Source organism: Ornithinimicrobium jinqii (assembly GCF_045032595.1).
Taxonomy (GTDB): Bacteria; Actinomycetota; Actinomycetes; order Actinomycetales; family Dermatophilaceae; genus Ornithinicoccus.
Map to the genome: position 1 here is coordinate 1 of NZ_JBJFZS010000008.1, position 51,478 is coordinate 51,478.

At 71.8% G+C, this 51,478-nt stretch carries 47 protein-coding genes and 4 tRNA genes; 42 read left to right on the plus strand and 9 right to left on the minus strand.

Features of this window, described 5'->3' with window-relative positions; genetic code table 11:
- Positions 1 to 165: 165 nt before the first annotated feature.
- From ACI3ET_RS03200 to ACI3ET_RS03255, 12 genes are all read left to right on the plus strand, one after another.
- Positions 166 to 2,880, plus strand: a complete 2,715-nt coding sequence (locus tag ACI3ET_RS03200) for a LuxR C-terminal-related transcriptional regulator (protein WP_405031513.1) — start codon at positions 166 to 168, stop codon at positions 2,878 to 2,880.
- Between the two features lie 99 nt (positions 2,881 to 2,979).
- The gene (gatC, locus tag ACI3ET_RS03205; RefSeq protein WP_405031514.1) at positions 2,980 to 3,276 is read left to right on the plus strand and encodes an Asp-tRNA(Asn)/Glu-tRNA(Gln) amidotransferase subunit GatC; all 297 of its coding nucleotides are present in this window, start codon (positions 2,980 to 2,982) and stop codon (positions 3,274 to 3,276) included.
- Positions 3,277 to 3,284: 8 nt separating this feature from the next.
- A complete protein-coding gene (gene gatA, locus ACI3ET_RS03210) occupies positions 3,285 to 4,883 on the plus strand; it encodes an Asp-tRNA(Asn)/Glu-tRNA(Gln) amidotransferase subunit GatA (RefSeq protein WP_405031515.1) in 1,599 nt (532 codons plus the stop codon).
- A complete protein-coding gene (gene gatB / locus ACI3ET_RS03215; protein WP_405031516.1) occupies positions 4,880 to 6,409 on the plus strand; it encodes an Asp-tRNA(Asn)/Glu-tRNA(Gln) amidotransferase subunit GatB in 1,530 nt (509 codons plus the stop codon). The genes gatA and gatB overlap by 4 nt, the downstream gene beginning before the upstream one ends.
- Before the next feature lie 5 nt (positions 6,410 to 6,414).
- On the plus strand, positions 6,415 to 7,368 hold the full coding sequence (locus ACI3ET_RS03220; RefSeq protein ID WP_405031517.1) for an NAD(P)-dependent oxidoreductase: 954 nt from the start codon (positions 6,415 to 6,417) through the stop codon (positions 7,366 to 7,368).
- A gap of 5 nt (positions 7,369 to 7,373) precedes the next feature.
- Positions 7,374 to 7,892 (plus strand): SixA phosphatase family protein, encoded by a 519-nt coding sequence (locus ACI3ET_RS03225; RefSeq protein ID WP_405031518.1) that lies wholly within the window; start codon positions 7,374 to 7,376, stop codon positions 7,890 to 7,892.
- A gap of 53 nt (positions 7,893 to 7,945) precedes the next feature.
- Positions 7,946 to 8,743: a deoxyribonuclease IV gene (locus ACI3ET_RS03230; RefSeq protein WP_405031519.1), complete on the plus strand. Its 798-nt coding sequence runs from the start codon at positions 7,946 to 7,948 to the stop codon at positions 8,741 to 8,743.
- Positions 8,744 to 8,788: 45 nt separating this feature from the next.
- Positions 8,789 to 9,715 carry an ABC transporter ATP-binding protein gene (locus ACI3ET_RS03235; RefSeq protein WP_405031520.1) on the plus strand — a complete coding sequence of 309 codons (927 nt, stop codon included), beginning with the start codon at positions 8,789 to 8,791 and terminating at the stop codon, positions 9,713 to 9,715.
- Positions 9,708 to 10,580: an ABC transporter permease gene (locus tag ACI3ET_RS03240; RefSeq protein ID WP_405031521.1), complete on the plus strand. Its 873-nt coding sequence runs from the start codon at positions 9,708 to 9,710 to the stop codon at positions 10,578 to 10,580. Before ACI3ET_RS03235 ends, ACI3ET_RS03240 begins: the two co-directional genes overlap by 8 nt.
- A 47-nt stretch (positions 10,581 to 10,627) precedes the next feature.
- Positions 10,628 to 11,413, plus strand: coding sequence for an ABC transporter permease (locus ACI3ET_RS03245; RefSeq protein WP_405031559.1), 786 nt, complete (start codon positions 10,628 to 10,630; stop codon positions 11,411 to 11,413).
- A 54-nt stretch (positions 11,414 to 11,467) separates the two neighbouring features.
- On the plus strand, positions 11,468 to 12,349 hold the full coding sequence (locus tag ACI3ET_RS03250) for a ketol-acid reductoisomerase (protein ID WP_405031522.1): 882 nt from the start codon (positions 11,468 to 11,470) through the stop codon (positions 12,347 to 12,349).
- 90 nt (positions 12,350 to 12,439) lie between these two features.
- Positions 12,440 to 13,540, plus strand: a complete 1,101-nt coding sequence (locus ACI3ET_RS03255) for a branched-chain amino acid aminotransferase (protein WP_405031523.1) — start codon at positions 12,440 to 12,442, stop codon at positions 13,538 to 13,540.
- Here the strand turns inward: ACI3ET_RS03255 and ACI3ET_RS03260 are convergent.
- Complete coding sequence (locus ACI3ET_RS03260) at positions 13,525 to 14,445, minus strand: 3-methyladenine DNA glycosylase (RefSeq protein ID WP_405031524.1); 921 nt, start codon at positions 14,443 to 14,445, stop codon at positions 13,525 to 13,527. The genes ACI3ET_RS03255 and ACI3ET_RS03260 overlap by 16 nt on opposite strands.
- A gap of 59 nt (positions 14,446 to 14,504) precedes the next feature.
- Here ACI3ET_RS03260 and ACI3ET_RS03265 point away from each other — a divergent pair, with 59 nt between their 5' ends.
- From ACI3ET_RS03265 to ACI3ET_RS03295, 7 genes are all read left to right on the plus strand, one after another.
- Positions 14,505 to 15,293: a fumarylacetoacetate hydrolase family protein gene (locus ACI3ET_RS03265; RefSeq protein ID WP_405031525.1), complete on the plus strand. Its 789-nt coding sequence runs from the start codon at positions 14,505 to 14,507 to the stop codon at positions 15,291 to 15,293.
- 13 nt (positions 15,294 to 15,306) lie between these two features.
- Positions 15,307 to 16,125: a glutamate racemase gene (gene murI, locus ACI3ET_RS03270; protein ID WP_405031526.1), complete on the plus strand. Its 819-nt coding sequence runs from the start codon at positions 15,307 to 15,309 to the stop codon at positions 16,123 to 16,125.
- A gap of 115 nt (positions 16,126 to 16,240) precedes the next feature.
- Entirely contained in the window at positions 16,241 to 16,999 is a 759-nt protein-coding gene (locus tag ACI3ET_RS03275; protein ID WP_405031527.1) for an MBL fold metallo-hydrolase, read from the plus strand.
- Positions 17,000 to 17,051: 52 nt separating this feature from the next.
- Positions 17,052 to 17,645 carry an RNA polymerase sigma factor gene (locus tag ACI3ET_RS03280; RefSeq protein ID WP_405031528.1) on the plus strand — a complete coding sequence of 198 codons (594 nt, stop codon included), beginning with the start codon at positions 17,052 to 17,054 and terminating at the stop codon, positions 17,643 to 17,645.
- Positions 17,646 to 17,667: 22 nt separating this feature from the next.
- Positions 17,668 to 18,276, plus strand: coding sequence for a hypothetical protein (locus ACI3ET_RS03285; RefSeq protein WP_405031529.1), 609 nt, complete (start codon positions 17,668 to 17,670; stop codon positions 18,274 to 18,276).
- A 36-nt stretch (positions 18,277 to 18,312) separates the two neighbouring features.
- The gene (locus ACI3ET_RS03290; RefSeq protein WP_405031530.1) at positions 18,313 to 18,840 is read left to right on the plus strand and encodes a cupredoxin domain-containing protein; all 528 of its coding nucleotides are present in this window, start codon (positions 18,313 to 18,315) and stop codon (positions 18,838 to 18,840) included.
- Positions 18,837 to 19,286: a hypothetical protein gene (locus tag ACI3ET_RS03295; protein ID WP_405031531.1), complete on the plus strand. Its 450-nt coding sequence runs from the start codon at positions 18,837 to 18,839 to the stop codon at positions 19,284 to 19,286. Before ACI3ET_RS03290 ends, ACI3ET_RS03295 begins: the two co-directional genes overlap by 4 nt.
- Here ACI3ET_RS03295 and ACI3ET_RS03300 read toward each other — a convergent pair.
- Positions 19,243 to 19,596 (minus strand): iron chaperone, encoded by a 354-nt coding sequence (locus tag ACI3ET_RS03300; protein WP_405031532.1) that lies wholly within the window; start codon positions 19,594 to 19,596, stop codon positions 19,243 to 19,245. The genes ACI3ET_RS03295 and ACI3ET_RS03300 overlap by 44 nt on opposite strands.
- Positions 19,597 to 19,652: 56 nt before the next feature.
- Here ACI3ET_RS03300 and rph point away from each other — a divergent pair, with 56 nt between their 5' ends.
- The 6 genes from rph to ACI3ET_RS03330 all read left to right on the plus strand — a co-directional run bounded on the left by rph (position 19,653) and on the right by ACI3ET_RS03330 (position 24,286).
- A complete protein-coding gene (gene rph, locus ACI3ET_RS03305) occupies positions 19,653 to 20,453 on the plus strand; it encodes a ribonuclease PH (protein WP_405031533.1) in 801 nt (266 codons plus the stop codon).
- Positions 20,450 to 21,097, plus strand: a complete 648-nt coding sequence (gene rdgB / locus ACI3ET_RS03310) for an RdgB/HAM1 family non-canonical purine NTP pyrophosphatase (protein ID WP_405031534.1) — start codon at positions 20,450 to 20,452, stop codon at positions 21,095 to 21,097. The genes rph and rdgB overlap by 4 nt, the downstream gene beginning before the upstream one ends.
- Before the next feature lie 114 nt (positions 21,098 to 21,211).
- Positions 21,212 to 22,306 (plus strand): threonine synthase, encoded by a 1,095-nt coding sequence (thrC, locus tag ACI3ET_RS03315; RefSeq protein ID WP_405031535.1) that lies wholly within the window; start codon positions 21,212 to 21,214, stop codon positions 22,304 to 22,306.
- Positions 22,306 to 23,277: a homoserine kinase gene (locus ACI3ET_RS03320; RefSeq protein WP_405031536.1), complete on the plus strand. Its 972-nt coding sequence runs from the start codon at positions 22,306 to 22,308 to the stop codon at positions 23,275 to 23,277. Before thrC ends, ACI3ET_RS03320 begins: the two co-directional genes overlap by 1 nt.
- Complete coding sequence (locus ACI3ET_RS03325; protein WP_405031537.1) at positions 23,274 to 24,125, plus strand: PhzF family phenazine biosynthesis protein; 852 nt, start codon at positions 23,274 to 23,276, stop codon at positions 24,123 to 24,125. Before ACI3ET_RS03320 ends, ACI3ET_RS03325 begins: the two co-directional genes overlap by 4 nt.
- Positions 24,126 to 24,206: 81 nt before the next feature.
- Positions 24,207 to 24,286 (plus strand) — tRNA-Leu (locus ACI3ET_RS03330).
- 28 nt (positions 24,287 to 24,314) lie between these two features.
- Here the strand turns inward: ACI3ET_RS03330 and bcp are convergent.
- The gene (gene bcp / locus ACI3ET_RS03335; RefSeq protein ID WP_405031538.1) at positions 24,315 to 24,788 is read right to left on the minus strand and encodes a thioredoxin-dependent thiol peroxidase; all 474 of its coding nucleotides are present in this window, start codon (positions 24,786 to 24,788) and stop codon (positions 24,315 to 24,317) included.
- An 88-nt stretch (positions 24,789 to 24,876) separates the two neighbouring features.
- Here bcp and ACI3ET_RS03340 point away from each other — a divergent pair, with 88 nt between their 5' ends.
- From ACI3ET_RS03340 to ACI3ET_RS03350, 3 genes are read left to right on the plus strand one after another with little or no spacing between them, the layout of a single operon-like run.
- Positions 24,877 to 25,155 (plus strand): DUF3618 domain-containing protein, encoded by a 279-nt coding sequence (locus tag ACI3ET_RS03340; RefSeq protein WP_405031539.1) that lies wholly within the window; start codon positions 24,877 to 24,879, stop codon positions 25,153 to 25,155.
- A 46-nt stretch (positions 25,156 to 25,201) separates the two neighbouring features.
- Positions 25,202 to 26,185: a magnesium/cobalt transporter CorA gene (gene corA / locus ACI3ET_RS03345; RefSeq protein WP_405031540.1), complete on the plus strand. Its 984-nt coding sequence runs from the start codon at positions 25,202 to 25,204 to the stop codon at positions 26,183 to 26,185.
- A gap of 13 nt (positions 26,186 to 26,198) precedes the next feature.
- Entirely contained in the window at positions 26,199 to 27,065 is an 867-nt protein-coding gene (locus ACI3ET_RS03350) for an alpha/beta fold hydrolase (protein ID WP_405031541.1), read from the plus strand.
- A gap of 37 nt (positions 27,066 to 27,102) precedes the next feature.
- Here ACI3ET_RS03350 and ACI3ET_RS03355 read toward each other — a convergent pair whose 3' ends face one another.
- Positions 27,103 to 28,293, minus strand: coding sequence for a glycine C-acetyltransferase (locus ACI3ET_RS03355; RefSeq protein WP_405031542.1), 1,191 nt, complete (start codon positions 28,291 to 28,293; stop codon positions 27,103 to 27,105).
- 10 nt (positions 28,294 to 28,303) lie between these two features.
- Entirely contained in the window at positions 28,304 to 29,356 is a 1,053-nt protein-coding gene (gene tdh, locus ACI3ET_RS03360; RefSeq protein ID WP_405031543.1) for an L-threonine 3-dehydrogenase, read from the minus strand.
- 109 nt (positions 29,357 to 29,465) lie between these two features.
- Between tdh and ACI3ET_RS03365 the strand changes: the two genes are divergently transcribed.
- From ACI3ET_RS03365 to ACI3ET_RS03390, 6 genes are all read left to right on the plus strand, one after another.
- Positions 29,466 to 29,541 (plus strand) — tRNA-Lys (locus ACI3ET_RS03365).
- Positions 29,542 to 29,604: 63 nt separating this feature from the next.
- Positions 29,605 to 30,732, plus strand: a complete 1,128-nt coding sequence (locus ACI3ET_RS03370) for a YihY/virulence factor BrkB family protein (protein ID WP_405031544.1) — start codon at positions 29,605 to 29,607, stop codon at positions 30,730 to 30,732.
- Between the two features lie 124 nt (positions 30,733 to 30,856).
- Positions 30,857 to 30,932: transfer RNA gene (locus ACI3ET_RS03375), tRNA-His, on the plus strand.
- A gap of 512 nt (positions 30,933 to 31,444) precedes the next feature.
- Complete coding sequence (locus ACI3ET_RS03380; RefSeq protein ID WP_405031545.1) at positions 31,445 to 32,887, plus strand: hemolysin family protein; 1,443 nt, start codon at positions 31,445 to 31,447, stop codon at positions 32,885 to 32,887.
- The gene (locus ACI3ET_RS03385) at positions 32,884 to 33,918 is read left to right on the plus strand and encodes a hemolysin family protein (protein WP_405031546.1); all 1,035 of its coding nucleotides are present in this window, start codon (positions 32,884 to 32,886) and stop codon (positions 33,916 to 33,918) included. The genes ACI3ET_RS03380 and ACI3ET_RS03385 overlap by 4 nt, the downstream gene beginning before the upstream one ends.
- A gap of 665 nt (positions 33,919 to 34,583) precedes the next feature.
- The gene (locus tag ACI3ET_RS03390; protein WP_405031547.1) at positions 34,584 to 35,846 is read left to right on the plus strand and encodes an AI-2E family transporter; all 1,263 of its coding nucleotides are present in this window, start codon (positions 34,584 to 34,586) and stop codon (positions 35,844 to 35,846) included.
- Between the two features lie 367 nt (positions 35,847 to 36,213).
- Here the strand turns inward: ACI3ET_RS03390 and ACI3ET_RS03395 are convergent, their stop codons facing one another.
- Entirely contained in the window at positions 36,214 to 36,555 is a 342-nt protein-coding gene (locus ACI3ET_RS03395; RefSeq protein WP_405031548.1) for a histone-like nucleoid-structuring protein Lsr2, read from the minus strand.
- A 167-nt stretch (positions 36,556 to 36,722) separates the two neighbouring features.
- Positions 36,723 to 37,358 carry an oligoribonuclease gene (orn, locus tag ACI3ET_RS03400; RefSeq protein WP_405031549.1) on the minus strand — a complete coding sequence of 212 codons (636 nt, stop codon included), beginning with the start codon at positions 37,356 to 37,358 and terminating at the stop codon, positions 36,723 to 36,725.
- A 46-nt stretch (positions 37,359 to 37,404) separates the two neighbouring features.
- Between orn and ACI3ET_RS03405 the strand changes: the two genes are divergently transcribed.
- From ACI3ET_RS03405 to ACI3ET_RS03440, 8 genes are all read left to right on the plus strand, one after another.
- Positions 37,405 to 38,586 carry a PrsW family intramembrane metalloprotease gene (locus ACI3ET_RS03405; protein ID WP_405031550.1) on the plus strand — a complete coding sequence of 394 codons (1,182 nt, stop codon included), beginning with the start codon at positions 37,405 to 37,407 and terminating at the stop codon, positions 38,584 to 38,586.
- A gap of 68 nt (positions 38,587 to 38,654) precedes the next feature.
- Positions 38,655 to 38,730 (plus strand) — tRNA-Arg (locus ACI3ET_RS03410).
- A gap of 44 nt (positions 38,731 to 38,774) precedes the next feature.
- Complete coding sequence (tyrA, locus tag ACI3ET_RS03415) at positions 38,775 to 39,941, plus strand: bifunctional chorismate mutase/prephenate dehydrogenase (protein WP_405031551.1); 1,167 nt, start codon at positions 38,775 to 38,777, stop codon at positions 39,939 to 39,941.
- A gap of 96 nt (positions 39,942 to 40,037) precedes the next feature.
- Positions 40,038 to 41,738: a dynamin family protein gene (locus ACI3ET_RS03420; protein ID WP_405031552.1), complete on the plus strand. Its 1,701-nt coding sequence runs from the start codon at positions 40,038 to 40,040 to the stop codon at positions 41,736 to 41,738.
- Positions 41,735 to 43,381: a YfjP family GTPase gene (locus ACI3ET_RS03425; protein ID WP_405031553.1), complete on the plus strand. Its 1,647-nt coding sequence runs from the start codon at positions 41,735 to 41,737 to the stop codon at positions 43,379 to 43,381. Before ACI3ET_RS03420 ends, ACI3ET_RS03425 begins: the two co-directional genes overlap by 4 nt.
- Before the next feature lie 168 nt (positions 43,382 to 43,549).
- Positions 43,550 to 44,080: a single-stranded DNA-binding protein gene (locus ACI3ET_RS03430; RefSeq protein ID WP_405031554.1), complete on the plus strand. Its 531-nt coding sequence runs from the start codon at positions 43,550 to 43,552 to the stop codon at positions 44,078 to 44,080.
- Between the two features lie 127 nt (positions 44,081 to 44,207).
- Positions 44,208 to 45,890, plus strand: coding sequence for an energy-dependent translational throttle protein EttA (gene ettA, locus ACI3ET_RS03435; RefSeq protein ID WP_405031555.1), 1,683 nt, complete (start codon positions 44,208 to 44,210; stop codon positions 45,888 to 45,890).
- A gap of 173 nt (positions 45,891 to 46,063) precedes the next feature.
- On the plus strand, positions 46,064 to 46,915 hold the full coding sequence (locus tag ACI3ET_RS03440; protein WP_405031556.1) for a pseudouridine synthase: 852 nt from the start codon (positions 46,064 to 46,066) through the stop codon (positions 46,913 to 46,915).
- On the opposite strand, the gene ACI3ET_RS03445 is transcribed toward ACI3ET_RS03440, so the two are convergent.
- On the minus strand, positions 46,912 to 47,121 hold the full coding sequence (locus ACI3ET_RS03445) for a hypothetical protein (protein ID WP_405031557.1): 210 nt from the start codon (positions 47,119 to 47,121) through the stop codon (positions 46,912 to 46,914). The genes ACI3ET_RS03440 and ACI3ET_RS03445 overlap by 4 nt on opposite strands.
- A gap of 145 nt (positions 47,122 to 47,266) precedes the next feature.
- Positions 47,267 to 51,226 (minus strand): cell wall-binding repeat-containing protein, encoded by a 3,960-nt coding sequence (locus ACI3ET_RS03450; protein WP_405031558.1) that lies wholly within the window; start codon positions 51,224 to 51,226, stop codon positions 47,267 to 47,269.
- Between the last annotated feature and the right edge of the window lie 252 nt (positions 51,227 to 51,478).

Sequence of the window (51,478 nt, forward strand, 5' to 3'; positions counted from 1 at the left end):
CCTCTTCTTCTTTCCTCCTCCCCCTCCCCCCCCCCCCCCCGCCCCCCCCCCCCCCCCCCCCCCCCCCACACCGTTGTGACGCGACTCTCGACCCCGCTCGTTCCCCACGACCCTCGAGCCGAAGCAGGTCGACCTAGAGTGGGACGGACACGGGTCGGAGGAGGAATGCCGCAGCAGTCCCAGCACATCGCGCCCTGGAGTGCCGTCCCGGGTCTGCGGGTGCTGCGCGACGGACTGTTCCAGGGCAAGCGGCGGATGCCGCTGGTGGCGGAGGGCGTCCTGCACCGTCCGCGCGTCGACCAGCTGCTCGACGAGGCGCTGCACCGCGGGTCACTCATCCTGTCGGCCCCGGCCGGTGCCGGGAAGACCCAGGCCATGGTGGACTGGACGGTCCGTCACGGCAGCCGATCCCGGTCGGTGGCCTGGCTGACCCTGGACCACGGCGACCGCGACCCGCGCCGCCTGCTCCGCTACCTTGCGGCTGCGGTAGCCGGCACCCCACCGGGCGGACGAGCGTTCCGTGAGGTCTCGCTCCCACCGGGTGTCACGACGGTCACCGAGGCGCTCCCCGTGCAGATCTGGGAGGTCATGTCACGCCTCGACGGCGACGTGGTGCTCGTGCTGGACAGCGTCGACGCAGTCATCGGCTCCCCCTCGGAGGTCCTCCTCGCCAACGTTCTCGGCGACCCCTTCCAGCATCTCCGTCTCGCAGTGCTCAGTCGTGAGCAGCCGCACCTCGGCCAGGCGCGGCTGCTGCTCCTCGGACATGGCAGTGAGCTGGGGGAGGAGGACCTCGCCCTCACCGAGGACGAGCTGCGCCAGTTGCTCGAGCACCGGGGCCTGGACCTCTCCGGCCGGGAGATCACGGACCTGCTCGCCGTCACGGCGGGGTGGGTCGCCGGTGTCTCGCTCGTCGCGGCGGCCCTGCACCACAGAGCCCTGCCCGACGGACTCCACGACGGCGTGTCGCTCGCGACGGACTACCTCATGGACGAGGTCTTCGCAGCACAGTCGACCGAGGTCCAGAGCTTTCTCCTCCGCGCGACGACCGCCGACCCGATCTGCGCGGACCTCGCCGACGCCCTGACCGGCCGCGCGGACTCCGCCAGCACGCTCGCGGGTCTCCGACGAAGCCGTCTGTTCCTCAGCCGGTGGGAGGGCACCCGCGACGACGGGCGCACCTGGTACCACTGGCACCCGATGTTCGCGAACGCCCTGCGGCGACGCCTGGCGGAGACGGACCCCGCGCTGGCGACGGAGCTGCACCTCGAGGCCGCGCGCTGGCACCAGCGATCGGGCTCACCGGTCGAGGCAGTCCGCCACGCCGTCACCGGCGGGGACGTCGCCTGGGGGGCCGAGCTGCTCGGGGACTGTTGGCTGGAGCTGGCCGTGGCCGGTGAGTCGGCGGTCGTCCGCTCGCTCCTGGACCTCTTCGACGAAGACCTGCGCGCCACCCAGCCGGAGCTGGCCGTCGTCTGCGGCTTCCTGCGCCTGCGCGCCCGCGACCTCGACCGCGCGGGTCGGTGTGCCACCGGGGCGGGAGTGCTCGCCCACCAGCTGGCAGGAGCGCGTCGTGCCACGACCGAGGCGATGAGCACGGTCGTCCGTCTCCACGTAGCGACCATGACCGGCCGGGACGACACCGAGGGGCTCCGCGAGGGCGCCCTCGAGCTGATCGAGGCGATCACCAGCCAGGACGGCTATCTGTCCCACCGTGAGCGCGTGCTGCTGGCCCTCCTCTACCACCACGTCGGCGCCTACGAGGCAGTTCGCCTTCTTGCCGACCCCCGGCCCCACCTGGAGGCGGCGCTCTCCTACGCCGCCACCCTGAACCTGCCGCAGCTGGTCCTGCGGTGCCAGGCACAGCTCGCGGTGGTCGAGCTCACGGCCGGCCGGCTGCACGCTGCGAAGGCACGCGCGCTCGAGGTCGTGACCACGGAGCGCGAGGGCGGCTGGTCCAGCCCCCACGCCGCAGCGACCGCCTACGCGGCCCTGGGCGGCGCCGAGCTCCTGCAGGGCGACCTCGCCAGCGCCCTGCAGCACCTCTCCCTGGCCCAGGACGCGGTCGAGACGGCCGACCTCGTCAACCGGTTCCGCCTCCGGGTGCTGACGCATCTCACGCTGCTGACCCTTGACCGGGTCGTGCCGGCACGGGCCGAGCTCGAGGGCCTCGAGGCCCTGGTCGCCGACTGGGAACCACCCCCCTGGGGCCGCGTCATGCTGGTCGTGCTGCGCGTCGATCAGCTCATGGCGGAGGGCCGGCACTCCGCTGCCCTCGCCCTTCTCGACCGGGGGGAGGACGCGCCGTTGTCCCCGGACGAGGTGATGCGTCGCACGTGGCTGGCCGAGATCCTCCGACGCGAGGGCCGCCACGAGCAGGCCGAGCACCTGCTGGGCGAGGTCCTCCGCGCCGGGGCGGGGACCCCGGCCGCCCTCTTCGCCCTGGTCAGCCTCGCCCTGGTCTGCGAGGCGCTCGGGCGTCACGAGGAGGCCCTCGACCGTATGGTGAGCGCGGTCGCCGCGTCCGTCCGGGAGGGGATCGTCTATCCCTACCTCCGGCTGGGCCCCGACGTCCGGCTCCTTCTGGAGGAGCTCCTCGACCGGGGGACCCCCCAGGAGACGCTCGTCGTCGACGTCCTGGACCGTCTTCACCCGGCTCAACGGGCAGCGCCCCTGACGTGGTACTTCGAGCCGCTCACCGCACGAGAGCGCGAGGTCCTGCAGGCGGTGCAGGGGACGGTCCCCAACGAGGAGGTCGCCCGCCGCCTGTTCATCTCCACGAACACCCTGCGGACCCACATGAAGCACATCCACCGCAAGCTGGAGACGACGTCCCGCCGGGAGGCCGTCGCCCGCGGACGCGAGCTGGGGATCGTCTGACGCCCTGGCAGGTCGGGACGGCGCAGCACGGCATGATCGGAGCCCGAGCCGCCCGGCGGTGAAACCTCCGAGCAATACCGGCGACCTAGACTGGCCCCCATGTCCTCACTGTCTCGCGACGACGTCGCGCACGTCGCCATGCTGGCGCGCATCCAGCTGTCGGAGGAGGAGCTCGACCGCCTCGCCGGCCAGCTCGACCAGATCGTCGAGTGGGTCGGCCAGATCAACGAGGTCGCCGCCGCCGACGTGCCCCCGATGTCGCACCCGCTGCCCCTGACCAACGTCACCCGCCCGGACGTGGTCCGGCCCGGGCTCACCGCCGAGCAGGCGCTGTCCAACGCGCCCGACGCCGAGGCGGGGCGCTTCGGCGTGCCGCGGATCCTGGACGAGGAGTGAGCCCCGAGATGACCGACACCACCCTGCCCGCCGCCGACGCGGCAAACCCCCACCTGACCCGCCTCACCGCGGCCCAGATGGCCGAGCGTCTCGCCTCCGGCACGCTCACCTCGGTCGAGCTGACGCAGGCGCACCTGGACCGCATCGAGCGGCTCAACCCGGTGCTCAACGCCTTCCTGCTCGTGGACGCGGAGGGTGCGCTGGCCACCGCGCGCGACGTCGATGCGCGCCGTGCCGCGGGGGAGGACCTGCACCGCCTCGCCGGCGTGCCGATCGCGGTCAAGGACATCGCCTGCACGCAGGGGCTGACCACCACGGCCGGCTCGCGGATGCTCGAGCACTTCGTGCCGCCCTACGACGCGACGATCGTGACCCGCCTCCGCGACGCCGGCATGCCGATCCTCGGCAAGACGAACATGGACGAGTTCGCGATGGGCAGCTCGACCGAGCACTCGGCGTTCGGCCCGACCCGCAACCCGTGGGACCTGGACCGGATCCCCGGCGGCTCCGGCGGTGGCTCCTCGGCAGCGGTCGCCGCCTTCCTCGCGCCGCTGGCCATCGGCTCGGACACGGGCGGCTCCATCCGCCAGCCGGGCGCCGTCACCGGCACCGTGGGGGTGAAGCCGACGTACGGCGGGGTGAGCCGCTACGGCATCATCGCGCTCGCCTCCAGCCTGGACCAGATCGGCCCGTGCGCCCGCACCGTCACCGACGCGGCGATGCTGCACGAGGTGCTCGGCGGCCACGACCCGATGGACTCCACGAGCATCGACGCCCCGGTCCCACCCGTCGTCGCCTCGGCCGAGTCGGGTGCCACCGGGGACCTCGCCGGGCTGCGCGTCGGCGTGGTGAAGGAGATCGGCGGTGACGGTTTCCAGGCCGGTGTCCAGGCCCGGTTCGACGAGGCGCTGGAGCAGCTGCGCGACCTCGGCGCCGAGATCGTCGAGGTCTCCTGCCCGCACTTCACCTACGCGATGGCCGCCTACTACCTCATCCTCCCCTCGGAGGCGAGCAGCAACCTGGCCCGCTACGACGCGATGCGCTACGGACAGCGCGTCACCCCCGACGACAGCCCCAGCGCCGAGCAGGTGATGGCGACCAGCCGCGACGCCAGCTTCGGCGACGAGGTCAAGCGACGCATCATCCTGGGCACGTACGCCCTCTCCAGCGGCTACTACGACGCCTACTACGGGCAGGCACAGAAGGTGCGCACGCTCATCGCCCGCGACTTCGAGGCCGCGTTCGAGCAGGCCGACGTGCTGGTCAGCCCGACGGCGCCCACCACGGCCTTCCTCATCGGCGACAAGACCGAGGACCCGATGGAGATGTACCTCAACGACATCGCCACGATTCCCGCCAACCTCGCAGGCGTTCCCGGCATGTCGATCCCTTCCGGGCTCGCGGAGGAGGACGGTCTGCCGGCGGGAATCCAGCTGCTCGCCCCCGCCATGCAGGACCAGCGCCTGTATGCCGTGGGCGCCGCCCTGGAGGCACGCCTCGCCCAGGTGCAGGGCGGGTCGGTCCTCGACAGGCTGCCGGAGATCCCCGAGGTCCTCCCGGCGGGTGCACGGCATACACCCACCCCGACCGAGGAGGTGACGGCATGACCGCGGTTCCCGAGACCGTCGTGCCGTTCGACGAGGCGCTGACCCGCTACGAGCCCGTGGTGGGCCTGGAGGTCCACGTCGAGCTGAACACCGCGACGAAGATGTTCTGCGGGTGCGCGACCGAGTTCGGCGCCGAGCCCAACACCCAGGTGTGCCCCGTGTGCCTGGGGCTGCCCGGTGCGCTCCCGGTCGTCAACGTGGCCGCCGTCGAGGCGGCCGTACGGATCGGGCTGGCGCTGAACTGCCAGATCGCCGAGTGGTGCCGGTTCGCCCGGAAGAACTACTTCTACCCGGACATGCCGAAGAACTTCCAGACGTCGCAGTACGACGAGCCGATCGCCTTCGAGGGCTGGCTCGACGTGGAGGTCCCGGCCGCCGACGGCGAGGGGACCGAGATCGTCCGCGTCGAGATCGAGCGGGCCCACATGGAGGAGGACACCGGGAAGTCGACGCACGTCGGCGGGTCGACGGGCCGCATCCACGGGGCCGACTACTCGGTCGTGGACTACAACCGTGCCGGCATCCCGCTCATCGAGATCGTCACCAAGCCGATCACCGGCACGGGCGAACGGGCCCCGGAGGTGGCGCGCGCCTACGTCGCGACCCTGCGGGACCTCCTCAAGGCGCTCGGCGTCTCGGACGTGAAGATGGAGCAGGGCTCGGTGCGCTGCGACGCCAACGTCTCCCTCATGCCGATCGGGGCGCAGGTCCTCGGCACCCGCACGGAGACGAAGAACGTCAACTCGCTGCGCTCGGTCGAGCGGGCGGTGCGCTACGAGATGACCCGGCACGCCGCCGTGCTCGACTCCGGCGCGGCGATCCACCAGGAGACGCGGCACTGGCACGAGGACACCGGCGTCACGACCTCTGGCCGCCCGAAGTCCGACGCCGACGACTACCGCTACTTCCCCGAGCCGGACCTGGTGCCGGTCGCACCGACCCGCGAGGACGTCGAAAGGTTGCGCGCGACCCTTCCGGAGCAGCCCGCCGACCGCCGTCGTCGGCTGCAGGGCGACTGGGGCTACTCCGACCTGGAGATGCGCGACGTGCTCAACGCCGGTGCCACCGAGGTGATCGAGGAGACCGTCGCTGCGGGGGCGTCGCCCGCCGCCGCCCGCAAGTGGTGGACCGGCGACCTGGCCCGGCGCGCCAACGCCCAGGGTGTCGCGGTCACGGACCTCGGCGTCACCCCGGCGGACATCGCCGAGCTGCACGGGCTCGTCACCGCCGGCCGCCTCAACGACTCGATGGCGCGCCAGGTGCTCGACGGCGTCGTGGCCGGCGAGGGCGGACCGACTCAGGTCGCCGACGCGCGCGGGCTCGAGCTGGTGGCGGACGACGGCGCCCTGCAGGCGGCCGTCGACACGGTCATCGCCGCGAACCCGGACGTCGCGGAGAAGATCCGGGGCGGCAAGGCGCAGGCCGCCGGGGCCCTCATCGGCCAGGTGATGAAGGAGATGCGCGGTCAGGCCGACGCCGCCAGGGCGCGCGAGCTGATCCTCGCCACGCTCGGCGTGGACGGCTGACGGCCGTGGCCCGACCCGTCGCCGCCGTCCCGCACGACCTCCTCGAGCACCTGGGCCCGGTCGACGGGGTGGAGGTGCTGGCCTACGACCCCCTGGACGAGGACACCGTGCCGGGCGGGGGCCGCGAGGTCGACGTGATGGCGATGGGGTTCACGGCGGGGCCCTGGCTCCGACGTCTGGACGAGGTGCCGGCGCTGCGTGCCGTCGTGCTGTCGAGCGCAGGCTACGACCACGCCCTCCCTCACGTGCCAGACGGTGTCGCCGTCGCGAACGCCGTGGGGGTGCACGACACGGCCACGGCAGAGCTGGCGCTCACCCTGATGCTGGCGGCGCAGCGGGCGCTGCCGACCTACGTGCTGGCGCAGGCGGACGGGTGCTGGGACGGCTCGGCGGCCGGGCAGCAGCGGTCGCTGGCCGACGCGCGGGTGCTCGTCCTCGGCTACGGCGGGATCGGGCAGGCTCTCGCCCGCCGGCTGCTCGCCAGCGAGTGCGAGGTGGTGGCGGTCGCCAGCACCGACCGGCCGGGCGACGGTCTCGTGGACGGGGTGCACGGCATCGACCTGCTGCCCCGCCTGCTGCCGGACGCCGACGTGCTCGTGGTGGCGGTGCCGCTGAACGCGGGGACGCGTGGCCTGGTCGACGCGGCAGCTCTCGCAGCCCTGCCGGACGACGCGCTCGTGGTCAACGTCGCCCGTGGACCCGTGGTCGACACCGAGGCGCTCGTCGCGGAGTGCGCGTCCGGCCGTCTCCGCGCCGCTCTCGACGTGACCGACCCGGAGCCGCTGCCCGACGGTCACCCGCTCTGGTCGACCCGCGGCGTCCTGGTCACCCCGCACGTGGGTGGGGGGACCCCCGCCTCCTACCCGCGGATGGGGCGCTACCTGCACCGCCAGCTCACGGCCTACCGCGACCGCGGGACGCTGGAGCACGTCGTCGCCACCGGGACGGCGCTAGCGTGATGGGCATGACCCGCACGCTCGTCGTCGTCCGGCACGCCAAGGCCCAGCACTCGCACCCCGACGGCGACCACGAGAGGGAGCTGGCCCCTCGGGGCATGGAGGACGCGCAGGGTCTGGGCCGCTGGCTCGCGGAGCAGGACCTGCTGCCGGACCTCGTGCTGGCCTCGACGGCGGCCCGGACCAGGCAGACGACCGAGCACCTCCTCGCCGGGGCAGGTGCGTCGGGCGTGGACGTGTGGTCCGCGCGGGGCATCTACGACGGAGGTCCCTCCGCCGTGATCGCGGCCGTCCATGAGGCGCCGGAGGACGCCACGACCGTGTGGGTCGTCGGCCACCAACCGGCGGTCGGCATGCTCACGCTGGCGCTCGCGGACCCGGGCGACTCCGACGAGGGCGTCCTCGACGAGGTCGGGGGGCACTTTCCGACGGCGGCCGCAGCGGTGCTCCATACCCACGCGGTCTCCTGGGTCGACCTCGGTCCCGGCTGCGCCCGGCTCGTCGCCTTCCACGCCGCCCGCGGCTGAGCACACCCAGGTATGGCGTGGACGTGCGGGCAGGGGTGCCTACGCTGGCAGGCATGACGATCAGGATCGGTGCCCACGTCGACCAGGCTGACCCCGTGGCGGAGGCGGTGGCCCGCGGCACCACCCTCGTGCAGCACTTCCTCGGCGACCCGCAGAGCTACAAGGGCCCCGAGGTGCGCTACCCCGGCGGTGCGGCGGCCCTGCGGGCGGCGGCCGAGGAGGCCGGCGTCGACCTCTACGTCCACGCGCCCTACATCGTCAACGTGGCCTCGACCAACAACCGCATCCGCATCCCGAGCCGCAAGCTGCTGCAGCAGCACATGGACGCCGCGGCGGAGATCGGTGCCAAGGGCCTGATCGTGCACGGGGGTCACGTCACCGCCGGCGACGACCCGGGCAAGGGCTTCGACAACTGGCGCAAGGCCGTCGAGGCGACCGACATCAAGGTGCCCCTGCTCATCGAGAACACGGCGGGCGGCGACCACGCGATGGCCCGGCGGCTGATCCGCATCGAGGGGCTGTGGGCGGCGGTGCAGGCCGCTGACGGCGCGGAGCAGGTCGGGTTCTGCCTGGACACCTGCCACGCCTGGGCGGGCGGCATCCCGCTGACGGAGGTGGTGGAGCGGGTCCATGCCATCACCGGTCGCATCGACCTGGTCCACGCCAACGACAGCCGCGACGGCTTCGACTCGGGGGCCGACCGGCACACCAGCTTCGGCGCGGGCCAGCTCGACCCCGACGAGCTCGCCGCCGTCGTGCGGGACGCGGGGGCGCCGGTCATCTGCGAGACGCCCGGGGGTCCGGAGGAGCACCGGGCCGACGCCGCGTGGTTGGCCGAGCGCCTCGCCTGAAACCCGTTGGAGGTTCGTGGGTGCGCCGCCGTAGAGTCCTGCGACGTGAGCGAGCCGGTGATCAGCGCGCGGGGACTGCGCAAGACGTACGGGGACTTCGCTGCCGTCGACGGCATCGACTTCGAGGTGCAGCCGGGAGAGAGCTTCGGACTGCTCGGCCCCAACGGGGCGGGCAAGTCGACCACCATGCGGATGATCGGCGGCACCCTCGACCGCTCCGGGGGTGAGCTGCGGGTCCTGGGCATGGACCCGGCCGACCACGGCCCCGAGGTCCGTGCCCACCTGGGCGTCGTCCCGCAGCAGGACAACCTCGACGACGAGCTGCGGGTCCGGGAGAACATCGTCATGTACGGCCGCTACTTCGGCCTGCCCCGCTCCTACCTCCTTCCACGGGCCGACGAGCTGCTCGCCTTCGCCCAGCTCGAGGCCAAGGCCGACGAGAAGGTCGGGAACCTCTCGGGCGGGATGAAGCGGCGTCTCACCATCGCGCGCGGCCTGGTCAACGAGCCTCGGATCCTCCTGCTCGACGAGCCGACGACGGGCCTGGACCCGCAGGCCAGGCACATCCTCTGGGACCGGCTGTTCCGGCTCAAGGAGGCGGGGACCACGCTCGTCGTGACGACGCACTTCATGGACGAGGCCGAGCAGCTCTGCGACCGGCTGATCGTCGTCGACCACGGGCAGATCATGGCGCAGGGGTCACCGCGGCAGCTGATCCGCGAGCACGCCACGCGCGAGGTCGTCGAGGTCCGCTTCGGGTCCGAGCGCAACGCCCAGGTGGTCGCCGACCTCGAGGGGGTGGGTGAGCGCAACGAGGTGCTCCCCGACCGCATCCTCATCTACACCGACGACGGCGAGGGCGCGCTGGAGGAGATCTCGCGCCGCGAGCTGCGCCCCGTCACCTCGCTGGTGCGGCGCGCGTCGCTGGAGGACGTCTTCCTCCGGCTGACCGGGAGGTCCCTCGTTGACTGAGCGGGCCAGCTCCCAGGTCGACACCACCTCCCTGGCGTACTCGGGCCGGGCGCCCGAGCACACCGCCATGGCCCGCCGGGCCCGCGCCTGGGGCGCGTGGTTCTACGCCGAGACGGTGCTGCGCGGCATGCGCGCCTACTTCTGGCCGATCCTGCTGTATGCCGTGGGCCAGCCCGTGCTCTACATGGTCGCCATGGGCGTCGGCCTGGGTGCGCTCGTGGACCAGGGGGTGGGGGCCGTCGACGGGGTCGACTACCTCACCTTCGTCGCGCCGGCGCTGCTCGTCTCGACCGTGGTCATGTCGGTCAGCGCCGAGATGACCTACCCGGTGATGGCCGGGTTCAAGTGGCACCGCCTCTACCACGCGCCGCTGGCCAGCGCCGTCGAGCCGAGCCAGATCGCGATGGGCCACCTGCTCGCGGTCGTCATCCGCTTCGTGCTCCAGTCGCTGCTCTTCTGGGTCATCATGGTGGCCTTCGGTGCGGCGCCCAGCCCGTGGGCGCAGTCGCTGCTCGTCGTCCCCGTCGGCGTCCTCACCGCCACCGCCTTCGGTGCACCCCTGCAGGCCTATGCCGCGACCCTCACCGACGAGGGCCTCCAGTTCGCGTTCATCCAGCGCTTCGTCGTCATGCCCATGTTCCTCTTCGCCGGCACCTTCTTCCCCCTGTCGGCCATGCCGACCTACCTGCACTGGATCGGCTGGGTCTCGCCGGTCTGGCACGGCACCGAGCTGGCGCGGTTGGCGACCTACGGCGCACCGCTGTCACCGCTCGCGTTCGCCGTCCACCTCGGGTTCCTGCTCGCGTGCACCGTGGCCGGGCTGGTCGTCGCGGTCCGCGTCTACTCGCGGAGGCTGCGCTCGTGACCGCGTCCACGACGCCCACCTCGTCGGGGCCCGGCCCCTCGCGCAGCGTGTCCCTGCGCGCACTGTCCTCCGGCAACGTCGGCGCGGTCCTGGAGCGCGGCTTCACCGTCATCCGCAACCAGAACTGGATGATCCTGGTCTCGGGCTTCTTCGAGCCGGTCTTCTACCTGCTCGCCATGGGGATCGGCATGGGTGGGCTCGTGGGGGAGGTCGAGGGTCCCGGCGGAGAACCCATCGGGTATGCGGCGTACATCGCCCCGGCGCTGCTGGCCACCTCGGCGATGAACGGCGCGATCTACGACTCCACCTGGAACGTGTTCTTCAAGCTGCGCTTCGCCAAGCTCTACCAGGCGATGCTGCAGACCAGCCTCGGCCCGCTCGACGTCGCGATGGGCGAGATCCTGATGGCCCTCTTCCGGGGGTTCGTCTACGCCCTGGGCTTCCTCGGCGTCCTCGCGGTGATGGGGCTCGTCACCAGCTGGTGGTCCCTGCTCATGGTGCCGGTGGCGGTGCTCATCGCGTTCGGGTTCGCCGCGCTGGGCATGGGGATCACGAGCTACATGACCAGCTTCCAGCAGATGGACCTGGTCAACTTCGCGATGCTGCCGATGTTCCTCTTCTCGGCCACCCTCTACCCGATCACGGTCTACCCCGAGGTCATCCAGTGGTTCGTCATGGCGATGCCGCTGTGGCACGGCGTGGAGCTGATGCGCCAGCTCTCCTTCGGCCACCTCACCGGCACGACGCTGGTCCACGTCGGCTACTTCCTCGTCATGACCGCTGCCGGGCTGTGGCTGACGACCCTTCGGCTGCGCGCGCTCTTCCTGCGCTGAGCAGGCCTGCCCCGGGCGGGTGTCGGGCCGGTGGGGGCCGCATAGGCTGGGCGGGTGACCTCAGTCCTGGATCCCGACTCCGCCGACCTGACCCTCCTGCAGGACCGCCAGGTCGCCGTCCTGGGGTATGACGCGGTCGCCGCGGCGCACGCGCTCAACCTGCGCGACTCCGGCGTGGACGTGTGGGTCGGCACCGACCCGCAGAGCCGGGGCGCCGCCCGTGCCGAGATGGAGGGGCTGGCGGTCACCACTCCCGAGGAGGCCGTGCAGCGCTGCGACATCGTGCTGGTCCCGGACCTCGACGGCTCGTCCGACCAGCCCGAGCACGCCGCCACCCAGCAGCTGCTGGACGAGCACACCGAGCCGGGGGACCTCGTCGTCGTCACCTCCGGGGCGCAGGTGCTGTCGGGCGGTCTCACCGTGCCCGCCGGGGTCGACCTGGCGATGCTGCGAGCGGTCGGCGACGGAGAGCGCATCCGCGAGGAGTACCTCGACGGTCGCGGCTGCCCGGCCCTGGTCGCCGTGGCCCGCGACGCCAGCGGCGCCGCCTGGGCGACGCTCACGGCATACGCGGCAGCCATGGGGTCCCTGCGCTCCGGCGCGGTCGTGACCACCGTTGAGCACCAGACCCGGGCGCTGGAGGTGGCGCAGGTGCGGCTCCACGCGCCGCTGCGCGCGGCGGTCGAGGCCGCCTTCGAGGAGCTGGTGCGGCAGGGAGTGGAGGAGGAGGTCGCCTACCTCGCGGTGGTCCACGACCTCAAGACCCGGGTGGACCAGATCAACGCCGACGGCTTCGCCAGCCAGTACGGTCCCACCGGGAACCCCGGTGCCGACCCGGCGGGTGAGCCCACGAGCCGGCGCGCGGCTGCCCGCTCCGCGCACCCGATCGAGCACGTCGGCCGCCGGGTGCGGGCGATGATGAGCTGGATCCGCTGAGGGCAACCGCCCCGACCACCCCGGTGGGTTGCCGTCGGGTCACCTGAGGTCGCCTCGGGCGCGCCGTCCGGGACGACTACGCTCGGGCCCATGACCACGACGCCGACGTCCACCGCCTTCGCCGTCACCGAGGTCGCCGAGCGCGCCCCGGTCGAGAAGATCGCCGCCCTCCTGGAGAATCCCGGGTTCGGGAACCTGTTCACCGAGCACATGGTGCAGGTGGACTGGGACCGGGGGACGGGGTGGCACGACGCGCGCGTGGTGCCCTATGGTCCGATCCCGCTGGAGCCCTCGGCCGCGGTCTTCCACTACGCCCAGGAGATCTTCGAGGGCATGAAGGCCTACCGCCACGAGGACGGGTCGGTGTGGACCTTCCGTCCCGAGCGCAACGCCGAGCGGCTCAACTCCTCCGCGCGTCGGCTGGCCCTGCCCGAGCTGCCGCCGACGGTCTTCCTCGACTCCATCAGGGAACTGGTGCGGATCGACGAGGCGTGGGTGCCGGAGTACGGCTCGGGGGAGACCTCGCTCTACCTGCGACCCTTCATGATCGCCACCGAGGAGGCGCTCGGGGTGCGCCCCAGCAACCGCGTGCTCTTCTCCGTGATCGCCTCGCCCGCCGGCGCCTACTTCGCCGGGGGTCTGACCCCGGTGAGCCTGTGGGTCAGCGAGCAGTACGTCCGCGCGGCCGCCGGTGGCACGGGAGCGGCCAAGTGCGGCGGCAACTACGCCGCCTCGCTCGCCTCCCAGGCCGAGGGCATCGAGAACGGCTGCGACCAGGTCGTCTTCCTCGACGCCCAGGAGCACCGGTATGTCGAGGAGCTGGGCGGGATGAACCTGTTCTTCCTCTACGCCGACGGTCGGGTGGTCACCCCCGAGCTGACCGGCACCATCCTGCCCGGCGTCACCCGCTCCTCGCTGATCGAGCTGGCTGCCGAGCGCGGCCTGCAGGTGGAGGAGCGCCGCTTCACGATCGACGAGTGGCGCGACGGCGTGGCCAGCGGCGAGATCACCGAGGTCTTCGCCTGCGGCACCGCCGCCGTCATCACGCCCGTCGGTCGCCTGGCCTGGAACGGCGGGGAGCTGACCATGCCCGGGTCGCACGAGCTGAGCCTGTCCTTGCGCCAGGAGCTGCTCGACATCCAGTACGGCCGCGCCGAGGACCGGCACGGCTGGCTCTACCAGCTGGTCTGAGCCGGACCGGCGCGACGACCCGGGGGAGCTGACGCTGGGGGCAGCGCCTCGTCGAGCACCTCGTCAAGCATGGCGAGCAGCCGCTGCCGGAGCTCGTTGGAGCGCACGGTGAAGTCTCGTTGGGCGGCGACGTACTCCGCCCTGCCCGCGACCGTCTCGATGCGCACCGGCTCGTAGCCGAGCTGCCGCAGGTCGTACGGCGCGGCGCGCATGTCGAGCTCGCGGATGTCGCGGGCGAGCAGGAACGCCTCCAGCGTCAGGTCGCTGGGCACCGCGGGGGCCAGCTTGAAGCACCACTTGAAGAGATCCATCCCCGCGTGCAGACAACCGGGCTGCTCCATCGCCGGCTGACTCTCGCGGGTGGGGCTCAGGGTGTTCCGCGGGACCGCCGCGGGCGTGAAGAAGCGGTGCGCGTCGAAGTGGCTGCACGCCACCTGGTGGGCCTCGACCACTGCGTCGGTGCCCTCCTGTCCCAGACGCAGCGGCCACCCCTGATGACGCAGGCCGTGCTCGTCCGCCCGGTAGACCATCGCCCACTCGTGCAGGCCGAAGCAGCCGAAGCGGCCAGGACGCGACAGGGTCTCCCTCAGGAGGTCGTGCACGAAGTCCACGGTGCGCTCCCGCCGGGCCAGGAAGGAGCTGCGGTCGAGGTATGCCGTTCCGCCGGCGACCGCGTAGTGCGCCCACCCGGCGCGCTCGGGCGCGCGATCGAGGGCGACGCCGGGGCCCGGGTGCCATCGGGCGAGCCGGGCGGGCCGGACAGCGTAGTAGTCCCAGAGGAAGTCGTCGACGGGGTGCGTGCGGCCCTCGACCCTCCTGGCCAGCCGGTCCGCCGCGAGCCGCTCGACCACCGCCGCGTGGGCGGCGGCGCGCTCACGCCATACCTGCTCCGGGAGGGTCTGCACGGGCCCTGATCCTACGCGGCGTCGGAACGCGTGGTCCTGGCACCGCATACCCTTGGCCCATGCGCATCTGCCGATTCACCACGGGTGACGACCCCGCCTTCGGACTCGTGGACGGGGCCGGCGAGAAGATCGCCGAGATCACGGGGGACCCGCTCTACACCCGGATCGAGCTGACCGGCCAGACCCACGAGGTGGCCGACGTGCGTCTGCTCGCGCCGGTCATCCCCAGGAGCAAGGTGGTCGCGATCGGGCGCAACTACGCCGACCACGCTCGGGAGATGGGCCACGAGCTGCCCGCCGAGCCGATGATGTTCTTCATCCCCAACACCTCGGTCTGCGGGCCGGGCGACCCCGTGGTGATCCCCTCCTTCGCGCGGGAGATCTCCTACGAGGCGGAGCTCGCCGTCGTCATCGGCCGGGTGTGCAAGCACGTCGCGCCCGAGGACGTCCACGGGGTGATCTTCGGCTACACGGTCGCCAACGACGTCACCGCCCGCGACCTGCAGCGCAGCGAGAACCAGTGGGCACGCGCCAAGGGGATGGACACCTTCACGCCGCTCGGCCCGTGGATCGAGACCGACCTCGACGTCTCCGACCTGCGGATCACCTGCACCGTCGACGGGGAGACGCGACAGGACGGGACGACGGCGGACATGGTGTTCGGCGTCCCCGAGATCGTCGCCCACGCCTCGGCGGCGTTCACGCTGCTGCCGGGCGACGTCATCCTCACCGGGACGCCCGCCGGTGTGGGGCCGATCACCGCGGGCCAGCGGTGCGAGGTCGAGATCGAGGGGATCGGGACGCTGCGCAACCCGTTCGTGTCGGCCGACGTCGGCCTGGACGACTGACGGGCGTCCACGGATGACGGCCTCCCCGATCGGGGTCTTCGACTCCGGTTTCGGCGGGCTGACCGTGGCCCGCGAGATCCTCGACCAGCTCCCTCACGAGTCGGTGCTCTACCTCGGTGACACGGCGCGCACCCCCTACGGCCCGCGGCCGATCGCCGAGGTCCGGCAGTTCGCGCTGGAGTGCCTCGACCGGCTCGTGGCGCACGGGGTCAAGGCCCTCGTCATCGCCTGCAACAGCGCCTCCGCCGCGGTCCTCGCCGACGCGCGGGAGCGGTATGACGTGCCCGTCGTCGAGGTCATCCGGCCCGCGGTGCGCAGGGCGATGGCGGTGACGCGGTCCGGACGGATCGGGGTGATCTCGACCGAGGCGACGCACCAGTCGAGGGCCTACCTCGACTCGTTCGTCGCGGCACCTCCGGAGGTGCTGGTCTTCTCCCAGCCCTGCCCCCGGTTCGTCGAGCTCGTCGAGGCGGGCATCACCAGCGGTCCGGAGGTGGTCGAGGTGGCCCGTGGCTACCTGGCGCCCCTGCAGGCGGAGGGTGTCGACACCCTCATCCTGGGCTGCACCCACTACCCGCTGCTGACGGCGGCGCTGCAGTACGTGCTGGGGGAGGAGGTCTCGCTGGTGAGCTCCGCCGCCGCCACCGCCGCCGACCTCTTCCGTGTGCTGACCGACGGCGACCTCCTGGCCGGTGAGGAGAACGAGCCCCAGCACCAGTGGCTCACGACGGGTGACCCCCGCGGGTTCACGTTCCTGGCGCGGCGGTTCCTCGGGCCCGAGGTGGACCAGGTCCACCGGGCCTTCGTGGGAAGGGCCGAGGAGCGGGTCTGAGCTGACGCGGGAGCACCGGCGTCGGCGTCGGCACCACGCTCCCGGCGCGACACGACGGACGGGTGGCACATCTTCATGATGCGGCAGCCGGGCGGGTGGGGCGAGGATGTCCCCCATGGACCTCACGATCGTCGGCTGCACCGGCTCCCTGCCCGGTCCCGACTCGCCGGCGAGCTGCTACCTGGTGAGCGCCGAGCACGACGGCCGCACGTGGCGGATCGTCCTCGACCTGGGCCACGGCGCGCTCGGCGCACTGCAACGGCATACCGACCCCCTGTCCCTCGACGCGGTCGTCCTCTCGCACCTGCACCCCGACCACTGCCTCGACCTCACCGGACTGAGGGTGCTGCGCGGCTACGGCCCGACCCGCCCGACCGGGGACCTGGCCGTGCACGCCCCGGCCGGCGCGGCGGAGCGGATGGCCCGCGCCTACGGGGTGGCCGGGGCCGAACCCCTGACCGGTATGGCGTTCACGGACCTGGTCGACGCCGTCCCGTTCGTCGTCGGTCCGTTCACGATCACCCCGTACCCCGTGCGGCACCCCGTCCCCGCCTACGGGCTGAGGGTGGAGGCAGGGGGCGCGGTGCTCGCCTACACAGGTGACACCGACTCCTGCCCCGGGCTCGCCCCGTTGCTGGCGGAGGCGGACCTGGCGCTCGCCGAGGCCTCCTTCCTCGAGGGTCGCGACACCGCCAGGGGCATCCATCTCACCGCCCGACGTGCCGCCGAGGCGGCCGCCGCGGCCGGCGCGCATCGCCTCATGCTGACCCACATCCCGCCGTGGACGGACCTCGAGGAGTCGCGGGCGGAGGCGGCCACGGTGTGGCCGGGTGAGGTCGAGATCGCTCGGCCCGACGTGACCGTGACCCTCTGACCCGTCGGCGGGTGGCGCAATCCCGGGGGCGCTCCCGGACGTACTCTCGTGCATGGCCGCCTTCTCCCGCGCCGACCGGGCGGACGACGCCGCCCTGCTCGCGGGTCTGGCGCTCCGGGACCCCGCGGTGTCCGCCGCCTTCGTCCGGCGCTTCCAGGCGCCCGTGTTCGGCGTGGCGGTCGGCATCACGCGCGACCCCGTCCTCGCCGAGGACATCGCCCAGGAGGTCTTCCTCCGCGCCTGGGGGGCGGCCGCCAGCTACGACGTCCGTCGCGCGTCGGTCCTGACCTGGCTGCTCACCATCGCCCGCAACGCCGCGATCGACGCCGTCCGCGCGCGACGCAGCACCCCGACCGACGTCGAGGTCCTCGACCAGCTGGTGCAGGACACGCTGGCCCCGCCGCCAGACCTGCAGGAGAGCGCGGTCCACCGGCTCGAGACCGAGCTCGCCGTCCGCCGGCTCCACGGTCTCGCTCCCGAGCAGGCGCGTGCCGTCGTGCTCGCCGTCCTGGGGGGCTGCACGGCGGCGGAGGTGGCCGACCGCGAGGGCATTCCTCTCGGAACGGCCAAGACCCGGATCCGGACCGGGCTGAGGCGGCTCCGGGAGCTCCTGCCCCAGTCCGAGGCGGAGGTGGACCGTGCCTGAGCGAGGTCATCCTCACGACCTGATGGTCGACGTCGTTCTCGGGCACGCCGACGACGCCGTCCGTGACGGGGTGCTGGCGCACCTCGGGCGGTGCGAGGCGTGCCGCGGCGAGTACGACACGCTCGCCGCAGGGCTGGAGCTCGTCCTTCCCGCCGTGCCCCGCGTGCAGCCGCCGGCCGGCTTCTCGGCAACCGTCCTGCGCCGTCTCGACGACGAACGTGTCCCAGGAGCGCGCCCCCCCGGCCGCCGTACCGTCCTCGTCGCTGCGGCGGCTGCGCTCCTCGGGCTGGTCACCGGCGCCGGTGTGACGGTCCTGTCCCGGGACCCGGCGACCCGGGCGGATCCCTGGGCGGCACCGCTCCTGACGGCCGACGGGTCCGAGGTCGGCTCGGTCACCCCGGCGTACGGGGAGCAGGGGGCGGTCCTCGTCGTCACCGTCACCGGGGGCCGGACGGGCCGCCGGTACACCTGCCGGCTGGTGCTGGCCGACGGCCGCACGGACGACGTCGCCGAGTGGAGCCTGGCCGCGGACCGACCGGGCACGTGGGTCGTCGACCAGCCGCGCGTCGAGGTGGACAGGGTGGAGCTCGTCGCCGAGTCCGGAGCGGTCTGGTCGGTCGCGCAGCTGTGAGGCAATCCGTCTGGGCTCCGGCGACGTATCTCTGTCATGACCCCAGCACCGCAGTACACCAGACCACGCCACCCCCGCCTCCTCGCGGCGACCGGCACTCTCGCGCTCGCCCTCGCCGTGCTGACGGCCTGCGGCGGAGACGCGGACGAGGACGACCCGGGCGCCGAGGTCTCCACCTCATCGACCACCGACGCTTCGACCACCGACGCCTCGAGCGATGCCACCTCGAGCGACGTGACGAGCGATGCCACCTCGAGCGGCACAACCTCGAGCGGCGCCACCGCGACCGCCGACCCGTCGTCGACGGAGGCGACGACCGAGCTGGTGATCGTCATCAGCGACTTCGACTACGAGGTTCCCGACTCGGTCCCGCCCGGGGCTCAGATCACGATCCGCAACGAGGACAGCGTCGGGCACACCGTCACCGCGGACGACGGCGGCTTCGACGTCGTGGTCGGACCGGGCGAACAGGCCACGCTCACGGCACCGGCCCAGGAGGGCGAGTTCCCCTTCCACTGCACGCCGCACCCGGCCATGACCGCCACCCTCGTCGTGGAGGGGTGACCGACGTGGCAGGTGGCCGGGGCAGCACCCCGGAGCTCGTCGTGCGCGTGCTCGTCGTGCTCGGGCTGACGGTCGACGCGGTCGTCCACCTGCGGCTGGCCCCGGTCATGGACATCGCGGCCCCCGGAGGCGTCGGGGGTGGCACGCTCTTCCGGCTCCAGGGCGGGGTCGCGGCGGTCGCAGCCGTGGTCCTGCTGCTGACCGGACGGCGCTGGTCCTACGCGGTCGCCGGGCTCGTCGCGCTCTCCGCGCTCGTGCCCGCGCTGCTCTACCACGTCGTGGACGTGCCGGCGATCGGGCCGATCCCCTCGATGTACGACCCCCTGTGGTCGCCCGAGAAGGTCGTGAGCATCGCGGGTGAGGCACTCAGCGTGGCCCTGTCCCTGGTCGGGATGCGGCTGGTCAGCCGCGTCGCAGCTCCAGGAAGCGCTCCGCCACGCGCGTGACCAGCTCGAGCGGCACAGGTCGGTCGAGCGTGAACCGCAGGGTCCCCTTGCCCGCGACGTACGGTGCGAGCGCGGCGGCCAGGTCCTCGTCCGCCTCCGGGACGGGGTACACGCTCACGTGCCGGGCGTAGCCGGCGTAGTAGAGGAGGGCCTTGCCGTCGACCAGCACCGCGGGGATGCCGTAGCTGATGGCGTCCTCGCCCGACGGTGCGACCGCGAGGACGGTCTCGCGGATCGTCCGCAGCACCGCACGGGTGTCCTCCGGGAGGGTGGCGAGGTAGTCCTCCACGGTCGCGAACGTCTGAGCCATGGGGTCATCGTCCTCCCTCGGTCCTCCCGTGCGCCACCGGCACTAGGCTGGGACCCATGACCACCGGAAGCCGCCACGACGGACGCGCCCCCGACGAGCTGCGGGAGATCAGGATCACCCGCAACTGGCTCGACCACGCCGAGGGCAGCGTGCTCGTCGAGTTCGGGCGCACGCGGGTGCTGTGCGCGGCGTCCTTCACCGAGGGCGTGCCGCGCTGGCGCCGGGGGAGCGGCAAGGGCTGGACCACGGCGGAGTACGCGATGCTCCCGCGCGCCACCCACACCCGCTCCGACCGCGAGTCGGTCCGGGGCCGCATCGGGGGCCGCACCCACGAGATCAGCAGGCTCATCGGGCGCTCCCTGCGGGCAGTCATCGACCTGGATGCGCTGGGGGAGAACACGATCCACCTCGACTGTGACGTCCTCCAGGCCGACGGAGGCACGCGGACGGCGGCGATCACCGGCGCCTTCGTCGCCCTCGTCGACGCCGTCGAGACGGCCCGTGCGCTGGGCCTCATCGCCAAGGACGCCGAACCGATCACCGGATCCGTCGCCGCGGTGAGCGTCGGTGTCGTCGACGGCGAGCCCGTCCTGGACCTCGACTACGTCGAGGACGTCGACGCCGACACGGACATGAACATCGTGATGACCGGTGACGGCCGCTTCGTCGAGGTGCAGGGCACCGCCGAGGGCGTTCCCTTCGACCGCGAGCTGTTCGACGCCCTCCTCGACGTCGCGACCGAGGGCTGCGCCGAGCTCACCGCACGGCAGCAGGCGGCCTTCGGCGCGGACGACATGGGCGGCGCCGACGCGCACGAGGCGGGGGCCGACCTCGACCAGGGCCCGCCCACCTGGTGACCGACCCTCGTGCCGACCACGCCCGCAGCATCGTCCTGGCCACCCGCAACGCGCACAAGGTCGGTGAGCTGCGCGACATCCTCGCCGACGCCCTCGCGCGGACGGGTCTGCAGCTGATCGGTCTGGACGAGTTCTCCGGGCTCGAGGACGTCGTCGAGTCGGGCGTCACCTTCGCCGACAACGCCCTGCTCAAGGCCCGGTACGCAGCTCGCGCGACAGGTCTGCCAGCGCTCGCCGACGACTCGGGCCTGGCGGTCGACGTGCTCGGCGGGTCCCCGGGCGTGTTCTCCGCGCGCTGGGCCGGACCGCTCGCCGAGGCGACCGGCGCGGGCCGCGACGCGGCCAACAACCAGCTCCTGCTCGCCCAGCTGGCCGACGTGCCGGACGCGCACCGCGGGGCCGGGTTCGTCTGTGCCGCGGCACTGGTGCTGCCCGACGGCCGCGAGGTCGTGCGGGAGGGTCACTGCCGGGGTGTGCTCGCGCGGGAGCCCCGTGGCACCAACGGCTTCGGCTACGACCCGCTCCTCGTGCGACCGGACGGCCGGACGCTGGCGGAGCACTCGAGCACCGAGAAGCACGCGGTCTCCCACCGCGGCGAGGCCTTCCGCGCGCTGGCCCAGGACCTCGAGGACCTCCTCGTCTGACACTCCGGGCCGACCGGCGCTGCCGCACGGTCGGCTGCCCGGCCCTCGTCGGGGACCGGCACGCGCACGGCATACCCTTGTCCTGCACCCTTCCCAGGACCCCGAGGACCCCCCATGGCCCACCAGTGGCGCGGCGTGATCGCCGAGTATGCCGACCGCCTTCCCACGTCCATCACCGACACGGTGGTGACGCTGCGCGAGGGCGGCACGCCGCTCATCCCGGCCGAGCACCTCTCCGAGCTGGTCGGGGCGCAGGTGCACGTGAAGTACGAGGGGCTCAACCCCACCGGGTCGTTCAAGGACCGGGGGATGACCGCCGCGATCAGCGACGCCGCGCGCAAGGGCGCCAAGGCGGTCATCTGCGCGTCGACGGGCAACACCTCGGCCAGCGCCGCCGCCTACGCGACCAAGGCCGGGATGGCCTGCGGCGTGCTCGTGCCCGAGGGCAAGATCGCGATGGGCAAGCTGTCGCAGGCGGTCGCGCACGGCGCGACGCTGATCCAGGTCGACGGCAACTTCGACGACTGCCTGGACCTCGCGCGCAAGCTCGCCGAGGCCTACCCGGTCGAGCTGGTGAACTCGGTCAACCCGGCCCGCATCGAGGGGCAGAAGACCGCGGCCTTCGAGATCGTCGACGCGCTGGGCGACGCGCCGGACATCCACTGCCTGCCGGTCGGCAACGCCGGCAACATCACGGCCTACTGGAAGGGGTACAGCGAGTACGCCGACCCCGAGGCGCCCGGCGCGGGCGGCGTCGCCCCCGCCACGCACCGGCCGAAGATGTGGGGCTTCCAGGCCGCAGGTGCGGCGCCGATCGTGCTCGGGCACCCCGTGACGGAGCCGGACACGATCGCGACCGCCATCCGCATCGGCAACCCCGCGTCCTGGCGGCAGGCGGAGGAGGCCCGCGACGAGTCCGGCGGCCTCATCGACTCGGTCACCGACGAGGAGATCCTCGCCGCGCACCGCCTGCTGTCCTCGCGCGAGGGGATCTTCGTGGAACCGGCCTCGGCGGCCTCGGTGGCGGGTCTGCTCAAGATGCACGCGGCCGGTCGGGTGCCGGCGGGGGCGACGATCGTCTGCACGGTGACCGGCCACGGTCTCAAGGACCCCCAGTGGGCGTTGCGCAACGCCGACGGGTCCGACGTCGAGCCGGTGCGGGTCACCGTCGACGTGGTGAGCGCTGCCGGCGCGCTCGGGCTGGAGTGATGAGCGCGATCCTGCCGGGTGCGTCGGTGACCGTCTCGGTCCCCGCGAGCACGGCCAACCTCGGTCCGGGCTTCGACGCCGTCGGGCTCGCCCTCGGGATCCTGGACGAGTATGCCGTGGAGGTGCTCCCCCCGGGCGCGGGCCTGGAGGTCGTGCTCGAGGGCGAGGGCGCGGCAGTGCTGCCCCAGGACGAGCGGCACCTCGTCGCACAGTGCCTGCGGGAGGCGCTGGGGGCCTGCGGTCTGGGGTGGTTGTCCGGCTACGGACTACGGCTGACCTGCCGCAACACGATCCCCCAGTCCGCCGGCCTCGGCTCGTCGGCCACGGCGATCGTGGGCGGGCTGGGGCTGGGGTTCGCGCTGGCCCGCGGAGGTGAGCTGACCGAGGCCGACCTGGGGGTGGTCAACACGCACGCCGGCATCGCGGAGGGTCACCCCGACAACTCGTCCGCGTCCGTCTACGGCGGGCTGACGGTGTCCTGGATGCCGGGTGGCTCGGTGGTACGGACCGCACGGCCCACGCTGCACCCCGACGTGGTGCCGGTGGCGCTGCTGCCCCAGGACACCCGCCTGGACACCGCGACGGCCCGCGCGGTCCTGGGCCCGCAGGTTCCGCGCGCGGACGCGGTCCGGCAGGCCGCCCGCGCCGCCCTGCTCGTGCACGCGCTCACCGCCGACCCCGCGATGCTCCTCGACGCGACCCAGGACTGGCTCCACCAGGAGCAGCGCCGCGGGGTCTACCCGGTGACGATGGCCGCCGTCGACACCCTCCGTGCCCAGGGCCACGCGGCCGTCGTCTCCGGCGCCGGTCCCACCGTCCTGTGCCTGACCACCGTCGACCTGGTCGACGTCGTCGTGGCCGAGGCTCGGTCGTGGGGCCGTTCCTGGCGCGTCCTGGTCCCGGGGGTGGCGTCCGAGGGTCTGACCGTGGTCCGTTCGACGGACGGAGCCGGTGGGGGTGACCGCGGATGACCCTGCGGCGCCCGTTCCGCTTCAGTCAGGTCGACGTCTTCAGCGCGCACGGGCTTCTCGGCAACCCCCTGGCCGTGGTGCACGACGCCGAGGGCCTGGACGAGGAGACGCTGGCCCGCTTCGCGCGCTGGACCAACCTGTCCGAGACGACGTTCCTGCTGCCTCCCACCGACCCTGCTGCCGACTACCGCGTGCGGATCTTCACGACCGGCGGTGAGCTTCCCTTCGCGGGTCACCCGACCCTTGGCAGCGCCCACGCCTGGCTGGAGGCGGGTGGCGTGCCGAGGCGGGCAGACCGGGTGGTGCAGGAGTGCGGCGTCGGCCTGGTCCCGGTGGCACGCCGTGAGCGCCTGGCCTTCGCCGCGCCGCAGCTCCTGCGCTCCGGAGGGGTGGAGCCCGGGCGGGCGGGCGAGGTCCTCGCAGCGTTGGGTCTGAGCCCGTCCCAGGTCGTCGGCATGGCCTGGGTCGACAACGGCCCCGGCTGGGTCGGGGTCGAGCTGGGCTCGGCCGAGCAGGTCCTGGCGGTGGAGCCGGTGCTCGCGCTGTCGAGCCAGCTCAAGGTCGGGATCATCGGCCGCTGGCCCGATCCTGCAGCGGGGGGCAAGGACGTGGAGGTACGGGCGTTCTACGGTGACGGCACCGACTTCGCAGAGGACCCGGTGACCGGCAGCCTCAACGCCGGCCTCGCCCAGTGGCTCATCGGCGCGGGCAGGCTCCCGGCACGGTACGTCGCTGGCCAGGGCGCCCGCCGCCGTCGCGACGGCCGTGTCCACGTCGAGCAGCGCGAGGGCCAGATCTGGATCGGCGGCGACACGGTCACCACCGTGTCCGGCACGGTCAGCCTCTGACCGGCGGAGCGGCGCGGCAGCGCCCAGTTCCCACCGGAGGAGCGCGGTACCGCCCTCGTGTCCCGGCTAGTCTGTCCCCGCGCGCTCGTGGTGGAACTGGCAGACACGCAGGATTTAGGTTCCTGTGCTCCGGCGTGCGGGTTCGAGTCCCGCCGAGCGCACCCCTGCTCCGCGACGCATTGGGAGGGCTCAGCCCACCGGGACGTCGAGCTGCTTGGCGAGGGAGGCGACGTGACCGGTCGCCTTCACGTTGTACTTCGCCAGCTCGACCACGCCCTGCTCGTCGATGACGAAGGTCGAGCGGATCACGCCCACGACCGTGCGGCCGTAGCTCGTCTTCTCGCCGAACGCCCCGTAGGCCGTCAGCACCTCCGTCGACTCGTCCGAGACGAGCGGGAAGGTCAGTCCCTCCTTCTCCACGAACGTCGCGAGACGGGCCGGCGCGTCGGGGGAGATGCCGACCACGGCGTACCCGGCCTGCTCGAAGACCGCGAGGTTGTCGCGGAAGTCGCAGGCCTGCGTGGTGCACCCGGGAGTCATCGCGGCCGGGTAGACGTAGAGCACGACCTTGCGCCCCGCGAGGTCGGAGAGGCTGAGCTCGCCGCCGTCGGCGGTGGGCAGGGTCCAGGCGGGGGCGGGCTGGCCGGGCTCGAGACGCGACATGGTGGGACCTTCCGGGTTCGGGTTCACAGATGTTGGGTTATCGTCTCAGGCAGCAGACCAGCCCTTCTACCCGAGGACACGACACGCCATGGCCGACAAGCAGCCTGCCCGCTCCGCCAAGGAGATCCAGGCCGACCTCGCAGCGTCCCGCAGCCGCCTCTCCCGCTCCGTCGACGAGCTCGCCTACCGCGTCAGCCCCGACACCCTCAAGGCCAACGCCGTGGCCTCGCTCAAGGCCAAGGCCAACGACGCGGCCTTCGACGCCGACGGCGAGGTCCGCTACGACCGTCTCTCCAAGGCTCTCGGTGGCGTCGCCGGCACCGCCCTTGTGCTGGGTCTGCTGCGACGCGCCTTCAACAAGGGCTGACGCCCGGGATGACCGACCACGGTCGCGCGGACCGCGTGATCGCCGGGTGATCACCGACCAGGCCGTCTACCGCGGCGGCGACCGCCAGGAGTGCGGCGACCTCAGCGACGAGCTGGCGTCCCTGCGCGTCGACGGCGCCCCCGACACCGACTTCCTCTGGGTCGGGCTCAAGGACCCCACGGAGCAGGAGTTCGCGCTGGTCAGCGCCGAGCTGAGCCTGCACCCGCTCGCCGTCGAGGACGTCCTGAGCGCCGACCAGCGGGCCAAGGTCGAGACCTACGACGACACCCTGCTGGCCGTCGTCAAGACCCTGCGGTACGTGGAGGCCACGTCCGACATCGAGACCGGCCAGGTTGTGGCGATCATCGGCGAGCACTTCGTCGTCACGCTGCGCCACGGTGACGCAGCCCCCCTCCACGACGTGCGCCGCCGCCTCGAGCACCACGACCGGGGGCTTCTGCGCGAGGGCCCGTTGTCGGTGCTGCACGGTCTCATCGACAAGGTGGTCGACACCTACCAGGAGATCGACGAAGAGGTCGCCGCGGACCTGGTCAACATCGAGCTCGACGTCTTCGGCGGCGCGAACCGGACGCACTCCACGACCATCTACCGCCTCAAGCGCGAGGTCCTGGAGTTCCGTCGTGCGGCCCTGCCCCTGCGTGCCCCGCTGACGTTGCTGACCGAGCGGTCGGGCCCGGTGAGATCCAAGGAGCTGCGCCTGCACTTCCGCGACGTCTCCGACCACCTGGCCCAGGTGCTGCTCAACATCGACTCCTACGACGCCCTGCTCAGCGACATCCTCTCCGCCCACCTCTCCCGGATCGGCGTCCAGCAGAACTCCGACATGCGCAAGATCTCGGCGTGGGCGGCGATGATCACCGTGCCCACGCTCATCGCCGGCATCTACGGCATGAACTTCGACCACATGCCCGAGCTGCACTGGCTCCTGGGCTACCCGCTGGCCCTGACGCTCATGACGGTCGCCGTGCTCACGCTCTGGCGCGCCTTCCACCGCTCCGGCTGGCTCTGAGGAAGGACCCACCATGTCATCGTGCGGAGCTCCCACGCTCGTCGCTCCCAACGGCCTCACCTACCGCGTCCAGGGCGACCCGGACGGTGCACCGGTCGTCGTCCTCCACGGCACGCCGGGGTCGCGCTTCAGCGGGACCCCGGCGGCGGACGCGCTGCACCGGCTCGGTCTGCGCGTGGTCACCTTCGACAGGCCGGGGTATGGCGACGCGCCCGTCGAGGAGATCCGTCGCGTCGCGGAGCTGGCCGAGGACGTGCTCGACGTCGTCGAGGACGCCGGCCTGCACGGACCCCTCGGGGTGCTGGGGGGTTCGGGTGGCTCCGCCGTCGCGCTCGCCTTCGCGGTCCGTCACCCCGAGCGCGTGGCGGCCGTGACGCTCGTCCACCCGGTCGCCCCGGTGGAGGAGTCCGGCGGCAGCCCCGCGATGGGCAGGGACGCCTGGCTGGTCGGGATGGACGAGCAGCAGCAGGGCCTGCACCGGTTGGCGCGGGAGGACCCGCGTTACCTGCAGCAGCAGCTGGTGGCCCTGCTCGGCCCTGGGTCCGGCGCCGCTGGCATCGTGACGGACATGGCCCAGGTCCAGGAACCGTGGGGCCTGGACCCGGAGGACGTGCGCTGCCCCGTGGACCTGTGGTGGGGCGCTGACTCCTTCGCCAGTCCCGCCGGCCACGCCCGGTGGCTCCTCGACCGGCTCACCGCCGCCGGCTCACCGGTGCACCAGCACCCCCAGCAGGGTCCGGTGTGGCCGGGCCAGCGGCTCACCGAGATGTTCCAGGTGCTCGGCAGCCGGATCGGCGCCGTCCCACGCACGGCCGAGGAGCTCGCTGCCGGTGCCGGCAGCGGTGGCTGCGGCGGGGGCGCCTGCGCCTGCGGCGCCTGAGCGGGTCGCCCGCGCCACGGCATACCCGCCGCAGCTGCTACCCGACCTCGTCCCTCGCGGCGACGAACGCGTCCACGCACGCGCGCACGTCGTCCTCGGAGTGCGCGGCGGAGAGCTGCACGCGGATGCGTGCCTTCCCCCGGGGCACGACGGGGAAGGAGAAGGCGATGACGTAGACGCCTCGGCGCAGCATCGCGTCCGCGACGTCGCTCGCCAGCCGGGCACCGTCGTCGCCCGGGAACATGACGGGCACGATCGGGTGCTCGCCCGGCAGCAGCTCGAAGCCGGCGTCGGTCATCAGCGTCCGGAAGAGCTCGGCGTTGGCGCGCAGCCTGGTCCGCCCCTCGTCGGACTCCCGCGCCAGCTCCAGCGCCTTGAGCGAGCCGGAGACCACCGCCGGGGCGACCGCGTTGGAGAACAGGTAGGGGCGGGCGCGCTGCTTGAGCAGGTCGACGATCTCCTGGTGCGCTGCGACATACCCGCCGCTGCCGCCCCCCAGCGCCTTGCCGAGGGTGCCGGTCATGATGTCGACCCGGTCGACGACGCCGCACGCCTCGTGCGAGCCCCGACCACCCTCGCCGACGAAGCCGGTCGCGTGCGAGTCGTCGACCATGACCATCGCGCCGAACTCCTCGGCCAGGTCGCAGATCTGCTCGAGCGGCGCGAGGTAGCCGTCCATCGAGAAGGCACCGTCGGTCACGACGAGGGTGCGGCGCGCGCTCGCGTCCCGTGCCGACTCGAGCTGGGCGCGCAGGTCGTCCATGTCCCGGTTCTTGTAGCGGTAGCGCTGCGCCTTGGACAGGCGCACCCCGTCGATGATCGAGGCGTGGTTGAGCTCGTCGGAGATGATCGCGTCCTCGGCACCCATGAGTACCTCGAAGATGCCGCCGTTCGCGTCGAAGCAGGACGGGAAGAGGATCGCGTCCTGGGTGCCGACGAAGTCCGCGATCGCCCGCTCCAGGTCGCGGTGCTGGGTCTGGGTGCCGCAGATGAAGCGCACCGAGGCCATCCCGAAGCCCCACTCGTCGAGGGCGGCGTGGGCGGCGGCCACCACCTCGGGATGGTTCGCCAGACCGAGGTAGTTGTTGGCGCAGAAGTTCAGCGCATCGCCGGCGGTGGTGCCGATGTGCGAGGACTGCGGCGTGGTGATCAGGCGCTCGTGCTTGGTCAGCCCGTCCGCCTCGATGGCGGCGAGCTCGGCGCTCAGCTGGTCCTTGAGTGCATACATGAGGGCTCCTTCAGCTCCAGTCCAGAATGACCTTGCCACCCTCGCCCGAGCGTGCGGCGGCGAAGGCGTCGGGCCATTGCTCGGCGGGGTAACGGTGGGTGATGACCGAGCGGACCCGGTCGCGCAGCTCCTGCGAGGTCTGCAGCATGAAGGTCATCTTGTACCAGGTGTCGTACATCTCCCTGCCGTAGACGCCCTTCAGCGTCAGCATGTGCGTGATGACCTTGCCCCAGTCGATGGCGAACGGCTCGGTCGGCAGGCCGAGCAGCGCGACCTTGCCGCCGTGCGTGCAGTTCTCGATCAGCTCGGCGACCGCGCGCGGGCTTCCGGACATCTCCAGCGCGACGTCGAACCCCTCCACCATCCCGAGCCGTTCCTGGGCGCCGGAGATGCGCTCGCGGCCGACGTTGATCCCCAGGTCCGCGCCCGCGGCGCGCGCCAGGTCCAGGCGCGCGTCCGAGAGGTCGGTCGCCACGACATACCTCGCCCCCGCGTGGCGGGCGATCGCCACCGCCATCACCCCGATCGGGCCGGCGCCGGTGACGAGGACGTCCTCGCCGGCCAGTGGGAAGGACAGCGCGGTGTGCACGGCGTTGCCGAGCGGGTCGAAGAGGGCGCCGAGCTCGGGGTCGATGAGGTCGGGCTGCACCCAGACGTTGGTGTGCGGCACGACCACGTAGTCGGCGAACGCGCCGTCCCGGTTGACCCCGAGGTTGGACGTGCGCACGCACATCTGCTGGCGCCCGGCACGGCAGTTGCGGCAGGCGCCGCAGACGACGTGCCCCTCGACGGAGACCCGCTGGCCGACGGCCAGGCCGTAGCGGTCGTCGGTCGGGACCCCCTCGCCCAGCTCGACGATCTCGCCGTAGAACTCGTGCCCCACGACCAGCGGAGGCTTGAGCATCGACGCGGCCCAGTCGTCCCAGCCCTCGATGTGCAGGTCGGTGCCGCACAGCCCGGCGCGCAGCACCCGGATCTTGACCTCCCCGGGACCGGGGTCGGGCTCCGGGACGTCCGTCAGCTCGAGTCCGGGGCCCGCCGAGGCCTTCACGAGTGCTCGCATGGCCGCCATCCTTGCGTATGCCGCGCCCGCGGGGGTGGGCAGGCTGGGCGGCCGGGACGGCATCACGACTTGAGAAGCCCCCGGCCGGACGCTAGAGTGGTCGGCTGTTGCGCCAATAGCTCAATTGGCAGAGCAGCTGACTCTTAATCAGCGGGTTCGGGGTTCGAGTCCCTGTTGGCGCACCATCCACGAAGGGGCAGGTCCACGCGGACCTGCCCCTTCGGCATACCCGTGCTTGACTGGTCGACGTGACCGACCAGCACCGAGATGCCCGCGCGACCGCAGAGCGCGCGGACGCCGCCGACGAGTTCGACGCCGCTCAGGACCAGGCGCCCGACGCCCCCACGGAGCTGTCGAAACCCCACTGGAAGGCCGTCGCCAAGCGCACGCTCGCCGAGTTCGGCAGCGACGGCGGCAGCGACCTGGCCGCGGCGCTGACCTACTTCTCCATCCTGGCGCTGGCCCCGATGCTGCTGGCCCTGTCCACCACGCTGAGCTTCCTCGGGCAGGCCAACGCGACCTCCACGGCGATCCAGGACCTGGGGTCGGAGCTCGGGCTGCAGCAGGACACGATCGACACGGCCACCGGCTACCTGGACAGCATGGGTGAGTCCGAGGGGGCCGGCCTGCTGCTCGTCGTCGGTCTGCTCGGCGCCCTCTGGTCGGCCTCCAACTACGTCAACGCCTTCAGCCGGATGATGAACCGCGTCTACGAGGTCGAGGAGGGCCGGCCCGTCTGGAAGTTGCGCCCGTGGCTGATGGCCCTCACCGTCGTGGTGCTGCTGATGGTCGTGGTGATAGTGCTGTCCGTGACGCTGTCCGGAGCCGTGTCCGAGCTCGTGTTCGGGGCGATCGGGCTGTCCGGGACCGCGACCACCATCTGGAACATCGCCAAGTGGCCGGTCATCCTGGCCATCCTCATCGCCATCGTCGCCCTGCTCTACTGGGGCACCCCCAACGTCCGGCAGCCCTCCTTCCGGTGGTTGAGCCCCGGGGCCGGCCTCGCCGTGGTGGTCGCGATCCTGGCGGCAGCGGCCTTCGGCTTCTACGCCGCGAACTTCGGCAACTACAACGCGACCTACGGCGCCATCGGTGGTGTCATCGTGGTCCTGCTGCTCCTCTTCATCATCAACACCGTCCTCGTGCTGGGGGCCGAGCTGGACGCGGAGCTCGAGCGCGGTCGCCAGCTGGCCGCCGGGATGCCGGCGGAGGAGTTGATCCTGCTGCCCCCCCGGGACGCCAAGGGGACCAAGAAGAAGGCCGAGAAGAGCGCCGAGCTCGTCCAGGAAGCACGCCGGCTGCGGATGCTCGCGGCACGCACGCTCACGTCGGCGGGTGAGCCTGTGGGCCTGCCCGGGCGCGGTCGCGAGGACTGATCCGGCGGTCCTCCGGGCGGCAGCGGCCACCCCCGACCGGCAGGGGGGCGATTGGGGGGCATGCGCGGTGACGGGGTACGATGTTCCGCGTTGTCCGGACGGCTCAGCCCCCGGACGGCCAATGGTGGGTGTAGCTCAGCAGGTAGAGCGCCGCGTTGTGGTCGCGGATGTCGCGGGTTCAAGTCCCGTCACTCACCCCAGGTAGGAACGACGGCCCCACGTCGTTGCAGGTCAGGCCCCGGATTCCGCGCAACCACGCGGAATCCGGGGCCTGTCTTGCTGAGAAGGGCTGAGCAGGAGTAGGCAAGTGACAGCAGCGTTTCTGGCACACAGCTGTCACAGGGCCGGGTTGAAGCCCGGGCGGGGACAGCACCTGTCACACCTGGGAGGACTCATGGCTGCGACCTAGAAGCCGCCTCGGAGAGGGACTCGAACCGCCGCTCGACCTCCTTCTTGCGTCCCGATGGACCAAGCGAGGGTCGCGGTTCCGCGCACAGGTGACCCCGATGACGTGGTCGCACGTCGCCGCCGCTGAGGGGGCGGCGTCATGCGACCCGTTATCCTTGTCCACCCGGAGGGAACGTCCGCGCCCGCGTAGACGTTGCAGCCGAGCACACCCCACGACACCCCAGGAGCACGACCGCATGTCCTCTGCAGGAGCAGACCACTCCGACGATAGACCGGGCCGACCCCTCGTGGGGGTGGGCCCGGAATGACGATCGTCCTCTCCCTGCTCCTCGGTGTGCTGGTGGTCCTGGCCATCACCGCAGCCACCGGCTACTTCGTGGCGCAGGAGTTCGCCTACATGGCCGTGGACCGCTCCCGGCTCAGCGCCCGCGCGGAGGCTGGTGACCCGGTCGCCGCGCGGGCGCTCTCGGTGACGAAGCGCACCTCGTTCATGCTCTCCGGCGCGCAGCTCGGCATCACCGTCACCGGTCTGCTGGTCGGGTATGTCGCCGAGCCGCTCATCGGGTCCGCGTTCGGTCAGATGCTGGGCGGGGTGGGCGTGCCCACCGGTGTCGGTGTCGCGATCGGCACGATCCTGGCCCTGCTCTTCGCGACCGTGGTGCAGATGGTCTTCGGCGAGCTGTTCCCCAAGAACCTCGCGATCGCGCGGCCCGAGCCGCTGGCCCGGGCGCTGTCGCGCTCGACGATCATCTACCTCAAGGTCTTCGGCTGGCTAATCTGGATCTTCGACCAGTCCTCCAACCTGCTGCTCAAGGCCCTGGGCATCGAGCCCGTGCACGACGTCGAGCACTCGGCGACGGCCCGGGACCTGGAGCACATCGTCTCGGACTCGCGCGACAGCGGGGACCTGCCCGACGAGCTGTCCGACCTGCTGGACCGCATCCTCGACTTCCCCACCCGCGACGTCGGTCACGCGATGATTCCGCGGTCCAGGGTGGACACGGTCCGTGAGGCGGACTCGCTCGCGCACGTCCGGACGCTGATGGCGACCGGGCACTCCCGCTACCCGGTGCTGTCGGCAGACGGCGAGGACGTGGTGGGCATGGTGGAGATCCACGAGGTCATGGCAGCGGCCAAGGCCGACGGGGCCGGCGGCGCCGGCGTCACGGTCGCGGACCTTCAGCGGCCGGCGCTGGTGCTGCCGGAGTCGATGACGCTGCCCGACGCGACGCGCGAGCTGACGGAGTTCAACAACCAGATGGCCTGCGTCATCGACGAGTACGGCGGTTTCACCGGCATCCTCACCCTCGAGGACCTGGCCGAGGAGGTCGTCGGTGAGATCACCGACGAGCACGACCCTCAGCACCCCGACGTCGCGCCCGTGGACGACGACGGGGTCTGGGTGATGGGCGGTGACGTGCACATCGACGAGATCGAGCGGGCACTGAACCACGACCTGCCCCGCGGCGACTACGAGACGATCGCCGGGCTCGTCATCACCGAGCACGGTGACCTGCCCGAGCCTGGCCTGCACCTGCTGGTGGAGCTGCCCCCCGACCCCGCGGACCTCGTGCACGAGGACCAGCCGCAGCAGCGGCACCTGCAGATCGAGGTTCTGGAGGTCGAGCGCTACGTCCCCTCGCTCGTGCGCCTGAGCATCGTCGAGGACGACGGCGCCGAGGACGGCACCGAGCGCGACGACGCTGTGGACGGACCCACCGACGAGACCGCGGAGGCTGACCGATGAACAACCCCTGGATCGTCGTGGTGGCCACGGTGCTGCTGATCGCGCTGAGCGCGTTCTTCGTCGCCGCCGAGTTCGCCCTCATCTCGGCCAAGCGCCACCGGCTGGAGGACGCCGCGCCGAACAGCCGGTCGGCCCGTGCCGCGCTGCGCAGCTCCTCTGAGCTCACGCTCCTGCTGGCCGGGTCGCAGCTGGGCATCACCATCTGCACGCTGGCGCTCGGGGCGATCACCAAGCCGGCCGTGCACTACGCCCTCACCCCCGCCTTCGAGAGCTGGGGCATGCCGTACTGGGTCGCCGACGCCGCCGGCTTCGTGCTGGCCCTCGTGATCGTCACCTTTCTGCACCTGGTCGTCGGTGAGATGGCGCCGAAGTCATGGGCGATCGCCCACCCCGAGAAGTCGGCCACCATGCTCGCTATTCCGATGCGCGCCTTCATGTGGGCGTTCCGGCCGCTGCTGCGCGTGCTCAACGAGGCTGCCAACTGGTGCCTGCGCCGGGTCGGCGTGGAGCCGGTCAACTCGGTCAGCACCGGGCAGAACCCTGACGACCTGCGGCACCTCGTCGAGCACTCCATCAACGTCGGGGCCCTCGACGTCGGCTACTCGGCCCAGTTCTCCGGGGCCCTGGAGCTGCAGACGCTCACCGTCCGCGACCTCGTGCCGCTCGACAGCGAGCCGACGGCCGTCGGGCCCGACGCCACGGCGGTCCAGCTCCAGGAGGTGTCCCTGCGCTCGGGCCACCGGCGGGTCCTCGTCGGTTCCGCGACCGACGTCGTCGGCGTGGTCCACGTCCGCGACACCCTCGAGGTGGCGGACAGCACCCCGGTGAGCGCCCTGATGCGCGAGCCCTTCCTCGTCGGGGCCGACACCGAGGTGTATGCCGCCGTGTCCGGGATGCGCGAGACCGGCAACCAGCTCGCCCTGGTCACCGACGACGACCGGGTCGTCGGCGTCGTCACCCTCGCCGACCTCCTCGCCCGCCTCTTCCCCACCATCACCACCCCGTCAGAGCCCGTGAGGGGCGATAGCTGACTGAGCGCGCCGAGGGAGCACTCTGTTCCCCCCCGTCCCTCGTCCCTCTCGACCAGCGACCCCGGGGGGAACAACCCACGGGGGGGTCAGCGCGTTTGACCAGCTGTCCCGGTTGTGTCGGCAGCAGCCTTCGGCTGGTCCGTCCGGCGATGGTCCTGGGGGTATCGCCGGAGACGGCCGAGGATGCTGGCAGCGGCTTCCAGGGACCGTGCCGGCGGGTCTGAACCGATGGGTCGGCCCCAACCGGCAGAGCGCCCATGAGCGCGGTGTTGGTGACGGAGTTCGAGGCGAGGGTCTTCCGGTCCGCTGACCTCTTGGGACAGGACGACGTCGCGCTCGATCGCACGGGGGTGGTGGGGGGCCGTCCTCGACCGGGGAAGAGCTCACCGGTGTGCTGGTCCGTGTCCCGCACGACGTCGCCGACGGCCGTGACCAGCTTCCGGCGACGCCCCTCGACGCAGGGATCAATCGGTATGGTCGACGTGGCAGTGGGGCTCCGATGGCTGCCCGCCTTGCAGAAGGCATGGAAGGATAGAACCGATCGAGAGTCGAGCCGGTCCCCGCAGCGCGGGGACAGACCCAGGAGCCACGGTGGTGGCCAGGGGACACTCATCCCGAGTATCGCCCTAGGGCCTCTCTGTATCGGACTCGGAGGAGAAAACGTGATGACCACTCCGCCCGGCCCCGACGAGCAGCCTTCAGGTGCCCGGACGGCGCCTGCCCGCGAAGGCGCAGGTGCCTACTGGTCCGACGGGTTGGGGCGGGCCGGTTCCCGGTGCGCCCAGCTCCTGCTCGTCGCTGCTGTGGTCGTGGGTCTGGTGTGGCTCCTGCTGCGTGTCTCGGTCGTCGTTCTCGCTGCGCTCGTGGCGCTGATCCTGGCCTCCGCGGTGTACCCGCTGGTGGGATGGTTGGTGAGCAGGGGTTGGTCGAGACTGCTGGCCACCGGTGCCGCACTCTTCGCCATCTTCATCCTGCTGGGCGGGCTGGTCACAGGAATCGTCCTTGCCGTGCGCAACCAGTGGGCCGAGCTGTCCACGTCCGCAGTGGCAGGCTGGGAGGAGCTGCAAGGCTTCCTGATGACCGGCCCACTGCCCATCGACACCGCTGCCGTCGACGCCGCGGTGCAGTGGGTCACTGACTTCGTCACCAGTGGGACGTTCCTCGGAGGGGCTCTGAGCGGGATCAGCGCGGCCACCGGGTTCGTCACCGGCGCGATGCTCATGATGGTCATCCTGTTCTTCTTCCTGAAGGACGGGCCCAAGATGTGGAACTTCACACTCAGGTGGTTCCACGGCAAGACTCGCGCCCAGCTCGCCGAGTCCGGAGAGCGGACCATCCAGGTCCTCGGCGGCTACGTGCGCGGCACCGCGATCATCGCCGCGGTCGATGCGGTCTTCATCGGCGTGGCACTGGCCGTCCTCCGGGTGCCCCTGGCGCTGCCCCTGGCCGTCATCGTGTTCGTCGGCGCCTTCGTGCCCATCGTCGGCGCCACGGTCGCCGGCATCCTGGCTGCCCTGGTCGCGCTGGTCACCGCCGGGCCCGTCGTCGCCCTGATCGTGATCGCCGTCGTCGTCGTCGTCAACCAGCTCGAGGGCGACCTGCTCCAACCCCTGGTCATGGGACGGGCACTGAGCCTGCACGCGCTCGTCGTGCTGCTGGCCCTGGCTGTCGGCACCATCGTGGGCGGGATCTTCGGAGCCATCCTGGCCGTGCCGCTGACAGCGGTCGCCTGGTCCGTCATCCAGGTATGGACCGACGCGTACCAGACCGGCGACGACCCGGTTCTCGGGGAAGATCCCCTCTCTTCCGGTGACCGGACAGGATCGAAGCCAAGCATCGCGCAGCGATGGAACCATCGTCGGACGCGCCATCAACACGAACGAGAGCAGACGCTGGCAAGCAGGGACGCCGAGCGCCAGCAGGACTGATGACCAGACCTACTGCCCCAGTGGCCAGGACGAGATCGGTAGCCACAGCGTCACGAGAACAGGATGGCAGGACCGATCACCTGAACCCGATGGCGTCCCTCCGGTGGGCGTTCTCGACGTCGGGGCCGCCCGCCCTCGAGATCCTCACTGAGTCGAGCGGGGTGCGAACGGTGCTCGGGCCCGCACGAGTCGGACGGTCTGGGTGGCGAATCAGCGGCCCGGGGGCGAGCAGGGCGGGCGGTCCACCACGCGCCGGGGGGCAGCGGGGTGAGCTGCCGGGGGTCGCGCAGGGGGGTCAAGCCGAGGGCGAGGGCCTCGAGGCTGATGGTGATCGGGGCTCGATCCGCCGGGAGCTGCTGTCGTGCGCTCAGGACTTGTGGGTCGCTTCCCACTGGTCGATGAGGTCCTGGGGGAGTCGGCCCCGCTTGGGGTAGTGGATGCCCTTGTCGTCCAGCCACGTCTTGATGGCCTTGGTCTGGGAGGGGTCCCGGCGGGCGCTGCTGCTCGATCCGGGCTGGCGACGACCACCGACACGGCGGCCGGCGTCCACGTACTTCTGGATCTTGTCGGCGAACTCGGCGGCCTCCTTCTGGGAGAGGTCGATCTCGTAGTCCGCGCCGAGGAAACCGAACTTGACGGTCTGGCCGTCCTCACCGAGTTCCTTCCCGGACAGGTCCGAGACGAAGATGGTCTGCACCTTCTGCGCCATGGTGACTCCTGAAAAGGCTAGGGGAGAATGGTTCGGTCCATCCTACGGGATTATCCGTTGCCATAGGGCACGTTTGGTTTCAGTGCCAGGGCACCAGACGGGGTCAACCCCCCGCGAAGGCCGGCCCCCACCGTGGGAGCCGGGCCCTCGTGCGCCCGCGGCTCGTCTCAGGGCCCGGGCGTCACCGCAGCCGTCGTCTGGCCGCCCGGTGTCGTGTGCCGGGCCGCGATCTCGCGCAGGGTGGCGGTGTCCGGGCCGGGCTGCGGCACGAAGACCGCCTCTCGGTAGTAGCGCATCTCGGCGATGCTGTCGCGGATGTCGCCGAGGGCGCGGTGGCCCCCGGTCTTGGCGGGCGAGGCGTAGTAGGCGCGGGGGTACCAGCGACGGGCGAGCTCCTTGACGGAGGAGACGTCCACGATGCGGTAGTGCAGGTGCGCCTCCAGGTCGGGCATGTCCCGGCCGAGGAAGACGCGGTCGGTGCTCACCGTGTTGCCGCCCAGCGGAGCCTTGCGCCCCTCGGGGACCCACCGTCGCACGTAGGCCAGCACCTGCTCCTCGGCGTCCTGGAGGGTGGTGCCGCCCGCGAGCAGGGGGAGCAGACCGGAGGCGGTGTGCATGTCGCGCACGAAGTCCCCCATCTGGTCCAGCGCCTCCTGGGGCGGGCGGATCACCACGTCGACGCCGTCCCCGAGCACGTTCAGCTCGGAGTCGGTCACCAGGCAGGCGACCTCCACCAGTGCGTCGAGGCGGGTGTCCAGCCCCGTCATCTCGCAGTCGATCCAGACGATCCGCTCATCGCTCACGGTTCAGCAGCCTAGCCGCAGCACCTGCTCGGGTAGCCTCGCGGCCATGGTCCACCCGTCCCCGCCGCCCACCGGCAGCAGGTGGGAGCAGGTGATGGACTACCACCCCACCGGCCCCGCCCCCCACAACGCGACCCGCCGGCCCCTGCTGCGCACCGTGCTGGCGGTCGGGGTCGTGGTCACCGTCTTCGGCCTTGCCGCCCTGATGATGGGCATGGTCGTCTTCAGCTCGATCGGGCTGACCGCCGCAGCGCTGGCGATGGCGACGTCGGCGATCGCGCTGGGCATCGTCGTGCCCACCTTCCTGCACGTGGACCGGCTGGAGGCCGAGCCGGCGCGTCTGCTGTGGTTCGCCTTCCTGTGGGGGGCCCTGATCTCCACCCTGGGGGCGCTGGTCCTCAACGAGCTCGGGGTCGGCTTCGTCGCCGGGCTGGACGCCGACCCGATGGTCGTGGGAGCGGTCGTCATCGCCCCCGTGACCGAGGAGGTGGCCAAGGGCCTGGGCATCGCGCTCATCTTCTGGCGGGCTCGGCGCGAGTTCAACGGCATCACCGACGGCATCGTCTACGCCGGCCTGGTGGCGGCCGGCTTCGCCTTCGTGGAGAACATCCTCTACCTGGGGCGGGCCTACGTGGAGCTGGGGACGCCCGGCCTGGTCGGGTTGTTCGTGATCCGGGTCCTCGTGAGCCCGTTCGCGCACCCGATGTTCACCGTCGGGATCGGCCTCGCGTTCGGCCTCGTCGCGCACCGGCGTCGTTGGTCCTCGGCATGGATCGTGCTCGTCGGCCTGGCCGTGGCGATCTTCCTGCACGCGCTGTGGAACTACAGCGCCGTAGTCGCCGGCGAGGCCTACCTGCTCGTCTTCGCCCTCGTGCAGATCCCTCTCTTCCTGGCCTTCCTCCTGCTGCTGCGCTGGACCCGGCGCCGCGAGTCCCGGCTCCTGCGCGACCACCTCACCGGCTACGGCCTCAACGGCTGGTTCACCCCGGTGGAGGTCGCGATGCTCGCCGACGCGGGGGAGCGGCGCCGCGCCCGCACCTGGGCCCGGCACGTCGGGGGCCGCGAGGCCGAGCGGGCGATGACCGCCTTCCAGGACGAGAGCGCCGACCTGGCCATGGTGCGCAAGCACCTGCACAGCGGCGGGCCGGACCCGGAGTGGCTGCGCCGAGAGCAGGTGCTGCTGCAGACGATCACCGCACGCCGGCGAGTCTTCCTCCCCGGCGTCTGACCCGCGCAGACACCCACGGACGGGGTATGCCGTTCACGCGCCCGGGCTATGCTCCTTGGCGCACGCCAGCCCCCGTAGCTCAATGGATAGAGCAACGGCCTTCTAATCCGTAGGTTGCCCGTTCGAGTCGGGCCGGGGGCACCACGCGGGGAGGTCGGGGGCCTCGACCTGCGCACTAGGATCGCAGGGTGAGCGACGGCCAGCACCCCGGTCAGCACGGGGACCAGACCACGACCGAGGCGCCGCTGGCGGAGCTGCGGGCCGGCATCGACGAGGTCGACGCGCAGATCATGGACCTGCTGGCCCGACGGCTCGAGCTGGTGGGCCAGGTCGGCGAGATCAAGGGCCGCCACGGGCTGCCGATCTACGCCCCGGAGCGCGAGCGCACGATGATCGCCGCCAAGCGCGCCCTCGCGGAGGAGCGCGGCCTGCCGCCGGACCTCGTCGAGGACGTGCTGCGCCGCTGCATGCGCGAGTCCTACACGCACGAGAAGAACATGGGTTTCACCCGGCAGGCCCCCGACCTAGGCCCCGCGGTGGTCGTCGGCGGGGCGGGGCGGATGGGCGCCCTCTTCGGTCGGATGCTGACGCTGTCGGGGTACGACGTACGGGTCGTCGAGCGCGACGACGCCCGCGAGCAGGTCGCCGAGAGCCTGCGGGACGCGGGCCTCGTGGTGGTCGCGGTGCCGATCCACGACACCGTCGCGGTCGTCCGCTCTCTCCCACCGCTGCCGGACGACTGCCTGCTCGTCGACCTCACCTCCACCAAGCGCGAGGTGATGGCGGCCATGCTGCAGGCGCACTCCGGCCCGGTCCTGGGGCTGCACCCGATGTTCGGCCCGGACGTGGACAGCCTCGCCAAGCAGGTCGTCGCCTACGTCCCCGGACGCGACCCGGAGAAGTCGCGCTGGCTGCTGGACCAGATGCGGCTGTGGGGCGCGCGCCTGCACGAGATCGACGCCGCGGACCACGACACCCTGATGGGCCTGATCCAGGCGCTGCGGCACTTCTCGACCTTCGCCTACGGGTGGCACCTGGCGCACGAGGACCACGACCTGTCCGAGCTGCTCGCGCTGTCGTCCCCGATCTACCGTCTCGAGCTCATCATGGTCGGACGCCTCTTCGCCCAGAACGCCGAGCTCTACTACGACATCATCACCGCCTCGTCCGACTCCGTCGCCCTCATCGAGCGCTACCACGCCCGCTTCGGGGAGGCTCTCGACCTGCTCCGGCGCGGTGACCGGGACGCCTTCGTCGAACGCTTCGCCGAGATCGGGGACTGGTTCGGGCCCTACGCGGAGCGGTTCCTCGCCGAGTCGCGCACGCTGCTGGCGCACGCCGACGCCGGTCGATGACGGGTCGGTGACCCGTCCGGACCGGTCGGTGACGGTCGGGACCCCCAGCGGCGGTTCGCTTTGGTGCACGAGCACCGGCGGGAGAGACTGGCCCATGTGACCGACAAGGACCCCACCGTGCTGCTCGCTGCCGTCGAACGGCTCCGCAGCAGCGCCGACGCGCTCGGCCTGCCCCTCGAGCTGGACGGTGCGGAGGAGTCGCGGACGGCGCGGCGCGAGCTCGTCCAGCAGCTCGACGACTACGTCCTTCCGCGCCTGCGCTCCCTGGAGGCGCCGCTCCTCGCGGTGGTCGGCGGCTCGACGGGAGCCGGGAAGTCCACCCTGGTCAACTCGCTGGTCGGCGCGCACGTCTCGCGCACGGGCGTGATCCGACCCACGACCCGCGCCTCCGTCCTCGTGCACCACGAGGAGGACACCCGTTGGTTCACCGACAAGCGCGTGCTGCCCGAGCTGGCGCGCGTGGCCGGCGACGGCGCCGAGGACGACCCGACCTCGGTGCGTCTCGTGCCCTCCGACGCGCTGCCGGTCGGACTCGCGCTGCTGGACGCCCCCGACATCGACTCGGTGGTCCGGTCCAACCGGTCGCTCGCCACCCAGCTCCTCTCCGCCGCGGACCTGTGGCTCTTCGTGACCACCGCGGCCAGGTACGGCGACGCGGTCCCGTGGGAGCTGCTGCGCACCGCAGCCGAGCGCGGCACCTCCGTCGCGATCGTCCTGAACAGGGTCCCGCCCGAGGCCCTGGAGCAGGTCCGCCTGCACCTGGCCTCCATGCTGCGCGACCAGGGCCTGGGCAAGTCCCCGATCTTCACGATCCTCGAGGTCGACCTGGAGGACGGACGGATCCCGCAGGCGGGCGTGCAGCGCCTCAGCGGGTGGCTCGACTCCCTCGCGAGCGACGCCCGCGCCCGCTCCATGGTGATCCGTCGCACGCTCACCGGCACTCTGGGCTCCCTGGCCGCCAGGTCGGAGCACCTGGTCACCGCCGGGCGCGAGCAGACCGCCGCCCGCGACGCACTGCTCTCCGCGCCGCGCACGGCATACCGCGAGGCGCTCGCCGGGGTCGACGACGGCGTGCAGGACGGCTCGCTGCTGCGCGGCGAGGTGCTCGCCCGCTGGCAGGAGCTGGTCGGGACCGGCGAGTTCCTCCGCTCCGTCGAGGCAGGGGTGGGCCGGTTCCGGGACCGCGTCAGCGCGTTCTTCACCGGCAAGGAGGTGACCTCCGACCCGCTGGGCGACGCGCTGCAGACCGGTGCTGCCGCCCTCATCACCTCGCACGGCCAGGTCGCGGCGAGCACCGCAGCCCGGGCCTGGAAGCAGGCCCCCGGTGGTCCGCCGCTGATGGCCGAGCACCCCGAGCTGAGCAAGGCCTCGCCGGACTTCGCCGACCGCGTGGATCGGCTGATCCGCGACTGGCAGGGCGAGGTCCTGGAACTGGTGCGGGAGGAGGCCGGCGCGCGCCGGTCCACCGCCAGGTTCCTGGCCTTCGGGGTCAACGGGCTCGGTGTGCTCCTGATGATCGTCGTCTTCAGCGCCACGGCAGCCATCCCGACGGGTGCCGAGGTCGCGGTGGCGGGCGGCTCGGCCGTGCTGGCGCAGCGGCTGCTGGAGGCCGTCTTCGGGGACCAGGCCGTCCGGTCCATGTCGGTCAAGGCCCGCACGGCCCTGCTCGCGCGGGTGCAGAAGCTCTACGACGACGAGAGGGCCCGCTACGAGCAGGTCCTGGAGGAGGTGTCCGTGAGCGACAGCGCTGTCGGTGACCTGGAAGCGGCCGCGAGCAGCGTGGAGGCGGCCCGATGATCGGACGGCGCAGGGCTGGGGGCTCGGCCGCGTCGGTCCCCCTCACCGAGCGCGCCGCACGGCTCCGCTCCGCCCTGGACGTCGGCGGGAACGAGCTGGACCCGTCCGCCGTCGAGAAGGCCCGCGGGGTCGTCCAGCGGACGGAGGAGCGCTGGGCCCTCAAGGGCGGACGCACCGTGGTCGCGCTGGCCGGGGCCACGGGATCGGGCAAGTCGTCGTTGTTCAACGCGCTGGTGGGCGAGGACGTCTCCGTCATCGGTCCGCGCCGCCCGACGACGGCCGAGGCGGCCGCCGCCGTGTGGGGCGACGAGGGTGCGGGGGAGCTGCTCGACTGGTTGGGCGTCCACCACCGTCACCAGGTCACCCCGACCCCGGGCAACGTGCCCCTGGAGGGCCTCGTCCTCGTCGACCTGCCCGACTTCGACAGCAGGGAGACCCGGCACCGGGTCGAGGCCGACCGCATCCTGGAGCGCACCGACGTCTTCGTCTGGGTCGCGGACCCGCAGAAGTACGCCGACGCCCGCCTCCACGACGACTACCTGCACCCGCTACGGCACCACGACACGGTCATGCTCGTCGTCCTCAACCAGGCCGACCGTCTCCGCAGCGAGGGTGACGTCGAACGGGTCAGCGAGGACCTGAGGCGGTTGGTGCACACCGACGGTGCCGGCGACCACGAGGTGATCGTCACCTCTGCCCGCACCGGTCAGGGGCTGGACGAGCTGCGCCGGCGCATCGGTGCCGTCGTCAGCGCCAACAACGCCGCAGAGGCACGACTCGTCGCGGACGTGCGCACCTCCGCCGAGCACGTCGGTGCGGGGCTGGCCGAGCAGACGCCGGAGTTCACCGAGACGGCCGACCACCGGCTGCACCAGGCGCTCAGGCAGGCCTCCGGGGTGCCGGTCGTCCTCGACGCGGTCGAGCGCGACTACGTCCGCCAGGCCAACGCCCGCGCCGGGTGGCCCTTCACCCGCTGGCTCGGTTCGTTGCGCGCCGACCCGCTCAAGCGGCTGCGCCTGGGGGACAACTCGCCGGGCCCGGCCGGCATCGCGCCCTCCGACGTCCGCTCGGTCCTGGGCAGGTCGTCGCTGCCGGCACCCACCCCGGCCGCCCGGGCCAACGTCCAGCTCGCCAGCCGTCAGGTCGCCGAGGACGCCGGGGCCGGACTACCGCCGCGCTGGGCCGACGCGCTCGTCGAGGCGGCCAGCCCCCGCCACGACAACCTGTCCGACGCCCTCGACCAGGCCGTCGTCGGGACCCCGCTGCGCGCCCGCTCACCCGCGTGGTGGGCCGTGCTCGGCGCCCTGCAGCTGGTGCTCGCGGTCGCCGCGGTCGTCGGCCTGCTGTGGCTGGTCCTCCTGGCGGTGCTCGGCTGGCTGCAGTTCCCGATCGACGCCCCGCTCTGGGGTCCCGTTCCGATCCCGCTGCTGCTCCTCGCCGGTGGTCTGCTCGCCGGGCTGCTCCTGGCGATGGTCGCGCGGGTGATGGCCGGAGTCGGCGCTCGTCGTCGCCGTCGTCAGGTGGAGGACGCTCTCGACGAGGCTATCGACGAGGTCTCCTTCCAGCACGTCCGCCGACCCGTCCTCGCGGTCCTGGATCGTCACGAGAAGACCCGGCAGCACCTCGACCGCGCCGCCTCCTGACCCGACCGCGTGCTCGGGCTCAGTCCGGACCGTCGCCGTCCACATCCCCCTGCCGGTCCGTCCCGCCGTCCACAGCTCCGTCAACGGCCGTTGTCCGCCCGGTGCGCCGCTCGCACGCTGGTCCTACCGGCCCGTCACCGACGGGCACGACCACGATGGGAGAGCAGCATGGACTGCAAGATGACGGTCACGGGCAACCTGACCCGTGACCCGCAGCGCCGCCTGAGCACCAAGACCGGCGAGCCGTTCGCCGTGATGGCGGTGGCGGTGAACAACCGCCGCTACGACAAGTCCGTCGGCCAGTGGATCACCACCGGCACGACCTACTTCGACCTGCTGTGCTGGGGTCCGATGGGGGCCAACGCGCTCAGCACGTTCCGGAAGGGCGACCCCGTCATCGTGCACGGCCGCTTCCGGCTCAACGAGTGGACGAGTGAGAAGGGCAGCGGGACCAACGCCACCCTCGACGTGGAGTCGATCGGTCCCGACGTCTCGTTCGGGACGGCGCCGTTCACCCGGGGCAACGTCGACTGGGGTCTGGACCGGGTCGGTGAGTACAACCCGGGGGAGGACGACCCGGAGCACGGAGAGCTGCCCGCCGACGCGGTCGCAGACCCGGACGACCTGGAGAGCTACACCGACGAGGACGGCGTCGTGGACGACGAGGCCGCGGAGGAGGTGCTGGCGCGCATCGCGTGAGCGCCGGCGACCGGGGGTGGTCGACCGGGGGTGGTGGGGTCCAGGTCGGTGGCGTGCGCCCGCGCGCCGCCGACCGGACCTCCTCGGGATTCGTAAGGCCCACCGTCCGGCGGATACCCTCGACGGCATGGCCGAATTTATCTACACCATGTCGCGCGCCCGCAAGGCGCACGGCGACAAGCTGATCCTCGACGACGTGACGATGTCCTTCTACCCGGGCGCCAAGATCGGTGTCGTGGGTCCCAACGGCGCGGGCAAGTCGACCATCCTCAAGATCATGGCCGGGCTGGACCAGCCCTCCAACGGTGAGGCACGCCTCAGCCCCGGGTACACGGTGGGGATCCTGCTGCAGGAGCCGCCGCTGAACGAGGAGAAGACCGTCCTCGGCAACGTCGAGGAGGGCCTTGGCGAGATCAAGGTCAAGGTGGACCGGTTCAACGAGATCGGCGAGCTGATGGCCGAGCCGGACGCCGACTTCGACGCCCTGATGGCCGAGATGGGCCAGCTGCAGGAGGAGATCGACCACGCCGACGCGTGGGACCTCGACGCCCAGCTCGAGCAGGCGATGGACGCCCTGCGCTGCCCCCCGCCGGACGCAGACGTCACGATCCTCTCCGGTGGAGAGCGTCGCCGCGTGGCGCTGTGCAAGTTGCTGCTGAGCAAGCCCGATCTGCTCCTGCTCGACGAGCCGACCAACCACCTGGACGCCGAGTCCGTGCAGTGGCTGGAGCAGCACCTGGCCTCCTACTCCGGCGCCGTGCTCGCCGTCACCCACGACCGGTACTTCCTCGACAACGTCGCCCAGTGGATCGCCGAGGTCGACCGCGGCCGGCTGTACCCCTACGAGGGCAACTACTCCACCTACCTGGAGAAGAAGCGCGAGCGCCTGTCCGTCTCCGGCAAGAAGGACGCCAAGCTGGCCAAGCGGCTGGAGTCCGAGCTGGAGTGGGTGCGCTCCAACCCCAAGGCCAAGCAGACGAAGAGCAAGGCCCGCCTGGCCCGCTACGAGGAGATGGCCGCCGAGGCGGAGAAGACGCGCAAGCTCGACTTCGACGAGATCCAGATCCCCGCGGGCCCCCGTCTGGGTAGCCAGGTCATCGAGGTCACGGACCTGAAGAAGGGCTTCGGCGACCGCGTCCTCATCGACGGACTCAGTTTCACCCTGCCCCGCAACGGCATCGTGGGGGTCATCGGCCCCAACGGGGTCGGCAAGACCACGCTCTTCAAGACGATCGTCGGTCTGGAGGACGCGGACAGCGGGTCGGTCAAGGTGGGCGAGACGGTCAAGATCAGCTACGTCGACCAGTCCCGTGAGGGCTTGGACCCCCAGAAGTCGCTCTGGGAGGTCGTCTCCGACGGGCTCGACTTCATCCAGGTCGGCAACGTCGAGATCCCGTCCCGCGCCTACGTCAGCCAGTTCGGCTTCAAGGGCCCGGACCAGCAGAAGAAGGCCGGCGTGCTCTCCGGGGGCGAGCGCAACCGGCTCAACCTGGCCCTGACGCTCAAGCAGGGCGGCAACCTCCTGCTGCTCGACGAGCCGACCAACGACCTCGACGTCGAGACCCTGAGCTCGCTGGAGAACGCGCTGCTCAACTACCCCGGCTGCGCCGTGGTCATCTCCCACGACCGGTGGTTCCTGGACCGCGTGGCCACCCACCTGCTCGCGTACGAGGGTGATGACGAGAACCCCTCGAAGTGGCACTGGTTCGAGGGCAACTTCGGTGCCTACGAGGAGAACAAGGTGGAGCGCCTCGGCGCCGACGCCGCCCGGCCGCACCGGGTCACCTACCGCAAGCTCACGCGCGACTGACGCCCGCCGCGGCAGCCCGCTCGACCCCGACCGACGAGATGGCACGTCGCCGCAGGCCCCAGCCCCCGCTCCCTCCTCGGGACGGACTGGGGCCTGCGCGCATCCGCATGCCTGCAAGCACGGGGGACGGTTCCGCGGAACACCCCCAGGACGGTTCCGCGGAACACCTCACCGTGGTCGACTTCCTCCTCGAGCGGACAGGCGACCCCGAGGGGGTATGGCGACGCGTCGGGGCGGGGGAGGTCCTCCTCGGCGACGGGACCCGGGTGGGGCCGGGCACGCCCTACCGACCCGGCGGCACGGCATACCTCTATCGGGACCTTCCTGAGGAGGTCGACGTCCCGGGGGAGCCGACGGTCCTGCTGCGCGACGACGACACCGGGCTGCTGGCCGTGGACAAGCCGCCGTTCCTGGCCACGATGCCGCGCGGCTCGCACGTCGCCCAGACCGTCCTCGTCCGGCTGCGCCGTCGGCTGGACCTGCCCGACCTCGCCCCGGTCCACCGCCTGGACCGGCTGACGAGCGGGGTGCTGCTCCTCACCACCCGGGCGGACGCGAGGGCGCCCTACCAGCGGATGGTGCAGCACGGGGGCCTGGCGAAGACGTACCTCGCGCTGGCCGGACTGCGTGCGGACCTGCAGCTGCCTCTGACCGTCCGCAACCGGCTGGTCAAGCACCGCGGCCAGCTGCAGACGCGCGTCGAACCTGGCAACCCGAACGCCGCGACCCGCGTCGAGCTGCTCGGCACCGAGCAGGTCGGGGGCCGCGTCGTCGGACGCTACCGGCTCACCCCCACCACCGGACAGACCCACCAGCTCCGGGTACACCTCGCCGGCCTCGGCATCGAGATCCTCGGCGACCCGCTCTACCCGCGGGTGAGGGACGTGGCCCCCGGCGACTTCTCGGCACCCCTGCAGCTGCTCGCGCACGAGGTGCGCTTCGCCGACCCTGTCAGCGGCGCCGACCGGTGCATCACCTCGCACCGCACGCTGCCGATCACGACGTCGCAACCCTCACCGTCCTAGCTGCGGGACCGGGCTGCCCTCTTCCCGCCGAGCGTGCCGAGGACCGGCGATCCGGCCCCCAGGAGGAAGCCGAGGTCGTACCAGTTGCCGAGCCGCTCGACGTCGTAGACCGGGAACCTGTCCCAGGCGCCGAAGACGTGCGCGACCAGCACCACCCAGGCGGTGATCCCGTTCCAGACTCCCCACAGCAGGTCCTGCCACCACATGTCGGTCCCTTCCTCGCGCTGACAGCATTCAGCACCACCGTAGGCGGCGGGCCACCCATGCGGAAGGGCCCGCCCCCCTCGCGGGGGACGGGCCCTTGCCGTTGTGATGGTGACCGTCAGGGGCGGACCCCGTCAGGGCGGTCGATCACGGGGTGACAGTGACCAAGGTGTGACCGACCTCACCGGAGCCGAAGTCGTACCCGATGACCCCGAGGTAGCGGGTTGCTGCCTCCAGGCCGGACCACGCCGCGGTGAGCTCCACCGGCACACCGGTGAGGGTGACGACCGGCGACGGGGTGACGTCGAGGTTGCCCTCGTCCGCGGCGGGCAGGTACACGTGGAGCGGACCCGTAGCGACCTCTCCCGCGGCGGCGTTCCAGTTGTCGATCACGACGAGGTAGTCGCCCGGGGCCGGGGCGGTCACGGTGACCGCCTCGTCCGACCCGCCGGCCGCACTCTGCGCGATGATCGTGCCGGTGGAGGTCGCCAGGTACAGGTCCAGGTCCAGGTCCACGGTGGGGTCCCACTCGTCCTGCCAGACCTCGACCCGGATCGCTGCGGCGCCCTCGGGAACCGTGACCGGAAGGACGAGGTCAGCGATGCTCGCACCACCGGCAGGGCCGTCCGAGGTCACGCTGACCTCCTGGGTGTCGGCCTGCGTCAGGCCGTGGACCACCGAGGTCAGGGTCCCGGCGCCACCGGGCACGACCTCGAAGGTCTGGCTGCCCTCGACGCCGCTGACGACGATCTCGCCGGGAGCGCCGATGGCGACCGGCTTGACCGCGATGGGGCTGCGGACGTCCGAGCCCGGACCGGTCCAGGTGAGCGAGCCGAAGGACCACTCACCGAGCGCGCCGCTCTGGTTGGTGATGGTGACCTCGAAGGTCGCCTCGCCACCGGCCGGGACGGTGACGGTCGCGGGGGAGACCTCGACCGTCATGCCCTCGGGAGCCTCCACCTGCGAGGTGAACGTGCCACCCTCACCGGTCGCGGTGACCGTGCGGGTGACGGTCTGCGTGCCACCCAGGTCGGCGACCGCGATGCTCGGGTAGTTGAGGTCGCTCGGGTCGGGGATGCCGCCCAAGAGCCCGTTCACCTGGTCACAGACGCCCTGCCCGCCGCCGAGGAGCTGCAGCTGGCCGATGGCGCAGGTGTAGCCGTACCAGTCCAGCCAGTCCGACTCGTAGACCAGCGGCGTGCCGTAGGACGCGGCGGGCTCCACCTCGCCGGAACCGTAGTGCAGCGGGCTGGCCGGGGCGCCACCGTAGTGGATCGGCTCACCCTCGCTGTTGAACGGGTCGGCGGTGGTCATCATGGCCGACTTGACGGCCATCGGGCTCCAGTCGGTGTTCTTCGACATCATCAGGGCCGCGAGGCCCGCGACGTGCGGGGCCGACATCGAGGTGCCGGACATCGCGTTGAAGTCGGTCCCGGTCGTGCCGGAGACCGCCGCGATCACGTCGACGCCCGGAGCGGTGATGTCCGGCTTGAGGAGGTCACCACCACCGGCGATCGCCGGGCCGTAGGAGCTGAACCCGGCCATCTCGGGGACGACCAGCTCGACTCCACCGTCACCGGTGGCAGAGATGAACGCCGTCGGGTTCGGGTCGGACTCCTCGTAGGCCTTGATCTCCGCGCCATCGGTGCCGTTGACGTGGATGGTGGGGATCACGTGGAAGTCTGCGTTCAGCGACTCCGCGTCGGTGGTGTTGGCCAGGATCATGCCGATGCCACCGGCGCTGGCGACGACCTCGCTCTTCTCCACGCGGGCGTTGGTGCCGCGGGTGCAGATGACGATCTCGCCGTCGATAGCGTCCTCGTCGAGCGAGCCCGGGAGGCACAGCATGGCGTCGGCCGCCGTACGGCCCTCTGCCGGGAAGTCCTCCGAGTCCACCAGCGGGGCGGGGCCGACGGCCTCGCCGACACCGACTCCCTGGAAACGCAGAGCATCGGTGAAGAACTCGGCCTCGAGCCGGGTCTCGACGGCCTGCGACAGGGCGGTGTAACCACCGACCAGGTGGACCCAGCCCAGACCCAGCTCGTGCAGGGCGTCCACCGTGACGTTCGGGACCGACGCAGTCTTGGACAGGACGACCGGGACACCCTCGGAGCCCGCGAGGGCCGAGGCCGCCAGGGCGTCGGGGTAGTTCTCACCGGTCGCGACGTAGGCGTGCGAGGCCGGGTCCGCGGCGGAGTAGCCGAAGGCCGCAGCGACGGACGCGGAGGTCTCGTACCGGTTGGCACCGCCGAGGCGCTCGTCGGCGCCGAGCTCGATCGCGACGGCGTCGGTCACGGCGCTGGTGCCGCCGAGGACGGTGACTGCCGGCCGTCCCAGGGCGTCCAGGGCGGCGTGCACCGCGCTGGGGACGGAGCCGGACTTCACCAGCAGGACGGGAACACCTTCGGCACCGGCCAGCGCGGAGCCGGACAGGGCGTCGGGGAAGGCGTTGTCCTCGCCGGCAGCGACGTAGACGCGCTCGGTCTCACCGAACATCGAGGCCAGCATGGCCGCGGTCTCGTAGCGGTTGGCGCCCGCGATGCGGGTGACGTCGCCGTAGCTCTCCAGCTGGTTCTCGACGGCTGTGGAGACGGCGACCTCGCCGCCGAGGATGATGATGTTGCTGACCCCGAGCTCGGTCAGGGCCGCGGCGGTGACACTCGGCAGCGAGCCGGTCTTGGTGAGCAGGACCGGGGCAGGCGAACCGTCGGGGGCGACGGTGGCCTCCTCCACGCCCGCGCGGGAACCGGTCGGGACCAGGCCCTTGGCGGCGGGGGCCGAGCCGGCCAGCGCGTCCGCGAACTGGTCACCCGTGGCGATGTAGACGGTGTCGACACCCTCCGGGTAGGACATCGCGAGCTCGACAGCTGTCTCGTAGCGGTTGGCGCCCGCGATCCGGTCGACGGTGTCACCACCGCCGAGCTCGACGTACTTGCTCACGTTGCGGTCGTGGGTGGAGGCCGCGACCGTCATGACCCACGGGGAGTTGTGGGCGACCGAGCCGGCACCCACGGTGTCACCGGAGTTGCCCGCCGACGCGGCGACGAAGACGCCGGCGTCGGCCGCGTCGAAGAACGCCAGCTCGATGGGGTCCACGACGTACTGCGAGGAACCGGACACCGAGTAGTTGATGACGTCGACGCCGTCCGACACCGAGTCGTTGATCGCGGCCAGCAGGCCGGCGGTGGAGCCGCTGCCGTTGCCGTCGGCGGTCTGCCACAGGGCCTTGTAGGCGGCGATCTGGGCGGCCGGCGCCATGCCCGAGCCGCTGCCCATCTCGGTGCCGAAGACAGCCACCTCGACACCGTTGTTGCCGGCGGCGGTGCCGGCGGTGTGACTGCCGTGGCTGTTGGTGTCGCGCGGGGACTGGAAGTCGAACGAGGTGTCGTTGCCCTCCGGGTAGTAGCGGGCACCGATGAGCTTGCTGTTGCAGGTGATGTTGCCGTCTGCGGCGGGGTCGTCCCCGGTGATGCACACGCCGTTCCAGCTCGCCGGGGGGGCCGGGTTGCCGGGCAGGTCCGCGAAGCTGGGGTTCTCGGGCCAGATGCCGGTGTCGATGACACCGACGACGACGCCCTTGCCGGCCTCGGCGTCCCCGCCGAACTCGGTGTCCCACACGCCACCCTCGCCGCGAAGGCCGAGGTAGTCAGGGGTGGAGACGGTGTCCGCGGTGCGGATCTCGTCCTCCCAGACGTAGGCCACGTCAGGGTTCTTGCGCAACTGCCCGACCTGCTGCGCGGTCAGGTCGACCGCGAAGCCGTTGAACACGGCGGTGTAGTCATAGGCCTTGGCCCCGGCGTCAAGACCGACGCTGGCCAGCACCTCGTTCTGCTCCGAGCGCAGGAGGTCGACGTAGCTGCGGGCAGCGGTGCTGGCACTGTCGAGCTTCTCGCCCTCGGCCGGCTTCGTCGCCGGGATCCCCTTGATGCCGCCGTCGTAGGCAGCCAGGGAGTCTTGCTTCAGCATGACGATGTAGGAACCGTCCTCGGCCACCGACAGCTCGGGGGTCGCCCAGGAGGGCACCCCGATCGTCAGGGGTGCAAGGACAGCACCTGCGCCGGCGAGAGCGATGAGCCGCGTCCTCCGACGTCCAGGTGTGTTGCGCACGTTGGGTGTCCTTCGTTCGATGGTTAGGTGTCGCCCTCGCCACGGCCCACCATGGGGCACGCCGGAGGCGACCTTGGCAGTATGTGTCGCCGGCCCAGGCGTGAGAAGGGTCCGGTTCCTCCAACGAGGAAGACGTGACCATTTCGTTATGTAGAGCCGCGGACGGTCCCCCCTTGGCGGGGGGGGGGGGGGGGGGGGGGAGCCCCAAAGAGGGGGGTGGAGGGAGGAAGCCCCAACTTTTCAAAAGAAAAC

Coding starts and splice junctions, on each gene's coding strand:
- ACI3ET_RS03200 (WP_405031513.1), top strand. CDS start 166: ATGCCGCAGCAGTCCCAGCACATCGCGCCCTGGAGTGCCGTCCCGGGT.
- gatC (WP_405031514.1), top strand. CDS start 2,980: ATGTCCTCACTGTCTCGCGACGACGTCGCGCACGTCGCCATGCTGGCG.
- gatA (WP_405031515.1), top strand. CDS start 3,285: ATGACCGACACCACCCTGCCCGCCGCCGACGCGGCAAACCCCCACCTG.
- gatB (WP_405031516.1), top strand. CDS start 4,880: ATGACCGCGGTTCCCGAGACCGTCGTGCCGTTCGACGAGGCGCTGACC.
- ACI3ET_RS03225 (WP_405031518.1), top strand. CDS start 7,374: ATGACCCGCACGCTCGTCGTCGTCCGGCACGCCAAGGCCCAGCACTCG.
- ACI3ET_RS03230 (WP_405031519.1), top strand. CDS start 7,946: ATGACGATCAGGATCGGTGCCCACGTCGACCAGGCTGACCCCGTGGCG.
- ACI3ET_RS03255 (WP_405031523.1), top strand. CDS start 12,440: ATGACCACGACGCCGACGTCCACCGCCTTCGCCGTCACCGAGGTCGCC.
- ACI3ET_RS03265 (WP_405031525.1), top strand. CDS start 14,505: ATGCGCATCTGCCGATTCACCACGGGTGACGACCCCGCCTTCGGACTC.
- murI (WP_405031526.1), top strand. CDS start 15,307: ATGACGGCCTCCCCGATCGGGGTCTTCGACTCCGGTTTCGGCGGGCTG.
- ACI3ET_RS03275 (WP_405031527.1), top strand. CDS start 16,241: ATGGACCTCACGATCGTCGGCTGCACCGGCTCCCTGCCCGGTCCCGAC.
- ACI3ET_RS03280 (WP_405031528.1), top strand. CDS start 17,052: ATGGCCGCCTTCTCCCGCGCCGACCGGGCGGACGACGCCGCCCTGCTC.
- ACI3ET_RS03285 (WP_405031529.1), top strand. CDS start 17,668: ATGGTCGACGTCGTTCTCGGGCACGCCGACGACGCCGTCCGTGACGGG.
- ACI3ET_RS03290 (WP_405031530.1), top strand. CDS start 18,313: ATGACCCCAGCACCGCAGTACACCAGACCACGCCACCCCCGCCTCCTC.
- ACI3ET_RS03300 (WP_405031532.1), bottom strand. CDS start 19,596: ATGGCTCAGACGTTCGCGACCGTGGAGGACTACCTCGCCACCCTCCCG.
- rph (WP_405031533.1), top strand. CDS start 19,653: ATGACCACCGGAAGCCGCCACGACGGACGCGCCCCCGACGAGCTGCGG.
- thrC (WP_405031535.1), top strand. CDS start 21,212: ATGGCCCACCAGTGGCGCGGCGTGATCGCCGAGTATGCCGACCGCCTT.
- ACI3ET_RS03320 (WP_405031536.1), top strand. CDS start 22,306: ATGAGCGCGATCCTGCCGGGTGCGTCGGTGACCGTCTCGGTCCCCGCG.
- ACI3ET_RS03325 (WP_405031537.1), top strand. CDS start 23,274: ATGACCCTGCGGCGCCCGTTCCGCTTCAGTCAGGTCGACGTCTTCAGC.
- bcp (WP_405031538.1), bottom strand. CDS start 24,788: ATGTCGCGTCTCGAGCCCGGCCAGCCCGCCCCCGCCTGGACCCTGCCC.
- ACI3ET_RS03340 (WP_405031539.1), top strand. CDS start 24,877: ATGGCCGACAAGCAGCCTGCCCGCTCCGCCAAGGAGATCCAGGCCGAC.
- ACI3ET_RS03350 (WP_405031541.1), top strand. CDS start 26,199: ATGTCATCGTGCGGAGCTCCCACGCTCGTCGCTCCCAACGGCCTCACC.
- ACI3ET_RS03355 (WP_405031542.1), bottom strand. CDS start 28,293: ATGTATGCACTCAAGGACCAGCTGAGCGCCGAGCTCGCCGCCATCGAG.
- tdh (WP_405031543.1), bottom strand. CDS start 29,356: ATGCGAGCACTCGTGAAGGCCTCGGCGGGCCCCGGACTCGAGCTGACG.
- ACI3ET_RS03380 (WP_405031545.1), top strand. CDS start 31,445: ATGACGATCGTCCTCTCCCTGCTCCTCGGTGTGCTGGTGGTCCTGGCC.
- ACI3ET_RS03385 (WP_405031546.1), top strand. CDS start 32,884: ATGAACAACCCCTGGATCGTCGTGGTGGCCACGGTGCTGCTGATCGCG.
- ACI3ET_RS03390 (WP_405031547.1), top strand. CDS start 34,584: ATGACCACTCCGCCCGGCCCCGACGAGCAGCCTTCAGGTGCCCGGACG.
- ACI3ET_RS03395 (WP_405031548.1), bottom strand. CDS start 36,555: ATGGCGCAGAAGGTGCAGACCATCTTCGTCTCGGACCTGTCCGGGAAG.
- ACI3ET_RS03405 (WP_405031550.1), top strand. CDS start 37,405: ATGGTCCACCCGTCCCCGCCGCCCACCGGCAGCAGGTGGGAGCAGGTG.
- ACI3ET_RS03425 (WP_405031553.1), top strand. CDS start 41,735: ATGATCGGACGGCGCAGGGCTGGGGGCTCGGCCGCGTCGGTCCCCCTC.
- ACI3ET_RS03430 (WP_405031554.1), top strand. CDS start 43,550: ATGGACTGCAAGATGACGGTCACGGGCAACCTGACCCGTGACCCGCAG.
- ettA (WP_405031555.1), top strand. CDS start 44,208: ATGGCCGAATTTATCTACACCATGTCGCGCGCCCGCAAGGCGCACGGC.
- ACI3ET_RS03445 (WP_405031557.1), bottom strand. CDS start 47,121: ATGTGGTGGCAGGACCTGCTGTGGGGAGTCTGGAACGGGATCACCGCC.